This is a genomic window from Sphingobacterium cavernae (genome assembly GCF_008520265.1).
Classification (GTDB): Bacteria; Bacteroidota; Bacteroidia; order Sphingobacteriales; family Sphingobacteriaceae; genus Sphingobacterium; species Sphingobacterium cavernae.
This window is the reverse complement of the sequence record NZ_VIQM01000025.1, coordinates 1-57,671: the sequence shown is the minus strand read 5'-3', so window position 1 is coordinate 57,671 and position 57,671 is coordinate 1. Positions and strand designations below refer to the sequence as shown.

At 36.5% G+C, this 57,671-nt stretch carries 51 protein-coding genes and 7 tRNA genes (1 of these 58 running past the window's edge); 30 read left to right on the top strand and 28 right to left on the bottom strand.

Annotated features, from left to right (window positions below; all coding sequences use genetic code 11):
* The 4 genes from plsX to FLS47_RS04040 form a co-directional block, all read right to left on the bottom strand.
* Window positions 1-40 carry the beginning of a phosphate acyltransferase PlsX gene (gene plsX, locus FLS47_RS04055; RefSeq protein WP_149913109.1) on the bottom strand. The gene continues 899 nt to the left of window position 1, outside the view, so 40 of the gene's 939 nt are visible here — the first part of the coding sequence; it begins with the start codon at window positions 38-40; its stop codon lies off the left edge, out of view.
* A gap of 102 nt (window positions 41-142) precedes the next feature.
* Complete coding sequence (gene rpmF, locus FLS47_RS04050) at window positions 143-334, bottom strand: 50S ribosomal protein L32 (protein WP_149913108.1); 192 nt, start codon at window positions 332-334, stop codon at window positions 143-145.
* A 15-nt stretch (window positions 335-349) separates the two neighbouring features.
* A complete protein-coding gene (locus FLS47_RS04045) occupies window positions 350-880 on the bottom strand; it encodes a YceD family protein (RefSeq protein WP_149913107.1) in 531 nt (176 codons plus the stop codon).
* 66 nt (window positions 881-946) lie between these two features.
* Complete coding sequence (locus tag FLS47_RS04040) at window positions 947-1,609, bottom strand: epoxyqueuosine reductase QueH (RefSeq protein ID WP_149913106.1); 663 nt, start codon at window positions 1,607-1,609, stop codon at window positions 947-949.
* Between the two features lie 149 nt (window positions 1,610-1,758).
* Between FLS47_RS04040 and FLS47_RS04035 the strand changes: the two genes are divergently transcribed.
* On the top strand, window positions 1,759-2,853 hold the full coding sequence (locus FLS47_RS04035) for a hypothetical protein (RefSeq protein WP_149913105.1): 1,095 nt from the start codon (window positions 1,759-1,761) through the stop codon (window positions 2,851-2,853).
* Here the strand turns inward: FLS47_RS04035 and FLS47_RS04030 are convergent.
* Window positions 2,850-3,692, bottom strand: a complete 843-nt coding sequence (locus FLS47_RS04030; RefSeq protein WP_149913104.1) for a transglutaminase-like domain-containing protein — start codon at window positions 3,690-3,692, stop codon at window positions 2,850-2,852. The two genes, FLS47_RS04035 and FLS47_RS04030, sit on opposite strands and share 4 nt — an antisense overlap.
* Window positions 3,693-3,772: 80 nt before the next feature.
* Here FLS47_RS04030 and FLS47_RS04025 point away from each other — a divergent pair, with 80 nt between their 5' ends.
* Window positions 3,773-4,198 (top strand): hypothetical protein, encoded by a 426-nt coding sequence (locus tag FLS47_RS04025; protein ID WP_149913103.1) that lies wholly within the window; start codon window positions 3,773-3,775, stop codon window positions 4,196-4,198.
* Here FLS47_RS04025 and FLS47_RS04020 read toward each other — a convergent pair.
* Window positions 4,195-5,334, bottom strand: coding sequence for a BamA/TamA family outer membrane protein (locus tag FLS47_RS04020; RefSeq protein WP_149913102.1), 1,140 nt, complete (start codon window positions 5,332-5,334; stop codon window positions 4,195-4,197). The genes FLS47_RS04025 and FLS47_RS04020 overlap by 4 nt on opposite strands.
* A gap of 353 nt (window positions 5,335-5,687) precedes the next feature.
* Here FLS47_RS04020 and FLS47_RS04015 point away from each other — a divergent pair.
* From FLS47_RS04015 to rpoC, 15 genes are all read left to right on the top strand, one after another.
* Window positions 5,688-5,760, top strand: a tRNA-Thr gene (locus FLS47_RS04015).
* 24 nt (window positions 5,761-5,784) lie between these two features.
* Window positions 5,785-5,865, top strand: a tRNA-Tyr gene (locus FLS47_RS04010).
* A gap of 45 nt (window positions 5,866-5,910) precedes the next feature.
* Window positions 5,911-5,983, top strand: a tRNA-Gly gene (locus FLS47_RS04005).
* A gap of 88 nt (window positions 5,984-6,071) precedes the next feature.
* Window positions 6,072-6,143 (top strand) — tRNA-Thr (locus FLS47_RS04000).
* A 73-nt stretch (window positions 6,144-6,216) separates the two neighbouring features.
* The gene (tuf, locus tag FLS47_RS03995; RefSeq protein WP_149913101.1) at window positions 6,217-7,401 is read left to right on the top strand and encodes an elongation factor Tu; all 1,185 of its coding nucleotides are present in this window, start codon (window positions 6,217-6,219) and stop codon (window positions 7,399-7,401) included.
* A 161-nt stretch (window positions 7,402-7,562) separates the two neighbouring features.
* Window positions 7,563-7,634 (top strand) — tRNA-Trp (locus FLS47_RS03990).
* 24 nt (window positions 7,635-7,658) lie between these two features.
* The gene (gene secE, locus FLS47_RS03985) at window positions 7,659-7,850 is read left to right on the top strand and encodes a preprotein translocase subunit SecE (RefSeq protein ID WP_149913100.1); all 192 of its coding nucleotides are present in this window, start codon (window positions 7,659-7,661) and stop codon (window positions 7,848-7,850) included.
* Window positions 7,851-7,870: 20 nt separating this feature from the next.
* Window positions 7,871-8,416: a transcription termination/antitermination protein NusG gene (gene nusG / locus FLS47_RS03980; RefSeq protein ID WP_149913099.1), complete on the top strand. Its 546-nt coding sequence runs from the start codon at window positions 7,871-7,873 to the stop codon at window positions 8,414-8,416.
* Between the two features lie 34 nt (window positions 8,417-8,450).
* Complete coding sequence (locus FLS47_RS03975; protein WP_149913098.1) at window positions 8,451-8,696, top strand: hypothetical protein; 246 nt, start codon at window positions 8,451-8,453, stop codon at window positions 8,694-8,696.
* 20 nt (window positions 8,697-8,716) lie between these two features.
* The gene (gene rplK, locus FLS47_RS03970; protein ID WP_149913097.1) at window positions 8,717-9,160 is read left to right on the top strand and encodes a 50S ribosomal protein L11; all 444 of its coding nucleotides are present in this window, start codon (window positions 8,717-8,719) and stop codon (window positions 9,158-9,160) included.
* Between the two features lie 22 nt (window positions 9,161-9,182).
* A complete protein-coding gene (rplA, locus tag FLS47_RS03965) occupies window positions 9,183-9,881 on the top strand; it encodes a 50S ribosomal protein L1 (protein WP_149913096.1) in 699 nt (232 codons plus the stop codon).
* Window positions 9,882-9,883: 2 nt separating this feature from the next.
* The gene (rplJ, locus tag FLS47_RS03960; RefSeq protein WP_149913095.1) at window positions 9,884-10,402 is read left to right on the top strand and encodes a 50S ribosomal protein L10; all 519 of its coding nucleotides are present in this window, start codon (window positions 9,884-9,886) and stop codon (window positions 10,400-10,402) included.
* Window positions 10,403-10,481: 79 nt separating this feature from the next.
* Window positions 10,482-10,856, top strand: coding sequence for a 50S ribosomal protein L7/L12 (rplL, locus tag FLS47_RS03955; RefSeq protein ID WP_149913094.1), 375 nt, complete (start codon window positions 10,482-10,484; stop codon window positions 10,854-10,856).
* A 161-nt stretch (window positions 10,857-11,017) separates the two neighbouring features.
* A complete protein-coding gene (rpoB, locus tag FLS47_RS03950) occupies window positions 11,018-14,827 on the top strand; it encodes a DNA-directed RNA polymerase subunit beta (protein WP_149913093.1) in 3,810 nt (1,269 codons plus the stop codon).
* A gap of 72 nt (window positions 14,828-14,899) precedes the next feature.
* A complete protein-coding gene (gene rpoC / locus FLS47_RS03945; RefSeq protein WP_149913092.1) occupies window positions 14,900-19,174 on the top strand; it encodes a DNA-directed RNA polymerase subunit beta' in 4,275 nt (1,424 codons plus the stop codon).
* 75 nt (window positions 19,175-19,249) lie between these two features.
* On the opposite strand, the gene FLS47_RS03940 is transcribed toward rpoC, so the two are convergent.
* The gene (locus tag FLS47_RS03940; RefSeq protein ID WP_149913091.1) at window positions 19,250-19,885 is read right to left on the bottom strand and encodes a bifunctional 4-hydroxy-2-oxoglutarate aldolase/2-dehydro-3-deoxy-phosphogluconate aldolase; all 636 of its coding nucleotides are present in this window, start codon (window positions 19,883-19,885) and stop codon (window positions 19,250-19,252) included.
* 3 nt (window positions 19,886-19,888) lie between these two features.
* The gene (locus FLS47_RS03935; protein WP_149913090.1) at window positions 19,889-20,890 is read right to left on the bottom strand and encodes a sugar kinase; all 1,002 of its coding nucleotides are present in this window, start codon (window positions 20,888-20,890) and stop codon (window positions 19,889-19,891) included.
* A 175-nt stretch (window positions 20,891-21,065) separates the two neighbouring features.
* Between FLS47_RS03935 and FLS47_RS03930 the strand changes: the two genes are divergently transcribed.
* From FLS47_RS03930 to FLS47_RS03920, 3 genes are read left to right on the top strand one after another with little or no spacing between them, the layout of a single operon-like run.
* On the top strand, window positions 21,066-21,887 hold the full coding sequence (locus tag FLS47_RS03930) for an SDR family oxidoreductase (RefSeq protein WP_149913089.1): 822 nt from the start codon (window positions 21,066-21,068) through the stop codon (window positions 21,885-21,887).
* 12 nt (window positions 21,888-21,899) lie between these two features.
* Window positions 21,900-23,066: a mannonate dehydratase gene (gene uxuA / locus FLS47_RS03925; RefSeq protein WP_149913088.1), complete on the top strand. Its 1,167-nt coding sequence runs from the start codon at window positions 21,900-21,902 to the stop codon at window positions 23,064-23,066.
* Between the two features lie 41 nt (window positions 23,067-23,107).
* Complete coding sequence (locus FLS47_RS03920) at window positions 23,108-24,472, top strand: MFS transporter (RefSeq protein ID WP_149913087.1); 1,365 nt, start codon at window positions 23,108-23,110, stop codon at window positions 24,470-24,472.
* A 59-nt stretch (window positions 24,473-24,531) separates the two neighbouring features.
* Here FLS47_RS03920 and FLS47_RS03915 read toward each other — a convergent pair whose 3' ends face one another.
* The 4 genes from FLS47_RS03915 to folK form a co-directional block, all read right to left on the bottom strand.
* Window positions 24,532-25,185, bottom strand: a complete 654-nt coding sequence (locus tag FLS47_RS03915; protein WP_149913086.1) for a LolA family protein — start codon at window positions 25,183-25,185, stop codon at window positions 24,532-24,534.
* A 5-nt stretch (window positions 25,186-25,190) separates the two neighbouring features.
* Window positions 25,191-27,875, bottom strand: a complete 2,685-nt coding sequence (locus tag FLS47_RS03910; RefSeq protein ID WP_149913085.1) for an FtsK/SpoIIIE family DNA translocase — start codon at window positions 27,873-27,875, stop codon at window positions 25,191-25,193.
* 156 nt (window positions 27,876-28,031) lie between these two features.
* A complete protein-coding gene (locus tag FLS47_RS03905; protein WP_149913084.1) occupies window positions 28,032-28,379 on the bottom strand; it encodes an Hpt domain-containing protein in 348 nt (115 codons plus the stop codon).
* Between the two features lie 4 nt (window positions 28,380-28,383).
* Entirely contained in the window at window positions 28,384-28,872 is a 489-nt protein-coding gene (gene folK / locus FLS47_RS03900) for a 2-amino-4-hydroxy-6-hydroxymethyldihydropteridine diphosphokinase (RefSeq protein WP_149913083.1), read from the bottom strand.
* A 67-nt stretch (window positions 28,873-28,939) separates the two neighbouring features.
* Here folK and sppA point away from each other — a divergent pair, with 67 nt between their 5' ends.
* Together sppA and FLS47_RS03890 are read left to right on the top strand one after the other, a co-directional pair.
* Window positions 28,940-30,703 (top strand): signal peptide peptidase SppA, encoded by a 1,764-nt coding sequence (gene sppA / locus FLS47_RS03895; RefSeq protein WP_149913082.1) that lies wholly within the window; start codon window positions 28,940-28,942, stop codon window positions 30,701-30,703.
* Between the two features lie 141 nt (window positions 30,704-30,844).
* Window positions 30,845-32,035 carry a phosphoglycerate kinase gene (locus FLS47_RS03890; RefSeq protein ID WP_149913081.1) on the top strand — a complete coding sequence of 397 codons (1,191 nt, stop codon included), beginning with the start codon at window positions 30,845-30,847 and terminating at the stop codon, window positions 32,033-32,035.
* A 131-nt stretch (window positions 32,036-32,166) separates the two neighbouring features.
* Here FLS47_RS03890 and FLS47_RS03885 read toward each other — a convergent pair whose 3' ends face one another.
* Window positions 32,167-32,346, bottom strand: a complete 180-nt coding sequence (locus FLS47_RS03885; RefSeq protein WP_149913080.1) for a spore protein — start codon at window positions 32,344-32,346, stop codon at window positions 32,167-32,169.
* Window positions 32,347-32,378: 32 nt separating this feature from the next.
* Window positions 32,379-32,449 (bottom strand) — tRNA-Cys (locus tag FLS47_RS03880).
* 179 nt (window positions 32,450-32,628) lie between these two features.
* Between FLS47_RS03880 and FLS47_RS03875 the strand changes: the two genes are divergently transcribed.
* Together FLS47_RS03875 and lipA are read left to right on the top strand one after the other, a co-directional pair.
* Window positions 32,629-33,276: an outer membrane beta-barrel protein gene (locus FLS47_RS03875; RefSeq protein ID WP_149913079.1), complete on the top strand. Its 648-nt coding sequence runs from the start codon at window positions 32,629-32,631 to the stop codon at window positions 33,274-33,276.
* A gap of 154 nt (window positions 33,277-33,430) precedes the next feature.
* Complete coding sequence (gene lipA, locus FLS47_RS03870) at window positions 33,431-34,312, top strand: lipoyl synthase (RefSeq protein WP_149913078.1); 882 nt, start codon at window positions 33,431-33,433, stop codon at window positions 34,310-34,312.
* Between the two features lie 30 nt (window positions 34,313-34,342).
* On the opposite strand, the gene FLS47_RS03865 is transcribed toward lipA, so the two are convergent.
* The 4 genes from FLS47_RS03865 to FLS47_RS03850 all read right to left on the bottom strand — a co-directional run bounded on the left by FLS47_RS03865 (window position 34,343) and on the right by FLS47_RS03850 (window position 38,405).
* Window positions 34,343-35,971 carry an amidohydrolase gene (locus FLS47_RS03865; protein WP_149913077.1) on the bottom strand — a complete coding sequence of 543 codons (1,629 nt, stop codon included), beginning with the start codon at window positions 35,969-35,971 and terminating at the stop codon, window positions 34,343-34,345.
* A gap of 109 nt (window positions 35,972-36,080) precedes the next feature.
* The gene (locus FLS47_RS03860; protein ID WP_149913076.1) at window positions 36,081-36,635 is read right to left on the bottom strand and encodes a NifU family protein; all 555 of its coding nucleotides are present in this window, start codon (window positions 36,633-36,635) and stop codon (window positions 36,081-36,083) included.
* Between the two features lie 66 nt (window positions 36,636-36,701).
* Window positions 36,702-38,051 (bottom strand): adenylosuccinate lyase, encoded by a 1,350-nt coding sequence (gene purB, locus FLS47_RS03855; RefSeq protein WP_149913075.1) that lies wholly within the window; start codon window positions 38,049-38,051, stop codon window positions 36,702-36,704.
* A gap of 144 nt (window positions 38,052-38,195) precedes the next feature.
* Entirely contained in the window at window positions 38,196-38,405 is a 210-nt protein-coding gene (locus tag FLS47_RS03850; protein ID WP_149913074.1) for a hypothetical protein, read from the bottom strand.
* A gap of 236 nt (window positions 38,406-38,641) precedes the next feature.
* On the opposite strand from FLS47_RS03850, the gene FLS47_RS03845 reads away from it, so the two are divergent.
* Complete coding sequence (locus FLS47_RS03845) at window positions 38,642-39,991, top strand: acyl-CoA dehydrogenase family protein (protein ID WP_149913073.1); 1,350 nt, start codon at window positions 38,642-38,644, stop codon at window positions 39,989-39,991.
* Between the two features lie 51 nt (window positions 39,992-40,042).
* On the opposite strand, the gene FLS47_RS03840 is transcribed toward FLS47_RS03845, so the two are convergent.
* The 4 genes from FLS47_RS03840 to FLS47_RS03825 all read right to left on the bottom strand — a co-directional run bounded on the left by FLS47_RS03840 (window position 40,043) and on the right by FLS47_RS03825 (window position 44,694).
* Window positions 40,043-41,272 carry an OmpA family protein gene (locus FLS47_RS03840; RefSeq protein WP_223225121.1) on the bottom strand — a complete coding sequence of 410 codons (1,230 nt, stop codon included), beginning with the start codon at window positions 41,270-41,272 and terminating at the stop codon, window positions 40,043-40,045.
* A gap of 293 nt (window positions 41,273-41,565) precedes the next feature.
* Window positions 41,566-42,897, bottom strand: a complete 1,332-nt coding sequence (locus tag FLS47_RS03835) for an OmpA family protein (protein WP_149913071.1) — start codon at window positions 42,895-42,897, stop codon at window positions 41,566-41,568.
* A 122-nt stretch (window positions 42,898-43,019) separates the two neighbouring features.
* Window positions 43,020-43,880, bottom strand: coding sequence for a universal stress protein (locus FLS47_RS03830; RefSeq protein ID WP_149913070.1), 861 nt, complete (start codon window positions 43,878-43,880; stop codon window positions 43,020-43,022).
* Between the two features lie 10 nt (window positions 43,881-43,890).
* Complete coding sequence (locus FLS47_RS03825; protein WP_149913069.1) at window positions 43,891-44,694, bottom strand: universal stress protein; 804 nt, start codon at window positions 44,692-44,694, stop codon at window positions 43,891-43,893.
* Between the two features lie 193 nt (window positions 44,695-44,887).
* Between FLS47_RS03825 and alaS the strand changes: the two genes are divergently transcribed.
* The 3 genes from alaS to FLS47_RS03810 all read left to right on the top strand — a co-directional run bounded on the left by alaS (window position 44,888) and on the right by FLS47_RS03810 (window position 49,416).
* Window positions 44,888-47,503, top strand: a complete 2,616-nt coding sequence (alaS, locus tag FLS47_RS03820; protein ID WP_149913068.1) for an alanine--tRNA ligase — start codon at window positions 44,888-44,890, stop codon at window positions 47,501-47,503.
* 18 nt (window positions 47,504-47,521) lie between these two features.
* Window positions 47,522-48,622, top strand: a complete 1,101-nt coding sequence (locus FLS47_RS03815; RefSeq protein ID WP_149913067.1) for a peroxiredoxin family protein — start codon at window positions 47,522-47,524, stop codon at window positions 48,620-48,622.
* Window positions 48,623-48,726: 104 nt separating this feature from the next.
* Window positions 48,727-49,416 (top strand): response regulator transcription factor, encoded by a 690-nt coding sequence (locus FLS47_RS03810; RefSeq protein WP_149913066.1) that lies wholly within the window; start codon window positions 48,727-48,729, stop codon window positions 49,414-49,416.
* 127 nt (window positions 49,417-49,543) lie between these two features.
* Here FLS47_RS03810 and yidC read toward each other — a convergent pair whose 3' ends face one another.
* From yidC to FLS47_RS03790, 4 genes are all read right to left on the bottom strand, one after another.
* Window positions 49,544-51,340, bottom strand: coding sequence for a membrane protein insertase YidC (yidC, locus tag FLS47_RS03805; RefSeq protein ID WP_149913065.1), 1,797 nt, complete (start codon window positions 51,338-51,340; stop codon window positions 49,544-49,546).
* Window positions 51,341-51,362: 22 nt separating this feature from the next.
* On the bottom strand, window positions 51,363-52,979 hold the full coding sequence (locus tag FLS47_RS03800; protein ID WP_149913064.1) for a CTP synthase: 1,617 nt from the start codon (window positions 52,977-52,979) through the stop codon (window positions 51,363-51,365).
* A 162-nt stretch (window positions 52,980-53,141) separates the two neighbouring features.
* Complete coding sequence (locus tag FLS47_RS03795) at window positions 53,142-54,215, bottom strand: family 10 glycosylhydrolase (protein ID WP_149913063.1); 1,074 nt, start codon at window positions 54,213-54,215, stop codon at window positions 53,142-53,144.
* Window positions 54,208-55,305 carry a carbohydrate-binding family 9-like protein gene (locus tag FLS47_RS03790; RefSeq protein ID WP_149913062.1) on the bottom strand — a complete coding sequence of 366 codons (1,098 nt, stop codon included), beginning with the start codon at window positions 55,303-55,305 and terminating at the stop codon, window positions 54,208-54,210. Before FLS47_RS03790 ends, FLS47_RS03795 begins: the two co-directional genes overlap by 8 nt.
* Window positions 55,306-55,410: 105 nt before the next feature.
* Between FLS47_RS03790 and FLS47_RS03785 the strand changes: the two genes are divergently transcribed.
* On the top strand, window positions 55,411-56,397 hold the full coding sequence (locus tag FLS47_RS03785) for a potassium channel beta subunit family protein (protein WP_149913061.1): 987 nt from the start codon (window positions 55,411-55,413) through the stop codon (window positions 56,395-56,397).
* Between the two features lie 89 nt (window positions 56,398-56,486).
* Here the strand turns inward: FLS47_RS03785 and rplS are convergent, their stop codons facing one another.
* Window positions 56,487-56,840, bottom strand: a complete 354-nt coding sequence (gene rplS / locus FLS47_RS03780) for a 50S ribosomal protein L19 (protein ID WP_149913060.1) — start codon at window positions 56,838-56,840, stop codon at window positions 56,487-56,489.
* A 308-nt stretch (window positions 56,841-57,148) separates the two neighbouring features.
* On the opposite strand from rplS, the gene FLS47_RS03775 reads away from it, so the two are divergent.
* Window positions 57,149-57,222, top strand: a tRNA-Pro gene (locus FLS47_RS03775).
* 182 nt (window positions 57,223-57,404) lie between these two features.
* Here the strand turns inward: FLS47_RS03775 and FLS47_RS03770 are convergent.
* A partial coding sequence (locus FLS47_RS03770; protein ID WP_149913059.1) for a tyrosine-type recombinase/integrase occupies window positions 57,405-57,671 on the bottom strand: 267 nt, incomplete at its 5' end.

Here is a 57,671-nt window from a genome sequence, read left to right as displayed (position 1 = left end):
GGGCATAATCCCCACCTAGAACGTCTAATCCTATCTTCATCCGTTATTATTTTTCTACTTCAATAATACGCAAAAACATCCCAAAGTAAAGCAAAAAAATCTATTTTTTACTCAATTTGGGATGTTTTATCCAAAGATATTTTTAGACTGCAGCTGTTCTTTCAACGATCAATTTACCGTTGTAAAATAAGTTACCATCAACTTCGTACGCTTTGTGAGGTACGTGTACAGCACCTGTTTCTTTACATACTGTCAATGTAGGTTTCTCAGCCTTATAGTGCGTTCTTCTTTTGTCTCTTCTTGATTTCGAAGTTTTACGTTTTGGATGTGCCATCTCGTATATGTTTTTTTAATTGTTTTTAATATTCTTTAATGCGGCCCAACGTGGGTCAATGTTTTCTTCTTCTATTTCGATTCCTTCTTCTGTACTGATTTTAGCTAGCATTTCTGGGTCACAAGTGATATTTACTCCTTGCTCAGTGCACTTAGCGTAATATGGAACTTGCACATTTATATATTCGTACAATAGGTTCGCAATATCCAGCTCGTGATCTGTTTTATTCAAAATGATAACCTCATCAGTTTCGTTGTCCCATTCCTCGTTTACAAACTTAACTATAAGTTTTTCATCAAAGGAAACAGGAGCGTCAAATTCGGTCAAGCAAACATCGCAAGTCAATTTGATTGTGCCTTTGATGTCAAAATTCACAATTAACATCGTCTCTTGTTTTTGAAGAGAAACGTTGGCAGTCAGATCACCTTTCTTTACTAATGAATGCTCGTAGCAGTCAAAGAACTTATCGTTTATCTCAAAATCAAAATCGTGCTTTCCTGCTGCTAATCCCGAAAACGGAATTCTATATTGTTTTAGATACTTCACAATCCTGTATTTGAGCCTGCAAAATTAATGTTTTATATTTTAGGATGCAATTATTTTATGAAATAATTATTCATTATCTCCATAATATTTTACCCCCAATTCTATTTTCTCACGACCATTAGCCATGCGCCATTTGTTGGTGTCACGAAGGGAATATGCACAACCACAGTACTCTTGCATATAAAATCGTTCACGTTTACTAATTTCCAACATACGTGCACCTCCACCTTTTTTACGCCAATTTAATGTCCAATAATCCATGTCTGGATGACGTGATGCGGCGCGAACACCACAATCGTTTATCTGATCCATGTTCTTCCAACGCGAAATCCCTAAAGAGCTGGATATGACATCAAATCCATTTGCGGCAGCATATTCAGCTGTTTTTTCAAATCGCATATCGAAGCACATTGTGCATCTTATTCCTTTTTCAGGTTCATTTTCCATGCCTTTTGCTAACTCAAACCAATGATCTACATCATAGTCAGCATCTATGAAAGGAATGTTGTGTTTCTCTGCAAAGCGAATATTTTCTTCTTTGCGAATGTCATATTCTTTGCGTGGATGTATATTTGGATTGTAAAAATAAATAGTAAACTCAATATCAGAAGCAATTAGTGCCTCCATTACCTCTCCAGCACATGGTGCACAGCAAGAATGCAATAACAATTTCTTGCCTTCGTTTGGTAAAGTGAGTTTTTCTCTTACAAATTCTTTTTTCGTTTCCATATGACAAATGGTAATCCGCTACAATTTTACGCAAATCTAATGGCTTTTGAAAGTTATTTCATTTTTGTAACGTTTAGATTGCTATTTTCGTTTAAATACTTACAGACAAAAATGTATACATTTGTAATCTAGTAATCGATTCAATTTTTATGCGTAAAATTTTATTTTTATACCTCATACCAGCTTTATTAATAAGTGTTATTTCGTGTCAACGAGATGACGACGAGCCTCCTGCACGAGAAATCAAAGATATATCTAGACTTTATATTTCCACTTCTGATTACCAAATTGGGGCATCAGAAAATTTGAATAACATTTATGTAATTGATCAAGCTGATGAGGATAGTTTTCCATCTGTTGATTCCTTGTATTCTTACAATTCTGGAGCTAAAGGTGCGCGTACTATTCATTTTGCACCAAATGGGGGGATGATTTTTCAATCTAGTCTAAACACTCCAGGAACAAATGATACGAGCATATATGTAATGAATGTCAATATTAGAGGTGACATTTCGTCTAGAGGTAAAATTTCCAATCGTAGATTTGATAATGTAAGAGGGTTATATTATACAGTAGTAAATGTTGGTGTTTCACTTTCTAATGATTATTTACTAGCAACAAATAAGTCAAATAGAGATGCTAATGGTAATATGTATGTTTTCTTAAGACCACAGAACTCAGGTGCATTTAGAGTGCCATCTTTTAGGTTGCCTTTGAATTTCGTTCCATGGGCACTTACTGTTTATGAAAAGGATGTTTTTGTTGTTAAGACCGGAACAGAAGGAGGGGTGGAAGTGTATAAAGATTTAACACAAAAATTTATAGATAGTCAGGATACATTATTAAATGTGAACCCTACGTTTTCACTTACTGTGAACGGCTCTAGAAATCTTCGTGGCATTTCGTATTCAAGAATAAAGGATATTTTAGTGATGACAGATTACTCTATCAATGGTAATGTAATCGAGGATGGTAGAATTTTAATTTTTGAGAATTTCTCTTCAAACACCACGACAAAAGAAATCTCTCCTACTCGTGTTATCAAAGGTTTGACTACAAAATTGAAGCAGCCAATCGATGTTGCAATTGACACCCGAGATGGTGGAAAGTATATTTATGTAGCTGATCCTGGCGCTAAAAGTGTTTTTCGTTATTTAATTAATGATGAGGGGGATGTAGCGCCCAATGCTTCATTGGATTTTAACGGTAAAACACCAGAAAGTATATCCCTGGATACACGTTAGTCTTCAATAATTTTTAAAAGGATGTCTATTTCCTCTTTTTTCTGAGGACTTCCAATATTTTCATAAGCCGTTATTAAATTGCGAAGTACGCGTTTGATAATGGCTTTATTCGTACACGGCATGGTGTACTCCTCATTAGGAGGGAGGTTTAATTGTTTTAAAAAGGAATATATGTCATTATGATGCATTACTTGTCCTCTGTTAAAAGCATTGATATAAAAAAGAGGAGGTTGTTCTGTATCTTCTATATAGGCTACTATGAAATGTTTTGGAAGATTAATGCCATAAACTGGGATATCTAGCTGTTGTGCAATTATGCTATATACACAGGATAAAGATATAGGGTTGCCTTTTTTGCTTTCTAAAACTTTATGTATAAACGAATTTTGTGGGTCATGATAATTTGTTGTATTACCGGATAAGCCAAATTCACGAAACAATACATTATTTAACAGTTTGACTTTCTCCAATGGACTCATGTCGTACATTAGTTGAAACCAAGCGTTACGTTTCAGTTCTGAAATAGTTAACAACACATTATTCTCATCCAAATTAGGGTATTGGTACCTATTTATAATAAGTAATCCCTCTAATAAGTCGTCGCTATTTTTGAGATCCCAAAATTGAAGGTCATATTTTATCTGGTCAAATTGGATTTTATGAATAATATTTTCAATCCGAGATTGCGATAATGGATCAAATGAAGACTCCCAATTTTCTTCTAACAAAGGAATTACATCTGGCCCTGCAGTAACAAGTCGCTCTTCAAGTTGATTGAAAATTTCAGTGTCTGGGTCGTCTAATAATGATATTATCGCTTTAATCTCTCTCTCATTCATATATAAATTTAGTTAAATCTATTGATTTATTAAAAATGAACTGTCTTAATAATGTAAATCAATATATGTATTTTTGCAAAATGATTTATTTTCTGCAGAAAATCAAGCATTACATCACTTCAAATAGTCGTCATGGCACACACTCACCTTTTGTATATGCTCTGGCGGATGAGTTGATATATAATAAGAACATTACTCGTTGTGATTCGTTGATAGAGGATATTATCGCGTATTATCTTTCAAAAGGATTGACAGAATCTTCTTTTTTAATTACTGATTTTAAGCAACATTCTTTTGCAGATTTGTTAGTTCTTCAAAATTCCTATTTTATGATTTTCGTGAAAGACATTCATGATTGTTCTTATCATCGAAAACTTTGGAAAACTATGCAAGCACACAGAGATTTTGTAGTGTTAATTGATTTGTTTGAATTTGGAATAATTTGTAAACGAAAAGAGCAACCCAAAGAAAATTTTAAGTTGCGCTATCCCTATTCTTTCTATTAAAAGGCTTCACTTATACTTAGGTAAAAGCCTGATTGCCGCTCTTCTCCTCGTCTTTTTTCGCCAAAGGCGTAATCTAGACGTATACTACTGGCGTGCTCAATGCTAAAGAAATAGCGGAGTCCAGCGCCATACGTTGGTATAAACCGTGCCTTATGCTCTTTTGAGAATGTGGTGCCGGTGCCGACAAAACCTGATAGGCCGAATCTAGGATGTAAGCGATAGCGAAGTTCTGCTTGTGTGGCTAAATAATTTTTGTCTTTGTATCTTCCCAAATAGTATCCACGCATTGTCATGTCTCCCCCAAGATCGCGTAAAGTATAAAAAGGAATGTTTTCGCCAAATGTTCCACGGTAAAGTATTTGCCCAGCAAAATTTAGTTTTCCATTCAATGGGTGAAAGCCACGCAGGTCAGTTTCTAATAATGACCCATTAAAATCCTCGTGGGTGAAAAATTTAGGGGCATAGGCATATTTTATACGACCGTAAAAACCTTTATTTGTATATGTTGTCACATCCCGTGTGTCGAATAATGCAGATAGGCCTAAGGTAATGTATTGACCACCAGTTTTACCAATGATGCTGTTGGATTCAAAAATGCCGTCTGCTTCCACATCTTTGAATTTATAATTGTCATAGCTGGTATTTACACCTACATAAAACCTTGGTAATATCTTCTTTTCAATATCGGCCTTGAAACGGTATAGTGTCTGATCCAAATAATCTTCATCTGTTTTCCATGTATCATTTCCAATGCCGTAAAAATTGAATGGCCAATCTCTTGCGCGTAACTCTAATAAGATATGGTAGTCATTGTCTTTGGTCCATAAATCGGATGTAATATTAATTTTTTTCTGCTTTTTTGTGGTAATAGTGCTAATTAAAGTGATGTTTGATGTACGGCTTACAAGGCTATTTTTGTCTAAATAAAAATTATAAGTTGCTGCGACACCAAATTCTGGGCCTGTTTCTTGCGCGTATGAAAACGCAGGTACTACAAAATAGCTCCCTTTTCTAGTGGTGTCACCTTTCGAAGAGAAAGTTTTTTTTATTATTTTTTCAATAAAATTTGTAGAGTCTTGAGCTAGTGCAATATGGGCGCAAATTAAAAATAGAAAAATAGATACATACTTTTTCATGCATCACTGTTGGAAATTATCGTGCCAAAGATGCGTTAATGCTTCTTGTAAAGTATGTGTTAATTTCATATTGAAAAATTATCAGACTGCATATCAGCTTAATGGATGATTCTCATTTGTTTTTTTACGTAAAAATTTTTGAAATGTCATTTCGGTGTCTATCTTTGCAACATCAAAAACGATCACAGTTGTCGATTTGGGAGCGTTTTTGAATAGAGTTCTTTAAGAAATAGAAAAGTAAAAGTTTTTAAAAAATTCTCTTGCAAGTTTGAAATGAATTTTTCTATCTTTGCACCAGCTGCCCAGAAGGGTAGATGTTCTTCGAGAGTTTGAAAAGACAAAAATAATAGTAAGCCTCCTTAGCTCAGCTGGTAGAGCAACTGACTTGTAATCAGTAGGTCATTGGTTCGATTCCGATAGGAGGCTCTAAATGCGAGACATCGCAGGTCTGGAGGGGTTCCAGAGCGGTCAAATGGGACGGACTGTAAATCCGTTGCTTCGGCTTCGAAGGTTCGAATCCTTCTCCCTCCACACTAAATTTGTTGTTTTTAGTATTTCACATACTAAAAACAAAAAGCGGAAGTAGCTCAGTTGGTAGAGCGATAGCCTTCCAAGCTATAGGTCGCGAGTTCGAACCTCGTCTTCCGCTCATTTTCAAGGTTTTTCAGTCTCTATCTTTCATGATTTTAGTATGTAAGGTGGAGGCATAATTCCGTAAATGAGCTTTTTAATTAAAAGCCGAAGTAGCTCAGGGGTAGAGCACTTCCTTGGTAAGGAAGAGGTCGTGGGTTCAAATCCCATCTTTGGCTCGTCAAAAAAGTTTACTATTTTTGTAAAGAATTTATATAAAGAAATATTTAATAATTACTAATTCGCATAAACATGGCAAAAGAGAAATTTGACCGTAGTAAACCCCACTTAAACATTGGTACTATCGGTCACGTTGACCACGGTAAAACAACTACAACTGCAGCTATCACTAAAGTATTAGCGGATGCAGGTTTATCAGAAGCTCGTTCATTTGATTCAATTGACTCTGCTCCTGAAGAAAAAGAGCGTGGTATCACGATTAATACAGCGCACGTTGAGTACTCAACTGCAAGTCGTCACTATGCACACGTTGACTGTCCAGGTCACGCCGATTACGTTAAGAACATGGTAACTGGTGCTGCTCAAATGGACGGTGCTATCATCGTTGTTGCTGCAACTGATGGTCCTATGCCTCAAACTCGTGAGCACATCTTGTTAGCTCGTCAGGTAGGTGTACCAGCGTTAGTAGTATTCTTAAACAAAGTTGACTTAGTAGATGATCCTGAGTTATTAGAGTTAGTAGAAATGGAAGTACGTGAGTTATTGTCATTCTACGAATTCCCAGGTGATGATATTCCAGTAATCCAAGGTTCTGCTTTAGGCGCATTGAATGGTGAGCCTGAGTGGGTTGCTAAAGTGATGGAATTAATGGACGCTGTAGATAACTACATTCCAATTCCTCCACGTTTGACTGACTTACCTTTCTTGATGCCAGTAGAGGACGTATTCTCGATCACAGGTCGTGGTACAGTAGCTACAGGTCGTATCGAAAGAGGTGTGATCAACTCTGGTGATCCAGTTGAAATCTTAGGTATGGGTGCTGAAGATTTGAAATCTACAGTAACAGGTGTTGAGATGTTCCGTAAAATCTTAGATTACGGTGAAGCAGGTGATAACGTAGGTTTATTATTACGTGGTATTGAGAAAACTGATATCAAACGTGGTATGGTTATCGTTAAACCAGGTTCTGTAACTCCTCACGATCACTTCAAAGCTGAGGTTTACGTATTATCAAAAGCAGAAGGTGGTCGTCACACTCCATTCTTCAACAAATACCGTCCTCAATTCTATTTCCGTACAACAGACGTAACAGGAGAGATCATGTTGCCAGAAGGTACTGAGATGGTTATGCCAGGTGATAACGTTACAATTACAGTTAAATTGATTTCTGCAATTGCAATGGAAAAAGGTCTACGTTTCGCTATCCGTGAGGGTGGTCGTACAGTAGGTGCTGGTCAGGTGACTGAAATCCTTTAATCTATTTTTAGATTATCAAAATAATAAAATAAGCTAATCGGCTGATGCTGATTAGCTTATTTTTTCCAACACAAAATTGTTCTTTAAAACACATAAAAAATGCAAAAAATATTTGTTCTAATAGGTTTAGAACACTATATTTGCATCATCAAAAAAAACACAGGGATATAGTATAATGGTTAGTATCGTGGTCTCCAAAACCATTGGTCTGGGTTCGAATCCTAGTATCCCTGCTAAATAACTTAAATAATCAAACAATGGCTAACGTACTTGATTTTTTTAAAGAGTCTTATCAAGAGGTGACTGAGAAAGTTACTTGGCCTACTTGGTCTCAATTGCAAAATCATGCAGTCGTAGTCCTTGTAGCTTCGTTGATCATAGCTTTAGTAGTATTGTTAATGGACAAAGCTTCAAGTAACGTGTTGGAGTTGTTGTACGGTACTAAGTAAGGTTTTATCTAGAAGACATTATGGCTGATCAAAGTTTAAAGTGGTACGTAGTACGTGCTGTAAGTGGTAAAGAGAAGAAAGTAAAACAATACGTAGAAGCGGAAGTTAGTAGATTGGGTATTCAACATTTAGTGCCTCAAGTATTAATTCCGATGGAAAAGTATTACCAAATGCGCGACGGAAAAAAGGTCGCTAAAGAGCGTAATTACTATCCTGGATATGTGTTGATTGAAGCTGCTCTTGATGGGGAGATTGAACACGCGATCAAGAATTTGAACAGTGTAATTGGTTTCTTAGGAGATAAAGCAGGCGTGGCTATTCCATTACGTCCATCTGAAGTAAATAGAATTTTGGGTAAAGTGGATGAGATGGCTGAGCAAGGCGAATCAATCAACGTTACTTATTACGTTGGAGAGTCTGTGAAAGTTACTGATGGGCCTTTCAACGGATTTACAGGTGAAATTGAAGAGGTTCATGAGGATAAGAAAAAGTTAACTGTAATGGTTAAAGTATTCGGTCGTAAGACTCCACTTGAATTGAACTACATGCAAGTAGAAAAAGAATAATACATTTATTATAAAATATACGAAAAAGCTTCTTATGAAAATAGGAAGCTTTTTTGTGTTTTGCTATCGTTATTTATTTCGCACGATAGACGTGGATAGTACTGGTGGATTGATTATTTTAAATAAAAAAGAATATTTAATAAATATTTGTGAGCAACTATTTTGTGAATCAAATATTCTTATTATCTTTGCACCTCGTTTAGTTGTGAAAACTTCTGTTTTAACGCTAACCGATATAAATGTTACAAGTATTGCTTCCAACTTACTAACAAACATTTAACAAATTAAATTCAAAACAAAATGGCAAAAGAAGTCAGTGCGTTAGTAAAATTACAAGTAAAGGGCGGTGCAGCCAATCCATCTCCTCCAGTAGGACCTGCTTTAGGTGCTAAGGGTGTGAATATCATGGATTTCTGTAAGCAGTTCAATGCTCGTACGCAAGACAAACCAGGTCAAGTATTACCAGTAGTGATTACTGTTTATGCTGACAAGTCATTTGATTTTATCATCAAAACTCCACCGGTAGCTGTTCAATTGAAAGATGCTGCTAAATTAAAAAGTGGATCAGGTGAGCCAAATCGTAAGAAAGTTGCTTCAATTACTTGGGAGCAAGTAGAGACGATTGCAAAAGACAAAATGACTGACTTAAATGCTTTCACTGTAGAATCTGCAATGAGCATGGTAGCTGGTACAGCGCGTAGTATGGGTATCACTGTTTCAGGTGACGCTCCTTGGAAAAATTAATTAACGAAATCAGTTTAAGAAAGTGGCTAGATTAACAAAAAATCAAAAAGCGGCACTATCCAAAATTGAAGCTGGTAAAGCGTATACTTTGGCTGAAGCTTCTGCTTTAGTGAAAGAGATTACTACAACAAAATTTGATGCTTCAGTGGATATCGACGTACGTTTGGGCGTAGATCCACGTAAAGCGAATCAAATGGTTCGTGGTATTGCGACGTTACCTCACGGAACTGGTAAGACTGTTCGCGTTTTAGCATTAGTAACTCCTGATAAGGAAGAAGAAGCTAAAGCTGCAGGTGCAGATTACGTAGGTCTTGATGAGTACATCAGCAAAATTGAAGGTGGTTGGACTGACGTTGACATTATCATCACTATGCCTTCGGTAATGGCTAAAGTAGGTAAATTGGGTCGTATTTTAGGTCCAAGAAACTTAATGCCTAACCCTAAGACTGGTACAGTTACTACAGAAGTAGGTAAAGCTGTAACAGATGTAAAAGGCGGTAAGATCGATTTTAAAGTTGACAAGACAGGTATCATCCATACTTCGGTAGGAAAAGTGTCTTTCCCGGCAGAGAAGATTTATGAGAACGCATTAGAAGTATTACAAGTGCTTTCAAAATTAAAACCTTCAGCGGCTAAGGGAACATACTTCAAGAGTATCCACATCTCATCAACTATGAGCCCGGGTATTCATGTAGAAACTAAATCAGTAGCAGGTATTTAATCATGAGAAAAGAAGAAAAACAAGAAATTGTTCAAGCTTTAGCAGAGCAGATTAAATCTTACGGTAACTTCTATATTACTGACACTGCTGATTTATCTGTTGAAAAAATCAATGGAATCCGTCGTAAATGTTTCGATGCAGGCATCATCATGCAAGTGGCTAAAAACACTTTAATTGAGAAAGCTTTAATCGAAGCAGGTATCGAATCAGAAGAATTAGTAGGTGTATTGAAAGGTGCTTCTACATTATTATTCTCTGAGACAGGTAATGCTCCAGCGAAATTAATCAAAGAATTACGTAAAGCAGGTGACAAGCCAGTATTAAAAGCAGCATACATTCAAGAAACTGCTTTTGTTGGTGACGATCAATTAAATGCTTTAGTGACTCTTAAATCGAAGGACGAACTTGTTGCAGATATTATCGCGGCTCTTCAATCACCAGCGAAAAACGTTATTTCTGCGCTTTCATCAGGCGGAAATACTATTTCAGGTGTGTTAAAGACTTTAGAACAAAGAGGTTAACGAACACCTTATTACAATAAAAAAGTTCGAGATTTAATTAACAATATTTTTAAAAAGAACATTCAAAAATCAAAATAAAATGGCAGATTTAAAACAACTTGCTGAACAGTTAGTTAACTTAACGGTAAAAGAAGTTAAAGAATTAGCTGATATCTTAAAAGACGAGTACGGTATCGAGCCTGCTGCTGCTGCTGTTGCAGTTGCTGCTGCTCCAGCTGAAGGCCCTGCTGCTGCTGAAGAGAAAACTTCATTCGACGTTATCTTGAAAGAAGCTGGTGGTCAAAAATTAGCTGTAGTTAAATTAGTAAAAGACTTAGCTGGTTTAGGATTGAAAGAAGCTAAAGATTTAGTTGACGGTGCTCCTAAAGAATTAAAAGCTGGTGTTTCTAAAGACGAAGCTGAAGCTTTGAAAAAACAATTAGAAGAAGCTGGTGCTGTAGTTGAGATTAAATAATTTCAAATACCATCAAAACGAGATTAGACTCTGGTAATTTATCAGAGTCTATTCCCGTTTTAATATAATATTAGTCCTTTCATACGTGTGCTGGCGTGTGAATATATCATACAAAACAGCAAACATTAAGTTCAGTTTTTTTAAACTAAAATCTTATTCCCTTGGCAAACAATAATATTCAAAACGAAAGAGTAAACTTTGCTACAAGTAAGAAGGTAATTGATTATCCGGATTTCTTGGACGTGCAATTGGAGTCTTTCAGGGAGTTTTTTCAATTAGAAACTACTTCTGATAACCGCCATCAGGAAGGGTTGTACAAGGTTTTCGCAGAAAACTTCCCTATTTCTGATTCAAGAAACATATTCGTGCTAGAGTTTTTGGATTATTTCATTGATCCTCCTCGCTATGATATCCAAGAATGTATCGAGCGTGGCTTGACTTATAGCGTGCCTTTGAAAGCAAAATTGAAGTTGTCTTGTAATGATGAAGAACACGAAGATTTCGAAACTATCGTACAAGATGTATACTTAGGTACAATTCCATACATGACACCAAAAGGTACTTTCGTTATCAATGGTGCAGAGCGTGTAATCGTATCTCAGTTACACCGTTCTCCTGGTGTATTCTTTGGTCAGAGTAGACACACAAATGGTACAAAACTTTATTCGGCAAGGGTAATTCCTTTTAAAGGATCTTGGATTGAATTCGCGACAGACGTGAATAACGTGATGTATGCGTATATCGATCGTAAGAAAAAATTCCCAGTTACTACTTTATTACGTGCTATTGGTTACGATTCGGATAAAGATATCTTAGAATTGTTTGACTTAGCTGACGAAGTAAAAGTTAGTAAAACGGGTCTTAAGAAATACGTTGGTCGTCGTCTAGCGGCAAGGGTATTGAATAAATGGACAGAAGATTTCGTAGATGAGGATACTGGTGAGGTAGTGTCTATCGATCGTAACGAAATTATCTTTGAACGTGAAACTGTATTAGAAGAAGATCACATTGATTTGATCATCGAAGCTGGTGTTAAGTCTATTATCTTAGCAAAAGAAGATGAGTCAAACAATGCGGACTATTCAATCATATATAACACTTTACAAAAGGATACGTCTAACTCAGAGAAAGAAGCGGTAGAACATATCTATCGTCAATTGCGTAACGCTGAACCACCTGATGAGGAAACTGCACGTGGTATCATCGATCGTTTATTCTTCTCAGACAAACGTTATGATTTAGGTGATGTAGGTCGTTACCGTATCAATCGTAAGTTGAAGTTAGATACACCTCCTGAAACTAAAGTATTGACTCGTCAAGATATCATTGCTATTGTGAAGTATTTGATCAATTTGATCAATTCTAAAGCAGAGGTGGATGATATTGACCACTTGTCAAATCGTCGTGTACGTACTGTTGGTGAACAGTTGTATGCACAATTCGGTGTTGGTTTAGCTCGTATGGCACGTACTATTCGTGAACGTATGAATATTCGTGACAACGAAGTATTTACACCTACTGATTTGATCAATGCGCGTACATTGTCATCAGTAATCAATTCTTTCTTCGGTACGAATCAGCTTTCTCAATTCATGGACCAAACGAATCCATTAGCTGAGATTACGCACAAGCGTCGGTTATCAGCATTAGGTCCAGGTGGTCTTTCGCGTGAGCGTGCTGGTTTCGAGGTTCGTGACGTTCACTACACACACTACGGTCGTTTGTGTACTATCGAAACTCCTGAGGGACCAAACATTGGTTTGATTTCATCTTTATCTGTTCACGCTAAGATCAACAATTTAGGATTTATCGAGACTCCTTACCGTAAAGTAAGAGACGGTAAAGTCGTAGTTGATGAGCCTGTAGTGTATTTATCTGCAGAGGACGAAGATGGTAAGACAATCGCGCAAGCGAATGCTTACTATGATGATAAAGGTAATTTTGAAGATCCAAAAGTAAAAGCTAGATACGAGGGTGACTTCCCAATTATCGATCCTGAGAAATTGGATTATATGGACGTTGCTCCAAACCAAATTACTTCGATCGCGGCTTCATTAATTCCTTTCTTGGAGCATGATGATGCCAACCGTGCGTTGATGGGATCGAACATGCAGCGCCAGGCTGTACCATTATTGCGCCCTCAAGCGCCAATCGTAGGTACTGGTTTGGAAGGTCGCGTGGCTTCGGATTCACGTACGTTGATCAATGCAGAAGGTAATGGTGTTGTTGAATATGTTGACGCTGAAGAAATCAAAATCCGTTACGAACGTAACGAAGATGAGCGTTTAGTATCATTTGATGATGACATCAAAACTTACCGTTTAATTAAATTTAAGAAAACCAACCAGAATACTTGTATCAACTTGAAGCCTATCGTTAAGAAAGGTCAAAAAGTTACTAAAGGTCAGGTATTGTGTGAGGGATATGCAACAGAAGATGGCGAATTAGCATTAGGTCGTAACTTGAAAGTGGCTTTCATGCCTTGGCAAGGTTACAACTTTGAGGATGCGATTGTAATCTCTGAGCGTGTTGTTTCTCAAGATATATTTACTTCACTTCACATTGAAGAGTTTGAATTAGAAGTACGTGATACAAAACGTGGTGAAGAAGAGCTTACAGCTGATATTCCTAACGTTTCGGAAGAAGCTACTAAAGATTTGGACGAAAACGGTATTATCCGTGTAGGTGCTGAAGTAGGTGAGGGTGACATCTTAATTGGTAAGATTACACCTAAAGGTGAATCAGATCCTTCTCCAGAAGAGAAATTATTACGCGCTATCTTTGGTGACAAAGCTGGTGACGTAAAAGATGCTTCTTTGAAAACTCCTCCTTCTATTAAAGGTGTAGTTATTGATACGAAGTTATTCTCACGTGCGAAAAAAATGTCTAAAGAAGTCGAAAGAAAAGCTTTAGAGAAATTAGAAATTACGCATGAGAAAAACGTTAGAGTACTAAAAGAGCGTTTGGTAGAGAAATTATTCACTATCGTGAATGGTAAAACGAGCCAAGGCATCTATAACGTTTATAAAGAGTTGTTAGTAGCTAAAGGTGCTAAATTCACTCAAAAAATCTTAACTGATCTTGACTATGCAAACATTAATCCGTTTGGATGGACTACAGATGAAGATAAAAATGAGTTAATCAAATTGGCATTGCACTATTACAACATTAAGTTAAATGAAGAATTGGGTGCTTTCAAACGCGATAAATTTGCAGTTTCTGTAGGTGATGAGCTTCCTTCTGGTATTGTTCAGATGGCTAAAGTTTATGTAGCTAAGAAACGTAAGTTGAAAGTGGGTGATAAGATGGCAGGTCGTCACGGTAACAAAGGTATCGTCGCACGTATTGTACGTGATGAAGATATGCCATTCTTAGAAGATGGTACTCCTGTAGATATCGTATTGAACCCTCTAGGTGTACCTTCTCGTATGAACTTAGGCCAGATTTATGAAACAGTTCTTGGATGGGCTGGTCAAAAATTAGGTATGAAGTTCGCTACGCCAATCTTCGATGGTGCTGAAATGGATCAAGTAGAAGAGTGGGTAGAGAAAGCGGGATTACCGAAGTCAGGTCGTACATACTTGTACAACGGTTTGACAGGTGAGCGTTTTGATCAACCTACTACTGTTGGTGTAATCTACATGTTGAAATTAGGTCACATGGTTGATGACAAAATGCACGCACGTTCGATCGGACCATACTCATTGATTACACAACAACCATTGGGTGGTAAAGCTCAATTCGGTGGTCAGCGTTTTGGTGAGATGGAGGTTTGGGCTCTTGAGGCATTCGGTGCATCTAACATCTTACAAGAGATCTTAACTGTGAAGTCGGATGATGTTGTAGGTCGTGCTAAAACTTACGAAGCTATCGTAAAAGGTAACAACTTACCAACGCCATCAGTTCCTGAATCATTCAACGTATTAGTACATGAGTTGCGTGGTCTAGGTTTAGATATCACATTAGATTAATCAAGTAATATTCAAGCATAAGAGGTGAAGAGCCTCTTATGCTCTAACATACATCTTTAAGTTATACAACGTATGTCTTACAAAAAAGATAATAAAATTAAAAGTAACTTTACTTCAATCACGATTAGCTTAGCTTCTCCAGAAACTATTTTGGAGCGTTCAAGCGGTGAGGTTACTAAACCAGAAACGATCAACTATCGTACATACAAACCTGAACGTGACGGTTTATTCTGTGAGCGTATCTTCGGTCCTGTAAAGGATTACGAATGTCACTGTGGTAAATACAAACGTATCCGTTATAAAGGTATCGTGTGTGACCGTTGTGGTGTGGAGGTTACGGAGAAAAAAGTACGTCGTGAGCGTATGGGGCACATCGCATTAGTTGTTCCTGTTGCACACATTTGGTACTTCCGTTCTCTTCCTAATAAAATTGGTTACTTATTAGGTCTTCCTACGAAGAAATTAGATATGATCATCTACTACGAGAGATACGTTGTTATTCAAGCAGGTATCAAAGAAGATGATGGTATTTCTTTTATGGATTTCTTGACAGAAGAAGAGTATTTAGATATCTTAGATACTTTACCAAAAGAAAACCAATATCTTGATGATCACGACCCTCAAAAATTCGTTGCTAAAATGGGTGCTGAGGCGTTGGAAGAATTATTAAAACGCATTGATTTAGATAAATTATCTTACGATTTACGTCACCAAGCAGCTAATGAAACTTCACAACAACGTAAAAACGAAGCGTTAAAACGTCTTCACGTTGTAGAAGCTTTCCGTGGTTCTAGAGACCGTATTGAGAATCGTCCAGAATGGATGATTGTGAAGATCGTTCCTATCATTCCACCAGAGTTACGTCCTTTAGTTCCTTTGGATGGTGGTCGTTTCGCGACTTCGGATTTGAATGACTTATACCGTCGTGTGATTATCCGTAACAACCGTTTGAAACGTTTGATCGAAATCAAAGCACCAGAAGTAATCTTACGTAACGAAAAACGTATGCTTCAAGAAGCTGTTGATTCGTTATTTGATAACTCACGTAAAGTTAACGCTGTGAAAACAGAAGGTAACCGTGCGTTGAAATCATTATCTGATATTTTGAAAGGTAAACAAGGTCGTTTCCGTCAAAACTTATTAGGTAAACGTGTGGATTACTCCGCTCGTTCGGTAATTGTTGTTGGTCCTCACTTGAAATTACACGAGTGTGGTCTTCCTAAAGATATGGCTGCAGAGCTTTACAAACCATTCATCATTCGTAAAATGATCGAGCGTGGAGTTGTAAAGACTGTAAAATCGGCTAAGAAAATCGTAGATCGTAAAGATCCTATCGTATGGGATATCCTTGAGAATGTATTAAAAGGACACCCAGTATTACTTAACCGTGCGCCTACGCTTCACCGTTTGGGTATTCAAGCTTTCCAACCTACATTAGTAGAAGGTAAAGCGATTCAATTGCACCCATTAGTGTGTACTGCGTTCAACGCCGATTTCGATGGTGACCAGATGGCGGTTCACTTACCATTAGGTAATGCTGCAATTTTGGAAGCACAAATCTTAATGTTGGCGGCACACAATATCCTTAACCCTGCAAACGGTTCTCCAGTTACTGTACCTTCACAAGATATGGTATTGGGTCTTTATTATATTACTAAAGGCCGTAAATCTGACGAGACACGTAAAATGAAGGGTGAGGGAAGTACGTTCTATTCTCCAGAAGAGGTAATCATTGCCTTGAACGAGAAACAATTAGATCTACACTCTTGGATTAAAGTCAGAACGAAAGACTTGAACGAAAATGGTGAGTTGGTTCAAAAAATTATCGAAACTACTGTAGGTCGTGTAATTTTTAACCAAATTGTACCTGAAGAAGTTGGATTTATCAACGAGATTTTAACGAAGAAATCATTACGTAATGTAATTGGTGATATCGTGAAAAATACAGGTATGGCTCGTGCAGCTCAATTTTTGGATGATATGAAGGAATTAGGTTTCCAAACAGCATTCAAGGGAGGTCTGTCATTCAACTTACAAGACGTTCAAATTCCTGCTGCTAAAACTGAATTAATTGCGCAAGCTACTGCTGAAGTAGAGGATGTAATGAATAACTATAATATGGGTTTCATTACAAACAACGAGCGCTATAACCAAATCATCGATATCTGGACACGTATCAACAATAAGTTGACAGCACACGTTATGGATATTCTTTCGAATGATAATCAAGGTTTCAACTCTGTATATATGATGTTGGATTCTGGAGCCCGTGGTTCGAAAGAGCAGATTCGTCAGTTAGCAGGTATGCGTGGTTTGATGGCTAAGCCTCAAAAATCAGGATCTTCTGGTGGTGAAATTATCGAAAACCCGATTTTATCAAACTTCAAAGAAGGTCTATCTGTATTAGAATACTTTATCTCTACTCACGGTGCGCGTAAAGGTCTTGCCGATACGGCATTAAAAACAGCCGATGCGGGTTACTTGACTCGTCGTTTGCATGACGTAGCACAAGACATGATCGTTGTAGATTTTGATTGTGGAGGTTTAAGAGGTATTTATACAACAGCATTAAAAGATAACGATGATATCGTTGAGCCATTATACGATCGTATCTTAGGTCGTACACCATTGAATGATGTTGTACATCCAGAGACGAACGAACTTATCGTTGCGGCTAACGAAGATATTACTGAGGAAGTAGCGCAAGCTATCGACGAAGCAGGTATTGAAGGTTTAGAAATTCGCTCAGTATTGACGTGTGAATCTAAACGTGGTGTATGTGCTTGTTGTTACGGTCGTAACTTAGCGTCTGGTAAACGCGTTCAATTGGGTGAAGCTGTTGGTGTAATCGCAGCACAATCAATTGGTGAGCCAGGTACACAGTTGACACTTCGTACGTTCCACGTGGGTGGTACCGCTTCTAACATTGCTTCTGATTCAGCAGTTATTGCTAAATACGAAGGTACTGTAGAATTCGAAAATGTACGTACAGTAGAGAAAGAAGGCGAAGAAGGTCCGTACCAAGTTGTATTAGGACGTTCGGGAGAGATCAAAATCGTTAATAACGGTAAAGTTCTTTACCAACAAATCATCCCTTACGGATCGAACTTATACGTAAAAGAAGGTGATAAAGTTGAAAAAGGTGCTAAACTTGTTGATTGGGATCCATACAATGCGGTAATTATCTCTGAGTTTGCTGGTAAGGTTGAGTTTGATGCAATCATTGAAGGTGTTACCTTCCGTGAAGAGTCAGATGATCAAACTGGTCACAAAGAGAAAGTAATTATTGAAACACGTGATAAAACGAAAAACCCTACTATCAAAGTTCTTGACAACAAAGGTGAGGTAATTCGTTCATACAATATTCCAGTTGGAGCTCACGTTTCCGTATCTGATGGTCAGAAATTGAAAGAAGGTGCTATCTTAGTTAAGATTCCACGTTCTACAGGTAAGACACGAGATATTACGGGTGGTCTTCCACGTGTAACAGAATTATTCGAAGCACGTAACCCTTCAAATCCTGCTGTTGTTACAGAGATTGATGGTGTTGTAACTTTAGGTGGTGTTAAACGTGGTAACCGTGAGGTTTCTATTGAATCTCGTGATGGTCAAGTTAAAAAATACTTAGTTCCACTTTCGAAACATATCTTAGTACAAGATAATGACTTTATCAAAGCAGGTATGCCATTATCAGATGGTCAGATTGCTCCAGGTGATATCTTAAATATCAAAGGTCCTTCGGCAGTTCAACATTATATAGTAAATGGTATTCAAGAGGTTTACCGTCTTCAAGGTGTAAAAATCAACGATAAACACTTTGAGACAATCGTTCACCAAATGATGCAAAAAGTTCACATTGAAGATCCAGGAGATACTCGTTTCTTAGAAAAAGAAGCCGTAAACAAATGGGATTTCATGGAAGAAAACGATACTATCTTTGATAAGAAAGTAGTTGTGGATGCAGGTGATTCTAATAACTTACGTCCTGGTCAGATCGTTACTTTACGTGGATTACGTGAAGAAAACTCTAACTTGAAACGTCAAGATTTGAAATTGGTACAAGTAAGAGATGCAGTTCCTGCAACCTCTAGTCCAATGCTTCAAGGTATTACAAGAGCTTCATTAGGTACTAAATCATTCATTTCAGCAGCCTCTTTCCAAGAGACTACGAAAGTATTGAATGAGGCAGCTATCGCAGGTAAACGTGATAACTTATTAGGATTGAAAGAAAACGTAATTGTTGGTCACTTGATTCCTTCAGGTACTGGTTTACGTTCGTACAGCAACATTATTGTTGGTTCTCGTGAAGAGTACGATCAATTATTAGCTTCTAAAGAAGAAGATTAATCTTCTTCTCATCATAAATACGAAAGGCTTTCCAAAATTTTGGAAAGCCTTTCGTATTTTATATGGAAATTGGGATTATTTAGCCCAATCAAGTAATTTGCTGCATCTTTCTGCTAACCAATTTTCATTAGAAGAATCGGTCGGAGCAGCAAATAATTTAGAACCTAATCCTACGGAAAACACTCCTGCTTCTCTCCAAGATTTGATGCTTTCGGGTGTTGTGTCTACGCCACCTGTGGGCATAAATTTTAGGTTTGGGAAAAGAGGTTTTATAGCTTTCAAAAAATTAACACCCAAAGAATCACCTGGAAACAACTTTACCAATTTAGCATCTAATTCTTCTGCTAAGGCAATTTCTGTAGGTGTCATACAGCCCGGAATCCAATCTAAATTGTATTCTTTTGCTACTGCAGCGATCTCAGCTTTTACAATTGGACTTACTAAGAATTCTGTACCCGCATCTGCAAAGTCCTTTGCTTGTTGTGCAGTTTTGATGGTTCCAATTCCAAGTTTTAGATCTGTGAAATGTTCATTTTTATACGCTAACAACGCTTTGAAATTTTCGAGGGCTTTCTCACCCCGATTTACAAATTCAAATACCCGTATTCCTCCTTTATAACAATCCTTTAATGTATTGATACATTTTTCTACATCGTCATTATAATAAACCGGAATGACAGGATAGTGTTTTATGGTTTCTAGTATACTCATCTTTTATATTTTTCCATTTCCAAAATCACCTTCTACAAAAAGTTTTTCGAAGCCAGCAGACGTTGCTGTATCGATGATTTCTTGTGGAGCTAAATTCTTTATTATAGCATAAATCAACCCCGCCATAAATGCATCGCCACTTCCGATACGATCGACAACCTCATTTGTTAGTCGAGTTGCAGAATATGTATTCGTTTCACGATTATGGTATGTACCATAAAACAAATTGTGCTGTGGATTATCCATGAATCGGAATGTATTGGCAATATGTTTTACTTTCGGGAATTTTTCGAAGGTTTCTTGCGCTACTTGATTCGCGAATTTGATATAATCTTCTTTGGGAGTATTTCTGTCAAAAGTTTCATCAATGTTCGTTCCCAACATTTTATTCGAAGCCCAAATATTTCCCATCACAACATCTGCGTATTGGATTAAGTTTGGCATGATGTCAATAGGATTCTTTCCGTATTGCCATAATTTACTTCGATAATTTAAATCTACAGAAATGATTATATTCCGTTTAGACGCTTCAGCTAAAGCTTTCTCAGTCAAAATGGCTAAATCTTCACTGAGTGCTGGAGTAATCGCCGTAAAGTGAAACCATTCTATACCTTCATATAATTTATCCCAATTTATATCTTCTGATTTCAAATTACTAAATGAAGAATATTTGCGATCATAGATTACCTCACCATTCGTGAGGCCATTTGCTGAAAGCAGATAATACGAACCAATGCGATCGCCTTGGTGTAAAATTTTGGAAGTATCCACATTGTTTGACTCCAATAAATCTTCAATTTCTTTTGTTAAAGCATTATAAGGAGCAGCACTAAAATAGGAAGTAGGAATATTTAGTTTCCCTAAAGTCACAGCGACATTCGCTTCAGAACCGCCAGGATATATTTTTAAATTATTTTGACCTATAGTAAAAAAGGAGTCAGCTGTGGATTGCAAACGGATGAGCAATTCACCAAAACATAATACGCGATTAGTAGGATTATTCATGGAATGATTTATAATCATCCAAATTACGAATACTTTAACGAATACCTTGAAGACTACACTTCTAATTTTGCGAAATCGTTATCGTAAAAAAATGCAGTTAAAATCTTTTAATTCCAGCATGATATTAGCACCTTTATGTTAGTTATAAACCTTATTTAGAGAGCAGTATCATATCATGGGTATTTTGGATCAGTTTTCCCTGAAGGGAAAGGTCATTGTTATCACCGGAGGAACAGGCATTCTCGGCGAGTCATTCGTGAAAGCATTAGCCGAAGCGGGAGCTAAAGTTGCGATTATTGGAAGAAACGCAGAAAAAGCCACAGAGCGTGTTCGTCTTGTTGAATCTTTAGGCAGCGAAGCAATCGCTATACAAGCGGATGTATTGATAGAAGAACAAATTATTAAAACAAAGCAAGAAATTTTAGATAAATGGGGTACCATCGATGGCTTAGTAAATGCGGCTGGTGGAAATATGCCTAACGCTACTATTGGTCCAGATAAAAACTTATTTGATGTAAGTGTGTCTGACACGATAGCAGCAATTGAATTAAATCTTAACGGCACTATTATTCCAACGCAAGTTTTTGGACAGGTAATAGCCGAAAAGGGTAAAGGTTCGATTATAAATATCGCTTCTCTTTCGTCGCATCAAGCTATCACACGTGTATTAGGTTATACGGTTGCAAAAACGGGTATAGTAGGTTATACCAAGTGGATGGCTACAGAGTTGTCTTTACGCTATGGCGATGGTGTTCGTGTAAATGCAATTGCACCAGGGGTATTCTTGACAGAACAAAATCGAGCGTTGGTAACTAATCCGGATGGAACTTATACCGAGCGTGGTGAAAAATTTATCCGTAATACACCATTTTCAAGACTTGGAAGTCCTTCAGAATTGGAGGGTGCTTTGGTATTTCTATTAAGTGATGCCGCAAGTTTTATTAACGGTGAGATTTTGTATGTAGATGGTGGGTTTTCAGCATGGTCTGGAGTTTAATAATTTAGGTAAATGAGTAAACAAAAATTAGAGCAAACTTGGAGATGGTATGGACCGAACGATTCGGTGAGTTTGTCTGATGTGAAACAAGCAGGTGCAACAGGTATCGTGTCTGCACTACATTATATTCCACATGGCGAAGTATGGCCTGTTGCGGATATATTAGAAAGAAAAAATACAATTGAAGCAGCAGGTTTAGTCTGGTCAGTGGTAGAATCAGTTCCGGTACATGAATCGATAAAGACCAAATCAGCAGACGCCGCAAAATATATTGAGAATTACAAACAAACCCTAAGTAATCTTGCTGAATGTGGCATTTTTACGGTTTGTTATAATTTCATGCCTGTACTGGACTGGACCCGTACAGATTTAGCATATGAAATGAAAGACGGCTCAAAGGCACTGTATTTCAATTGGTCAGATTTAGCATTATTTGATATTCATATTCTGAAAAGAGAAGGAGCGCAGCAGGATTATAATGAAATCATTTTGAAAGAAGTTGAACAAAAAATAGTTACGCTTTCTGAAGATGACAAAAAAGCTTTGTCCCAAAATATTCTAATGGGAATTCCAACCGAAAAGGAAATCTTATTGGAAGATTTAACAGCGAGTATAGAGATATATAAAAATATTGGTACTGAGGGGCTTCGAAACAACTTAATTTGGTTTTTGAATGAAATAGCTGAAACTTGCGAATCCACAGGAATCAAGATGACTATTCATCCAGACGATCCTCCATTTCCTATTCTAGGTTTACCACGTATCGTTTCAAATTACGAGAATTACCAGGCGCTTTTAAAAGGAGTTGACAAGTCTTTTAATGGATTTTGCTACTGCACTGGTTCTCTCGGTGCTAATCCTAATAATGATTTGTTAGCCATTTTTGAGCTTATAAAGGATCGTGTTTATTTTACACATTTGCGTAATGTGCGAATCGATGAAATTGGCAACTTCTATGAGTCAGATCATTTGGACGGCAATGTAGACATGTACAACGTCATGAAAGCAATTCTTGAGGAAAATCAAAAACGCGATCAACCTATTCCATTTCGTCCTGATCATGGACATCAAATGCTTGATGATTTGAGTAAAGTAACTAATCCAGGCTATTCTGCAATAGGTAGATTAAGAGGATTAGCTGAATTACGTGGTTTGGAATTAGGAATCTTGGGAAGCTAGAAGTTTAAATTAAAATCGATAACTGAATTATTTAATATAATATTATGAAGAATATTGGAAAATATAGGTGGACTATATGTGCCTTGCTTTTTTTCGCAACCACAATTAATTACCTCGATAGACAAGTATTAAGTTTATTGCATCCGGTTCTTGAAGAAGAGTTTGGATGGAGTAAATCTGATTACGCTAATATTACGGCAGCATTTCAATTTTCTTATGCGATAGCGATGCTGTTTGCAGGACGCTTTATTGATAAGTTAGGTACAAAGAAAGGTTTTGCTTGGGCAATTGTTATTTGGTCTATAGCTGCTATACTTCATGCGTATGCCGTACAAATTGGTGAGATCTCGACAACTATTTTAGGTGTATTAGGGATCACAGGTTTATCTATTTCTGTAGTAGGATTTATGGTTTCACGTGTTCTATTAGGTTTTGGTGAATCAGGAAACTTTCCTGCGGCTATCAAGACTACAGCCGAATATTTTCCAAAAAAGGAACGCGCTCTAGCTACGGGTATTTTTAACTCGGGATCTAATGTAGGTGCAATCTTAGCACCTTTGACTGTGCCATGGATGGCCGTAAAATGGGGATGGCAGTCTGCATTCTGGGTTGTAGGAGCGGTTGGATTTTTATGGTTGATATTTTGGTTTATATTCTATGAAAAACCTTCAAAGCAAAAAAGACTTTCTGCTTCAGAATTGGAATATATTAATAGTGATACTGTCATTCAAACTGAAGACGAATCAGGAAATGAAATTAAACCGACAATTGCTTGGCACAAATTATTAGGATTTAAGCAAACATGGGCATTCGTTATAGGTAAGTTTATGACAGATGGCGTTTGGTGGTTTTTCTTATTTTGGCTACCATCTTTCTTGAAAGATCAATACGCGATGACAGGTACTCAAATCATGCTTCCATTAGCTGTATTATATAGTATGACAATGTTTGGAAGTATAGGGGGGGGCTGGTTTCCAATGTATTTTATCAATAAAGGTTACAATGCCTACGATGGAAGAATGAAAGCCATGTTGATTATAGCTTTATTCCCACTTGTAGTATTATTGGCACAACCATTTGGTGAAATCTCATTCTGGGTTCCGGTTATTTTGATTGGTATTGGTGCTTCGGCTCATCAAGCTTGGTCAGCTAATATTTTTACGACTGTCTCAGATATGTTTCCTAAGACTACTGTTGCTTCTGTAACAGGTATCGGGGGAATGGCTGGTGGTATTGGTGGTGTAGTAATGTCCAAGTTAGGTGGATATTTATTCGATAAATACGATTCTTTAGGCAATATAGAAACAGGCTATACGATTATGTTTAGTATTTGTGCTTTGTCGTATATTATTGCGTGGTCAATTATGAAATCGCTTGTTCCAAAAATGAAAGTTGTAAATATTTAATTAATTACCACAAATCAATAAAACAAAAAATGCTAGTTTTTAAAACTAGCATTTTTTGTTTATCTCAAATCAACAACTTCATAATCCTTGTATTTGTCTTTCGAAAAAGTAAACATTTTTGGATCAAACTTTTTACCTAAATAGAGCGTATTAATTGTATACGTATATTTATTGCTAGACTTGTCAAAAATAGTTACATCCTGTATGTGATTATTTTTGTTGATGCGCAATTTGATTTTGAAATAGTTCGTCTTTGTGTCTTCTGGAGACAACTCAATAACTTTGGCGGATTCTGTATTTCCTTGCCTTACTATTTTCTCATCGGGCATCAATACATATTTGTAGCCTTTTTGGTAAAAATTAAAAAGATTATTTGGACCAATAGTATTGCCATTGTTCTCGTTTTCTGAGACTTGAACTTCTTTGATATCTTTTGAAATACTCCAAACTGATTTGCCATCCGAAATAATTTCTTGCTCAGGCAAAGAAATAACATATTGGTTCTGCGGTTTGTTGAAATACATCACACCTGTTGTCGTATGCGTCTTTTTATTCGCATCTTGAATGCTCAGGCTAAAATCAGACTGAATAGTACGGTAGGAGCTGTATTTTTTAGATACATCGTTTAAAATTTTCTTTGCTGCAGCATCAGTTTGTGCAAAAGACAAAAGTGTACTTCCTACAAAAGCAATTGATAATAACAGTTTTTTCATTGTAACTAATCTTTTCTTAACGTTTCTAAAAACTGTTCCAAAGAATACTCATCGGGATATAAAACTTCTCTTGCTTTACTTCCTTCAAATGGACCTACAATACCTGCAGCTTCCAATTGATCGATGATTCTTCCTGCTCTATTGTATCCTAACTTCAACTTACGTTGAATCAAAGATGTAGAGCCTTGTTGATGCATGACGATAAGACGAGCAGCGTCTTCAAAAAGTTGGTCTCTATCGGAGAGATCAAAATCCATAGAACCTGAGCCTTCACCAGATTCATCTACGTATTCTGGCAACATAAATGCCGATGGATAACCACGTTGACCACCAATATAATCCGATATACCCTCCACTTCTGGCGTATCAACAAACGCACATTGTATACGTATCAAGTCTGATCCTGAAGACAATAACATATCTCCTCGACCTATTAATTGATCCGCACCGCCCGAATCCAATATCGTACGTGAATCTATCTTAGACAACACCCTAAATGCTAGACGCGCAGGAAAGTTGGCTTTGATTGTACCCGTAATAATATTTACCGAAGGACGTTGCGTGGCAATCACCAAGTGAATACCGATGGCACGAGCCAATTGTGCTAGACGTGCTATAGGCGCTTCGACCTCTTTACCCGCTGTCATCATCAAATCCGCAAATTCATCAACAATAAGAACTATAAAAGGTAAGAATCGATGACCCTCCTCAGGGTTTAATCTGCGATTGATAAATTTTGCATTATATTCTTTTAAGTTACGTACCTGCGCATTTTTTAATAAATCATATCGCTGATCCATCTCAATACAAAGGGAATTCAATGTATTGATAGCCTTCTTGGTGTCAGTAATAATTGCGTCTTCTTCGCCAGGCAATTTTGCTAAAAAATGTCTTTCTACTTTTTTGAAAAGCGAAAGTTCTACTTTCTTAGGATCGACAAGAACGAATTTTAGTTCTGCCGGATGTTTCTTGTACAACAATGAAGTCAAAATAGCATTGATACCTACAGATTTACCTTGACCTGTAGCACCAGCTACAAGCAGGTGAGGCATTTTAGCCAAATCTGCTATGTATACTTCATTTGAAATAGTTTTACCCAATGCAATAGGCAAGTCCATATCCGTTTTTTGGAACTTTTCAGTAGCAATTACCGAACGCATGGAGACCATCTCAGGTGAGCTGTTGGGCACTTCAATACCGATAGTTCCTTTACCCGGCATAGGCGCGATAATACGAATACCCAAAGCCGCTAAGCTTAAAGCGATATCGTCTTCCAAATTCTTGATTTTTGAGATACGGACCCCCGGTTTAGGGATGATTTCATACAATGTAACCGTAGGTCCAATTGTCGCTTTAATATGTTCGATTTCGATATTGTAGTTACGTAGGGTATCTACAATACGATTTTTATTCGCTTCTAACTCTTGTTGATTAATCGTGATTTTACCCGTTCCATACTCTTTCAATAAATCTAAAGTAGGATATTGGTAGCCTGACAAATCAAGTTTAGGGTCATATTCGCCAAATTGAGCCACAAGATCATTTGCCGTAATTTGTTTTTCTTCTTTTACTTCTGTTACAGCCAAGGCAACTTCTTCGACGAGTTCATCAGTAGCCACAGGCTCAATTACTAAAGGAGCGTTCACAGATAAATCAATTGAATTGGCGCTCTCTGCATTAATTTCTGGTTCCTTTGTTTCGAACGTTACGCTTGCCGCGTTTTCTTCATCGTCCAAATCAGCTTCATCTTCATCTATATCAGGATCATTCAAGTGTGCATAGCGATCATTGACAGTAGGTATTGTTGCATCCGTACGTATATTCCGCAAGGTATTCGAAACTTCGATTACTGCACCGTCAATGTTGTCTTCCTGTTCATTATCTTCTTCATCTTTTGGCACAGTCTGTATCACATTTGATTTAACAATTGGCTTCTCCTCTTCAAGATCATAATCCTGTGCTTCATCCTTTGATGGTGCTAAATTAGTTATCGCCAACTTTAGATCTAAATTGTAAATCAAGACCAGAGCCACCAAATATGCGAATATAATAATACCTCCAACGCCAAATTTTCCAATTTGCGCATTCAACAATTGATTTGTCCAATATCCAAATTTACCTTCTAATATATGTGGTGTTTCAACAATATAATCTTGAATAAAACCTAATGTGACTGACAAGAAAATTATACCGATGATAGAATAAAGAATAGTTTTCCAAATAGGAAGTAATGATTTCTGATATAATAATTTGTAACCGAGTACAAATGCTAAAAAAACGAATAGGAAGGAGGCTACTCCAAACCATTCGAAAATAAATTGATTGGCAAGCAATGCACCTAATTTACCCAATTTGTTTTCTACAACTGGTAATTCTACACTTTCTTCAGCCAATTCTTCATTAGTTCCAAAGAGTGTACTCCACGAACCATTAGTTGCACTGATATAGCTTTGATCCTCTTTCCAAGTAAACAAATAGGATGTGAAGGCTACAGCTAATAAGAATGAACATAAAATTAAAAATAGACCAGCTATTTTTAGTGCTTTACGTTGTCCCTCGGAGAAGTCTATTGTATTGAATGGCTTTAATATCGGCTCTCTTTTAGGACTCGATGTTTTAGCAGCATTTTTCGATTCCCTCGAACTTTTATTTTGCGTATTATTTTTAAATGAATTGCCCTTATATGCCATGTAAATGTATTCTATTCCAATACAAACTTATTAAAAATATCGCATAAGATTTGCTCCTTTTTAGGATTACTTTAAGCTTGTAGTTAGCTTCTGATAAACAGTATAATAGATTTATAAGTGTTAATTAAAATCTATTATGGGAAGAGCTAATATGAGTTAGCTAGTTGATAGGCTGTGAAGTTCGTCCAACATAAGCTGGAATTTAGGTTTGATTTGAAGAAATATATCTTCGATTTCAGCAATTGAAACGCGCTCTTTTGCTTTAGCCTCTAAAATTTGAAAATGTTGTAATAAATTTTCTGCACCGATGTATTGCATTGTGGGCTTTATGTGGTGTGCTCGCTCTCGAATGAGATCAAGTTCGCCCGAAATAATAGCATCTTCTAGGGCCTTGAAATCAGTAGGCGATTGTACAATGTACAAATCAACCAACTGCCTAATCAGCTCTTCATTCCCCATCATGGACTGTTTGATAGTGTCCAGATTTATAATTTTGAAACTCATTTCTCTAGATTTTTACAACTTCAAGGTTATCTTTGCAAATTAATAATAATTGTTCATTAGTAAGATTTAATTTTGGATGTTTGTAGCTGTTAGCTACCTCGCAAAGTGGCTGAAGTGTAAATTTTCGATCTTGTATATAGGGATGTGGAATCTTTAACAATGGCTTATCGATGATTTCAGAGTTAAAATATAAGATATCAATATCAATCAGCCGGGCGCCCCATTTTTCTTTTCGAATGCGCCCCAATTCATTTTCAATATTTTGACAGATTAATAAACTTTCATCTGCTGATTTATCCGTTTCTATTAGCAAAACTTGATTCAAAAAAACGGGTTGATCTTCTACACCCCAAGCTTCTGATTGATAAATCGACGATTCTTTGACTAAATTTCCTAGCTTCTGTTTTAATAATTCTCTTGCCTGCTCTAACTGTGTAATTGGATCGCTTAAATTTGCACCCAATAATATATAAATTTCATTAACTATACTCATATGTTATATTTTTTCTTTGTTTTAGATTTAATTGCTGTAAATTTATTACTTAAATTACTGGTAACATATGAATTTTTTTAAACAAGTACTTGCAACTATTACAGGTGTATTAATTACAGGTGTGATATTGTTCTTTGGTTTTATATTTTTAATAGCTGTGTTGGTGTCAAGTTCATCGAAAGATGCAAATGTACCTGCTCCGGCTAATTCTGTGCTATATCTTTCAATGGATTACAACATTATTGAAAAAACAGAATCAAATCCATTCGCTGATCTTGATTTACCATTTGGAGTATCTCCTAATGAAATAGGATTAAATGATATTCTTGCAAAAATTGAAGCTGCTAAAACAGACGCAAATATTAAAGGAATTTTTATTAATCCCACCACCGTAGGGACAGGTTTCGCAACATTAAAAGCTATTCGTGATGCCTTAGTTGATTTCAAAAAATCTGATAAATTTATTGTTTCTTATTCTGATGGGTATTCACAAAAGGCATATTATTTAGCATCAGTGGCTGATAAAATTTATTTAAATCCACAAGGTTCATTAGATTTTCGCGGATTAAGCTCGAGCACTATGTTTATGAAAGATGCTTTGGATAAATTGGGGGTGGATATGCAGGTGATCAAAGTCGGTACTTACAAGTCGGCTGTGGAGCCTTTTATGCTCAATTCAATGAGCGAAGCCAATCGACTTCAAGTTAACTCTTACCTAAAAAGTATTTATGATGCATTTTTGGATGATTTGTCTGCTGGAAGAAAAATAAGTAAAGATTCATTACTTCAATATGCAGATACTTACGCAATTCGTAATGCAGATGATGCATTAAAATATAAATTCATTGATGCCAAATTGTACAAAGATGAGCTTATTACTGATATCAAAAAGCGTCTAGACATTAAAGAAAAGGATGATATTTCTATAGTATCTATCACTAAATATGGCGGTAAAAATGCAGATAGTAAAGGAACTGATGAAATTGCTGTATTGTATGCTTATGGAGATATAGTAGATGGAGAAGGGGATGTAGGTCAAATAGGTGGAGATAAAATTTCACGTGAATTGCGCAAGATACGCCAAGATGATAAGGTGAAGGCAGTTGTTTTGCGTGTAAATTCAGGAGGTGGCTCTGCCTTAGCTTCAGACATTATTTGGAGAGAAGTGGAATTGACAAAAAAAGTTAAACCTGTAGTTGTTTCTATGGGAGATTATGCTGCTTCAGGTGGTTATTATATCGCAGCTGCGGCTGACTCAATCTTTGCTGAAAAATCGACTCTAACTGGTTCTATCGGTGTATTTGGGTTGATTCCGAATGCTAAAAATTTATTGAATAATAAATTGGGGATCAAATTTGAAGAGGTTAAGACTGGAAAATATGCAAGCCTAATGGGAAGTATGGATAAACCACTTACTGAAGAAGAGAAAGCAATTATTCAGGTTGAGGTCAATAAAATCTATGGTACTTTTATGGATCGTGTAGCAAAAGGTCGCAATATGACTGTTGCGCAGGTTGATAGTATTGGACAAGGGCGTGTGTGGACAGGAGATCAAGCTTTGGAAATAGGCTTAGTAGATAAGATTGGTAATTTGCAAACTGCGATTAATGCTGCAGCATCAAAAGGTAAAATTACTTCGTATTATACTAAAGAATATCCTGCGAAAGAAGAACCTTTTGCATCTATTCTTTCTACATCAAAAGATAAAATAAAAGCTTATGTGATAGGGGAAGAATTTGGCGAATACCAAAAGTATATTGGCGAGCTGCAAAAAATCATGCAAAATACAGGTATTCAAGCTCGAATACCTTATGCTATAGAAATTTATTAAATACTAAAAAGCAAAGAGATATAAATATTTCTTTGCTTTTTATATATTTACACCTTTAATCAACTTAACTAAAAAAATACATTTCAAGGGTAAATATTGTTTAACAATATGTCTAAAACCTCTTGATTACAGGAAAAGAATATGAAAACAATTGACAACTTTAATTTTTCGGGTAAAAAAGCATTAATTCGTGTGGACTTTAACGTTCCTTTTGATGAAAATTTCAATATCACGGACGATAACCGTATCCAAGGTGCAGCCCCGACTATTAAAAAAATATTAAATGACGGTGGTTCTGTAATTTTAATGTCTCACTTAGGTAGACCAAAAGATGGACCTACGGATAAATACTCTTTGCGCCATATCGTAGCTCATTTATCTAAAGTATTAGGTGTAGATGTACAGTTTGCAAATGATTGTATAGGACAAGAAGCAATTGATAAAGCTGCAAACTTAAAAGCTGGTGAAGTTTTATTGTTAGAAAATTTACGTTTCTACAAAGAAGAAGAAAAAGGTGATAAAGATTTTGCAGAGAAATTGTCAAAATTGGGCGATGTATATGTGAATGATGCATTTGGTACAGCTCACCGTGCTCACGCTTCTACTGCTATTGTTGCACAATTTTTTGGCGATGCAAAATACTTTGGCTACTTAATAGAGTCTGAATTAAAGAATGCAGAAAAAGTATTAAACAATCCTGAGCGTCCATTCACAGCTATTATGGGTGGAGCTAAAGTTTCTGATAAGATCCAATTAATCGAAGCACTATTAGATAAAGTGGACAACTTAATCATTGGTGGCGGTATGGCTTATACTTTTGTAAAAGCGCGCGGTGGCGAGATTGGTAATTCACTTTGTGAAAATGATAAATTGGATTTAGCAAATGAGTTAGTAAAGAAAGCGGAAGCGAAAGGTGTTAATTTAGTATTGCCTACAGATGCACAAATTGCGGATGCGTTTTCAAATGATGCAAATGTTTACGATGGTCCTAATGACCAAATTCCTGCTGGATTAGAAGGTCTAGATATCGGTGCAGAATCTGCAAAGCATTTTGCAGAAGTAATCTCAGCTTCGAAAACATTATTGTGGAATGGCCCTATGGGAGTTTTTGAATTCGACACTTTTGCTACAGGAACTAAAGTTGTAGCTGATGCTGTTGTGTTAGCGACAGAGCAAGGCGCATTCTCATTAATCGGTGGGGGTGATTCAGCGGCTGCGGTTGCCAAATTTGATATGACAGAGCATGTTAGCTATGTAAGTACTGGTGGTGGTGCGCTATTGGAATACATGGAAGGTAAAGTATTACCTGGTATTGCTGCTATTCAGGACTAATAAATTCTTTCGAAATATTTAATCCCATATCATTCGATATGGGATTTTCTTTGTTTGATAAATTTTCAGAACAATAAAAAAGGTTTACAAGTGAATGTAAACCTTTTTTATATCATAGAAATGAAATAAAACTATTTAGCGTCAGCAGCTAATTTGTTTAAGATTTCATCATTTTTAACGATTTGACTTTTTTTAGGCATTTGTGAACGAGAACCTAGTTCAATGTTACGGCCTAATTTCAAAAACTGAACTTCAACACGTGAAACAGTTTTGTTTCTTCTATCTTTTCTTTTTAAACGTGTAACTCCCATTGTATTTAATATTTTATATTACGTTTTAAACGAGGTCGGAAGCGGATTCGAACCGCTGTAGGAGGTTTTGCAGACCTCTGCCTAGCCACTCGGCCATCCGACCCTTTCCCTTACTGGGTGTGCAAAAGTAACTCTTAATTTTGTAATTGCCAAAAATAAATTCAAATAAAACATAAATATCCAATCTTTAATTTTTGGTATCAAATTTGCAAATGCCTTTGGGATATGTTACTCATTTGGGATTCAGGGTAACAGCATAATTTAAATTAAATATATTAAGGCATGAAAAAAGTTTTACTATCTCTAGGTGCGGCAATATTAATGGCAGCGGGAGCACAAGCTCAAACTGGTTATGGATTAAAAGCAGGTGTTACACTTCCATCGTATAGCTACGGTACTTCTGATAATTTATCAGATACAAAATCAGCAACTAACTTTTATATTACTGGTTATTTGAATGCTAATGTAACTCCAAATTTTGCTATCCAACCAGGTATTTCATTACAAGGAAAAGGTGCTACTTTAGTAGATTACAAATTTGCTGGAACTACTTACGAAGTTAATCAAAATACTATGTGGATTGAAGTTCCTGTTAACTTTGTAGGTAAACTTCCAGTAGGCGCTGCTGAATTACAATTAGGTGCTGGTCCATATGTGGGTTTTGGTGTGAGCGGAAAAAATAAATTCGATAGAATATCAGGTGATGGAGATTTTGCATCAACTACTCTGAATGAATTTAAGTTCGGTAAGGATGAAACATTGAAAGGGGTTGATTTTGGTGCTAATATTACTGCTGGAGTGAAATTGCCTGGTGGTTTCTTGATTAACGCTAATTATGGACTAGGTCTTACTAATATTGCTGGAGACAAGTTTCCTTCAAATGATGTTAAGAACAGAGTATTATCGTTTGGTGTAGGATTTGAATTTTAATATCACTACTTAGGTAAATTATTTTTATTATTTAAAGGCTTTCCAATTTTTGGAAAGCTTTTTTTTATACAGTGGTTTCGAATATTACAAATAGATGATTGCAGTAATAAATTATCATTTATAGATTTTGCAAAGTTTGCTTACATTTGTGCTTATGATAGAACTACCCGTTATACCTGTCCAACAGACACAGCGCAAACCTGATTGGTTGCGTGTAAAGCTTCCTGTAGGAAAAGAGTATCGTCATGTTCGTAATTTAGTAGACGAGCATAAATTACATACGATTTGTGAGAGTGGCAATTGTCCTAACATGGGTGAATGTTGGGGAGCTGGAACGGCTACATTTATGATTTTGGGGAATATCTGTACACGATCATGTTCATTCTGTGCGGTAGCAACAGGTCGACCATTGGCTGTGGATATGGATGAGCCGAATCGTGTAGCGAATTCCGTGAAATTGATGCAGGTAAAACATTGTGTAATTACTTCGGTGGATCGTGATGATTTGAAAGATGGTGGTTCTACGATTTGGGCAGAAACTATTAATGCTATTCGTCGCGAAAGTCCTGAAACGACATTAGAGACGTTGATTCCTGATTTTAAAGGTCAATGGGAGAATTTGGAACGCGTAATTGCTGTGCGTCCTGAGGTTGTTTCACACAATTTAGAAACTGTTCGTCGTTTAACAAGAGAAGTTCGCATACAGGCGAAATATGATCGTTCTTTAGAATGTCTTCGTCGTATTTCAGAAGCAGGATTACGAACAAAATCAGGTATTATGCTTGGGCTAGGAGAGACGGAAGAAGATGTAATCGAAGCGATGCAAGATTTGTATAACGTTGGTGTGCATATTTTGACTTTAGGTCAATATCTTCAACCGACGAAAGCACATCATCCGGTGATTGATTGGATTACGCCTGCACAATTTGATAAATACAAACAAATAGGTTTGGAAATGGGCTTTAAATATGTAGAATCGGGTCCTTTGGTTCGTTCTTCATACCATGCGGAAAAACATTTATTCGATATGCAATAAAAAAATGGAGCTTATGAGCTCCATTTTTTGTTAGGGTTTTATGTAAACCGATTCTCCGGCGATAACCGTTCGAAGGGTTTTGATATTTCTCAATTTATTGTTTTCTGCGGTCATAATATCATCTTCTAGCATTACAAAATCAGCATCTTTCCCTTTTTCAATAGAACCACGTTTCTTCTCTTGCAAAGCACCAAATGCAGCCCAGATAGTCATTCCGCGAAGCGCTTCTTCTCGTGAAAGTGCTTGGTCAATTTGAAAACCCTCTTTAGGTAAGCTCAATGCATTTTGACGCGTTACAGCTGCGTGAAAACTGTATAATGGATTGAAGTGCTCAATAGGGAAATCGGTGCCTATAATTACTTTGCCGTACGCTTCCACTAATTTTTTATAAGCGTACGCTCCTTTAGCTCTTTCTGCACCGAGTCTATCATTGATCCAACCCATGTCAGAAGTTGCATGTGTAGGTTGAATAGATGGAATAATATTAAACGTTTTGAATTTGATAAAATCTGAGGGATGTACCACTTGAGCATGTTCGATACGCCATCTTTTGCTTTTCACATTCAGTGCACCATAAATATCCAACAGCATTCTATTTGTCGAGTCCCCAATCGCATGAATTGCTACTTGAAAAGGAGAGTTGGCTAAGAGGGCTAAAGATTCTTCGAATTCTGCTCGAGAGTGTAACAGAAAACCTTTTGTGCTATCATCACTGTAATTTTCCAAAAGGCAGGCACCACGTGATCCCAATGCGCCATCAGCCATTAGTTTTATCGCTTTGATGTTAAGTCTATCGGATTCATAAATTCCTTCATTGATGTATTTTGAAATATTATGTGGTTCGGCAAATAGCATTGCATAATTGCGAATTTTTAAAGAATCTTGTTCGTAAAATTTCTTTAGCAATTCCAACTGTTCGGTATCTAAACCCGCATCTACGACAGATGTTAATCCCACAGAAAACAAAGAATCCTGCGCTTGTCTTAGTTTTTGAAGAATATTTATTTCATTTCCAGCAGGAATATATTTTGTCACAAGTGCCATCGCATTATCTATCAAAACACCTGTAATACGTTGAGCAGAATCAACATCTATTTTTCCGCCTTCTACATTTATTACAGTGTCTATTTGTGCAATACGCAAGGCTTCTGAATTAGCAATAGCTGCATGGTAATCGATGCGATGTAAAAATACAGGAATATCAGGGAAATATTTATCTAATGTATCGCGGTGCGGAAATGCATTTTCAGGCCAGAGGTTTTGATCCCATCCACCACCTAATATCCATTTTGTTTCAGGGTTCTTTTTTCTATACTCTTGCACTTTAGAAATAAGTTCATCTATGGATTTGCATCCGACCAAATCTACTTGTTGCAAGTAATCGGCCAACATAAATGTATGTGCATGACCATCATAAAATCCTGGGTAAATCGGTTTTTGCTGTGCGTCAATAATTTCTTTGGCTTTATATCGTGCTAATATTTGTTTACTCGTACCAATATCGATGAAAATACCATTTTTTACGGCAAATGCTTCTCGAATTGTAAAAGTAGAATCGACTGTATATACTTTTGCATTGTGTACAATTAGATCAACTTCAATATTTGTTGTACAGCGTATAAACAGAAAAATTGTGATGAGTAAGCCTATATATTTCATGCAGAGTGAATAATTTATTAAAGTTAATCAATGGATTGGAAAACTACATAAAAAAGGCCTAGTAAAGTTTTACTAAGCCTTCTTACGAATATAATATCTTGGATTCCGATTACATAGCTTCTGCTACGACTTCTTCAACTTCAGGAACCATACGTTTTAGTAATCCTTCAATACCAGATTTCAACGTAATAGTCGAAGAAGGACAGCCACTACATGAACCTCTTAATTCGACAGTTACCGTGCCATTTTCGAAAGATTTGTAGGCAATAGCACCACCATCTTGTTCTACAGCAGGTCTTACATAATCGTGTAATACTTGTTGAATTTTGATTTCTGTATCCGTACCTTCAAAAGTTACATCTTCATCTTTTGCAACCTCTTGGATTTTCAATTCCGATTCAACGGCACCTTTCACAAATTCTTTCAATAGTGCTTCGATATCACTCCATTCTGCATCATCCGTTTTTGTAATTGTCACAAAATTAGAGGCAAAGAAAACACCATTTACAAAGTTGAATTTGAATAATTCGCGCGCGAAAGGTGACTCTTGTGCTTTTTCTCTATCTGGAAAATCTACACTTCCATTGATTAAAAGTTTATTCACCAAAAACTTCATTGTCGAAGGGTTTGGAGTAGATTCTGTATATACGTTAATTGTTGCCATAATTATTAAAAAATTATTCAAATATAGTAGATAGAAAAATGATCCACGTCATTGAATCGTAAAAGCTTACAAAGCTACACCGGTGTAATTTGAAGGTGTGATATTTTTGATTTCAGCTTTTACTTCGTCAGATACATTTAGACCTTCAACGAAAACTGCAATTGTTTCTTGCGTCACATTTGCATTTGTGCGTGTCAAATCTTTCAATGCTTCGTATGGTTTTGGATAACCTTCTCGACGAAGAATTGTTTGGATAGCTTCTGCCACTACCGCCCAATTGTTTTCTAGATCTTTTTGGAAAGCGTCCGCATTTAAAATTAATTTACTTAGACCACGCAAAGTCGATTTGAATGCAATCAACGTATGTGCAAATGGAACACCAACGTTACGTAATACCGTAGAATCAGTTAAATCACGTTGTAACCTTGAAATAGGCAATTTAGCAGCCAAATGTTCTAAAATAGCATTAGCAATACCCAAGTTTCCTTCCGCATTTTCGAAATCAATAGGATTTACCTTGTGTGGCATTGCAGAAGAACCAATTTGACCAGCTGTGATTTTTTGCTTAAAGTAATCCATCGAAATATACGTCCAAATATCTCTGCAAAGGTCGATTACGATATTGTTTATACGTTTTAATGCATCGCAACTTGCCGCAAAATTATCGTAATGTTCAATTTGTGTTGTTGTCTGCGAACGATCAAGACCTAATTGCTCGTTAACAAATTTATTTCCAAAAGCAACCCAATCCAATTTCGGATAGGCCACATGATGTGCATTGAAATTACCTGTAGCACCACCAAATTTCGCAGAATAAGGAACAGTTTTCAACGTGTTAACTTGTTTTTCTATACGCTCAATGAAAACCTTGATCTCTTTCCCCAAACGAGTAGGAGATGCGGGTTGTCCGTGTGTACGGGCCAACATTGAAATATCTTTCCATTCGTTAGATAACCCCTTCAATTCATTTATTAATTCAGTGACTGTAGGAAGGTAAACATTGTTGATCGCTTCTTTCCAAGAATATGGAATAGCTGTATTGTTGATGTCTTGAGAAGTTAAACCGAAGTGAATGAATTCTAAAGAATCGTGTAAGCCTAATTTCTCAAATTCATTTTTCAAAAAATATTCTACGGCTTTCACATCGTGGTTGGTTACTTTCTCCGTGTCTTTGATCCATTGCGCATCTTCGATTGAAAAGTTCTGATAAATATTTCTCAATTTATCATTTAAAGAACCATCAAAATGTGTTAATTGTGGTATTCCGGATTCAGCTAAGGCTATAAAGTATTCTACTTCGACTAGAACGCGGTATTTGATAAGTGCAAATTCTGAGAAATAGTCAGATAATTCTTTTGTAGCATTGTAATATCTTCCGTCTACTGGAGTGACGGCTGTAAGCGATGATAATGTCATAAGTTAAAATAATACAAGTCAGAAGGACTAATTAAGTTAGCCTCAAAAATAAGAAATATTACGTTTATTCGGGGATTTATATAAACAAAAAAGCCCGTGTCATCAGAACACGAGCTTTTTGGAGTATTTTAACTCTTATCGGAATTATTGAGCGTTAGCAACTGAATCAGCGATAGAATCAACAACTGCAGTAGCTGAATCAGCTGTAGCGTTGATAGAATCAGTTAAAGCTGTAGCTGTAGAATCGATAACGTTAGTTAAAGAATCAGCAGTTTCTTCAGTTTTTGTAGTGTTGTTACATGAAACTACAGTTAAAGCTAATGCTAAAAATCCGAATGCGAATAAATTTTTCATCTTTTAATTTTCTATTTTAATTGAAACAATTTCGTTTACTATACCTATTAATACGGGTAACCATGAAAGGTAACCCAAAAAATAAAACTTTTTTTATTTTTAATATAACAAACTGATTATCAGTTATTAAAAATAATTTTCGTGTTATTTCGGATGCAAATATAGTATACATTTCTTGAAATGCAACAATAAAAAGTTATTTTGATAAAAAAAGATCATACACAAAAGAAGATATTATGTTTGAGAAGATTCAAAAATTGATAAAGTTGTTTAAATCAGTGGATTTGGCACAACTTGAAAAATTATCCCAAAAAGTTGATTTAGCTGCGGTAATAAATTCGGTATCCAAAATGGATGAGCGGCAACTACAAATGGCAATGAAAATGCTAACCTCACAAAAGAAGAAAAAAGATCCACCGCCCATTGATGCAGATTTTTATGCTGTAGAAGCAAAGTTGTCTCCTGCGGATAGAGAATTGCAGTTGAAAGTGAGGGCTTTTTTGGAAGCAGAAATAAAGCCTTTAGTTAATAAATACTGGTTGCATGATGAATTCCCTTTTGAAATAATTCCAAAATTGGCTGAGCTGAATGTCTGCGGGTACGTATATGAAGGCTATGGCTGTGCAGGTGGAACTTCATTAATGGACGGGATTATTGCTGCTGAATTTGGACGCATTGATCCTTCGATTGCAACCTTCTTAGGTGTGCAAAGTGGCTTGGCCATGGGATCTATATATATGTGCGGTTCGGAAGAGCAAAAACAGGAATGGCTACCACAAATGCAGCAATTGAAGATAATAGGCGCGTTTGGTTTGACGGAGCCTGAAGTTGGATCAGCTACGGCTGGTGGTTTGACGACTACTTGTAAGAAAACGGCAGAAGGTTGGGTGCTGAATGGTCAGAAAAAATGGATAGGTAATTCGACATTTTCGGATATAACCATTATTTGGGCTCGAGATGTAGATGACAATCAAGTCAAAGGTTTTATTGTTCGGAAAGAAAATCCAGGTTTTTCTGTAGAAAAGATCAAAGGCAAAATGGCACTTCGTATTGTGCAAAATGGCTTGATTACATTGACAAATTGTATAATCCCTGAATCCGATAGATTGCCGAATGCAAATTCGTTTAAAGATACAGCCAAAGTATTGCAGATGACAAGAGCTGGGGTTGCGTGGATGGCGGTTGGTTGTGCGCGTGGAGCTTATGAAAATGCCTTGGAATATACGTTGAAGCGTGAACAGTTTGGAAAACCTATCGCCTCTTTCCAATTAATACAAAATCATTTGGTAGAAATGCTATCTAACCTCACGGCAATGCAAACACTTACCTATAGATTGTCTGAATTACAAGATGAAGGAAAATTGAAAGATGAACATGCGTCTTTAGCAAAGGTATTCTGCACGTTGCGTACTCGAGATATTGTGTCGCGTGCACGAGAAGTGATGGGAGGAAATGGAATTTTACTAGAATATAATGTAGCTAGATTTTTAGCTGATGCTGAAGCAATATATTCTTACGAAGGCACAAAAGAAATCAATTCTTTAATAGTAGGAAGAAGTATTACAGGCTTTAGTGCTTTTGTGTAAATATAAAGGGGAACTCGCCAGTTCCCCTTTAACCTTTAACAATCCTGAGAATTAATATAGTGAAAATTCTACGCGGCGATTTTGTTGACGACCTTCTTCCGTACTATTCGAACTAATAGGGAATTTAGCGCCATGTCCTGCAGTCTCAATTTTATTTGAACTTACTCCTTTTGAAACTAAGTAAGCTTTAACTGCATCAGCACGTTCTTTAGATAACTTTTGGTTTATAGCAGCGCTACCAATGTTATCAGTATATCCATCTAATTTTAGATTATATCCTTTGTCTTTCATTAAATCAGCTACTTTGTTTAAATAACTATTAGATGAAGAACGGATAGTAGCTTGGTTGAAATCGAATTCTAAATTTCGGACAGCCTCAATAATTACTTGTTTTTCGCTTTCAGGTAATTTTAATTCTGGAAGAGGACAACCTGAACCATCTACTTTTGTACCTACAGGTGTATTTGGACATTTGTCATATACATTAGCTACCCCGTCATTATCATCATCCTTTAAGCCATTAACTAAGTTGCCTAATTGATCTTTAACTTCCTGATTAGATTTCAAAATAGCATCTTGAGCAGCTTTTAACTCATCATATTTTTGTGCTAATAGATCTGCTGAATTGTTGCGTTTAGTATTTTGAATAAATGGTTTTTCTTTTGAACCTAGTGCAAATTCTAATCCCGTGTGGAGATAAGAGAATAAATCATAAGGGAATGTATTGACTTGCTTGCCATCGAAATAATCATTAGTCCAGTTGAACTGATAGCCTAAATCCAAGTTAACACCTTTTCCGATAACAAATTTTAAACCTAGGTCAGCAGGTACAAAAACTCTTTTTACATCCACTTCCGAGGAGCCTGAACTTCTGTTAGCGTTTAAATAACCAATTCCTGCTGCAACATATGGTCTTACTACTTTTGAATTGAATAAATTTGATACATATTCCCCTGAGAATGCGAATGACCAAGGTAATTTAGTTTCAAACTGCGTAGTTGAATTAGATTCTTCGCGAATCTTACCACCTAAATACTGGAGTTTAAATCCGAAATTTGGTGATAAGTGCTTTTTAATGTAAGCGCTGTAGCCTAACTCTAAATTGCCTTCATTAAATCCAAATTTGCTTTCTTGGCTTAACAAACCACCGTTCAAACCGAATGACCATGTTCTATACGTAGAGCTAGGTAGAGAACTGTCATAAATAGCATCTTGAGCGTAAATGCTTGATGTCGCTAATAGTCCGAGTAATAATCCAGACGTCTTAATAAAATTATTCATTTTCATAATAGAGTACATTTTAACCATAAACAAATACAATATAAAATTGTTTTATACAATATTGTTTTGCAAATATAAATATTACTTCTTGATTTTAATGAGATTCGATATTTATTTTAAAATAAATTCAATTGGTTTTGTTTATTAAGTTTTTGTTAATCAATTTGTTTTGTGATTTTTCTTGGGAATTTCATATTCAATGATGTAGTTTAAAACTTACAATTGGTGGCATAAAAAAAAACGGCTTTGAGATTAATCAAAGCCGTTTTAAATAATTTAATGTGTAATTTATATTAAAATAGTGTAAATTCTACACGACGATTTTGCTGACGACCTTCAGCTGTGCTGTTTGACGCGATAGGTTGGTTTGGACCGTAACCAGTAGCTTCGATGCGAGAAGCGTTGGCACCTTTAGATACTAAATAAGCTTTCACTGCTTCTGCACGCTCTTTAGATAATCGTAAGTTTGTTTGTAACGAGCCTGTATTGTCTGTGTGTCCAGCTAATTTTAAGCTAAAGTTTTTCTCAATTAAAATTGCAGCAACTCTGTCTAATGAAGCGTATGAAGTCGAACGAATAGTTGATTTACCAGTTTCGAATTCTAAGTTTTTGATGGCTTCATCTACTACTTTTTTATCTTCTTCTGTTACAACGATTTTTTCGATAACTTTAGTCTCGTTTTTAACTGTAATTGGACATCCAGCACCATCTACCTGTACACCAGATGGCGTATTAGGACATTTGTCAAATTTGTTAGGTACACCATCACCATCGTCATCTTTTAGACCATCATTGATTTGTTGTATTTGGCCTTTTAACTCGTTGTTTGAAGCAATTAAAGCGTCGCGTTCTGCTTTGATTTCATCGTATTTTTTGTTCACATCAGCTGCTAATGTTGCTGCTGGATTGCTATTGCCTAAGAAAGGTTTTCCTGATCCACCGATAGCAAACTCTAAACCTGCGTGTGCATAAGAGAATAAGTCATTTTTGTATTGACCTCCAGGGATACCGTCGAAATCTTGATTAGCCCAGTTTAGTTGGTAACCTAAATCTAAGTTAACACCTTTAGCGATAGCGAATTTCAAACCTGCGTCTACTGGTACATATAATTTTGTTTGTGCGCTAGCTGTGTTAGAACCAGCTGCAGTAGTAGTAGTGGTCTCAAAATTCAACGCACCTACACCAACTGAGAAATAAGGTTTAATAATGCTATTTACGAATCTCCAGTTTGTATTCGCTAACGTCCATTCAGCGGATAATGCTGCTGACCAAGGTGTTTTAGTTTCAAATTCAGAAATTGCAGCACCTGCTGTCTCATTAGCACCACCGATTTTTCCACCTAAATATTGAGCTTTCAATCCAAATGAAGGTGAAATATATTTTTTAATATAAGCGCTATACCCAAGATTGTGGTTTAATTTATCGAAACCAGCACGATTAAACCCGAATATATTAGATTGATTTAAAACACCGGCATTTAATCCAATTGACCATGTTTTATAATCTGAACTCGGAGCAAAAGGGGTAGTTCCATCAATTGTAGAATGTGTAACTTGTGCAAAAGCAACGGTCGAAAATAGTCCAGTTGCTAATGCAAGAGAGATTTTTTTGAAGTTGTTAATCATAATATATCTTTTTCTTCCTGTAAGACAATTATGTTGCCAAAAAAATAAATCTTAAAACAATGCTTCCAAAAAGATTCATTGTTTTAAGATTTATGTAATTATTTATCTACAAAAATTTAGTTTTAAATTTCTGATCTTCTAGCAAAGAACTTTGGTATTTTAATGTCGTAAGCCATTTTTTTAACAATATTTTCCTCGATAATCTTCCGTAAAAAAGATTTTTTACTTTTTGTTACTAATAGTACATCTAATAACTCATCAGCAATAACTGTATTAATTGCAGAAGAAATATCCTCTTTATATTGTACAAAGAAAGTTTGTGCTTTGATAACATAGGAGATATCTTCAATTCCTGTTTCTTCGATAATCTTATCAATAAACACATCAAAGCTTTTATCAATATTATGAATGGACTCATCCGAAGTATTGACATGGATTAACACCAATTCGAAATCAGTACCGTAAACTTTTACAGCCTGCTTCAAAACATCTATCTCACCATATTTGAAATTACATAGCAGACCTACTTTTTCTACTTTGTATTTCTTTTCACTATAGGGAACTGCTAATACGGGAACTTTTGTATTTAAAAATACATCAAACATATTGGAACCAGTAAGCAAGGCGTCTAAACCGAAAGCCCCTTTTGTACCCATTATGATGGCACTGTATTGTTCTTGAACTGCTAATCTTCGTACTTCATCGTAAAGGTTACCATCAGCATATAGTGATTGAAATGAAATTTCTTGTGTTTCACTTTTTTGGCTTTCGATCAATTGTGCCATTTTTTGTTTAGCTTCTGGTACACGAGGATCTACTAAGCCAGGATCTTGTAAAGCATTATGGTAAATATTACTGTGATCTGTGAAAACGTGTAATAAATCAATTTGAAAATTGTTCTTTTCAGCTAATTGTACTGCATATTCTACTGCTTTGTCAGAATGTATAGAAAAATCAACAGGTATTAAAATTTTATTGCTCATATGCTTTGTATTAAATATTATCAAAGAATGTTGGTTTTTGTAAAGTCAATGTGATCTGGCGCGAAACAGAAGTATTTATTATTCTTTCAAAAAATGATTTTCGAGTTTTAGTCACTAGAATTGAGTCGTAGTTATTTATGGTGATAATATGATTTATGACCTCTGGAATTGTATCCAATTCTTCATTGTCATGCTGAATTGGCTGTGCAATAATGTTGATAGACTCTATGCCACTCAATTGTTTGATGTTAAAAGTCCAATCTTCCAGATCTTGTTGCACTTCAGCCGCCTTTTTATTGTCTTTGAAGATGTGAATAATGTCCAAATGCTTTATAGGAGATACATCATGTATATACGCATTAAGCGTTTCGATTTCCTCGGCTTTAAAATTTGTTAATATAGCTGCTTTATCAGTTGAAAATAATTCTGTTGCGGTAGGAATCGCAATGACAGGTATTTTAGCCTTACTCGTGATAAAGGAAGTGTTACTTCCCCAGATAACTGATTTTCCCTTACCTGCACCTGTTGTACCCAATACAATTAATACAAACGTGGGTGCAACTGCATATTCTGGCAATACATCTGTCAGCAAGCGGGAGACACACTCGGTTTCAATTTGCAAAGCAGAATATTCCTGTAGCAATGAAGACTTTAATTCTTGAATTTGCGAATCTGCGGTATCCACTGTGCTGGTTGTATAACAATGAAATAATAGAATGTCGTAATTGTTTTGCGCTGCAACTTGGCACGCATAACGTGCTGCAGACAAGGCGTTGGCTGAAAAATCTGTAGGTACTAAAATCTTTTTTCTCATATAATCTTGGGGTCGCTGTAAGTAATAGCCTAAAATTACTAAACATTATTCAATAAAAAGATGATGTGTTGCACCTTTTAAAAATGATTGTTGTCGTTATTTAATACAAATTAAAAAGCTTAACAAAACTGGAATATGATTGTATTAGCCAGCTATTTTGAGTAAATTTGCGACTTTAAAAAAGTATAATTTCATGACCAGTAGAGAAATACGCGCAGCGTTTTTGGATTTTTTTCAAAGCAAATCACACCATATCGTACCATCGGCTCCCGTGGTAGTCAAAAATGACCCTACTTTGATGTTTACAAATGCCGGAATGAACCAATTCAAAGAATTGTTCTTAGGAGAAGCGGCTGTTAAATATCCGAGAGTAGCCGATACACAACGTTGTTTGCGCGTATCTGGAAAGCACAATGACTTGGAAGAAGTGGGGATTGATACGTATCACCATACCTTATTCGAAATGTTGGGGAACTGGTCATTTGGCGATTACTTCAAAAAAGAGGCTATAGAATGGGCTTGGGAATTATTGACAGAAGTCTATAAATTGGACAAAGACCGTTTGTATGTAACGATTTTTGAAGGTGATGCTTCTGAGAATTTGGAGCGTGATACGGAAGCTTATGAATTTTGGAAGTCACTTATAGCTGAAGACAGAATACTATTAGGGAATAAAAAGGATAACTTTTGGGAAATGGGCGATCAAGGGCCATGTGGACCTTGTTCTGAAATCCATTTTGATATGCGATCAGCAGAAGAGCGCGCACAAGTAAAAGGTCAAGATTTGGTAAATGCAGACCATCCTCAAGTGATTGAGATTTGGAATTTGGTATTTATGCAGTTCAACCGTTTGAAAAACGGAAGTTTAGAATCTTTACCAAATAAACATGTGGATACGGGTATGGGTTTTGAGCGTTTGGTGCGATGTATTCAAGGCAAAACTTCCAACTACGATACGGATGTTTTCCAACCATTGATTTCATTTATTTCGGAGAAATCTGGAATTAAATACGGAGCTGACGAGAAAACGGATATCGCTATGCGTGTGGTTTCAGATCATATTCGTGCGGTGAGTTTCGCTATTGCTGACGGTCAATTACCTTCAAACAATAAAGCAGGTTACGTAATCCGTCGTATTTTACGTCGTGCGGTTCGTTATGCGTATACATTCTTGAATTTCAAAAATCCATTTTTCCACGAATTAGTTCCTGTTTTGGCTGAGCAATTCAAAGGGGTATTTGATGAGTTGTATGCACAGCAGGATTTCGTAGAGAAAGTAATATTAGAAGAGGAAGTTTCATTCTTACGTACATTGACAACAGGTATTCAGCGATTTGAAAACTACGCAGAAGGAAATAAAATTATTGATGGTGATTTTGCTTTCGAACTGTTTGATACATACGGTTTCCCTATCGACTTGACGGATTTATTAGCTCGTGAGAAGGGTTTGACAGTTGATATGGAAGCTTTTGATAAAGCTTTACAAGCACAAAAAGATCGTTCAAGAGCGGCTACTGCAATAGATACGGGCGACTGGGTAGTTGTTAATGATAGTGACGATACCGAATTTGTGGGTTACGATACTTTAACTGCTACTACAGAAATCGTAAAATACCGTAAAGTTTCGGCTAAAGGTAAAGAACAATACCAGTTGGTGTTATCGGTTACGCCTTTCTATGCTGAAGGTGGTGGTCAAGTAGGGGATTCAGGAGTTTTAGTGTCAGAATCTGGTGAGAAAATATATATTACAGATACAAAGAAAGAAAATGGTCTTTTCGTTCACTTCGTGAATCAATTGCCGTCTTCTTTGGAAGGTACTTTTGAGGCAAAAGTAGATGTTGCTAAGCGTTTGGATACAGAATCTAACCACTCTGCGACGCACTTGTTGCATGCGGCATTAAAACAAGTTTTGGGTGATCATGTTAATCAAAAAGGTTCATTGGTAAATCCTGATGTGTTACGTTTTGATATTTCGCATTTTTCAAAAATGACATATGACGAAATAAAAGCAGTTGAAGATATCGTGAATGCAAAAATTCGTGAGAACATTGCGTTAAAAGAAGAACGTCAAGTTCCATATCAAAAAGCAATAGATTCTGGTGTAACAGCATTATTCGGTGAAAAATATGGTGATTTCGTTCGTGTCATTACTTTTGAAGATAAATTTTCAAAAGAGCTTTGTGGCGGTACGCACGTGAAAGCAACTGGACAGATAGGATTCTTCAAGATTGTGTCGGAATCGGCTGTTGCGGCAGGTGTACGTCGTATCGAAGCGATTACGGGTACAAAAGCTGCTGCGGTGATTCGTGAGCATTTTGAGTTGGCGCAAAATATGCGTGAGATATTAAATAATCCGAAAGATTTCATTTCTGCAGTTTCTAAAATTGTGGAAGAAAATGTAGCGTTGAAGAAGGAAATCGAAAATACTATTCGTGAGAAATCACTTTCAATGAAGAAAGATTTGGAAGCTAAATTCGAAACTATCGATGGCGTGAATTTCTTGGCTTCTAGGGTTGATTTACCAAATGCGGATGCGGTAAAAACTTTAGCTTACGCATTAAAAGGTGCTTTGAATAATTTGTTCTTAGTCTTGGGTGCTGAATTTGATGGAAAACCAAGTTTAACGGTGGTTGTGTCGGAAGATTTAGTGAAAGAAAAAGGATTAAATGCAGGTGCAATTATTCGTGATTTAGCGAAAGATATCCAAGGCGGCGGGGGCGGTCAGCCATTCTTTGCGACAGCAGGTGGTAAAGATGCAAGTGGTTTGGACAAAGCAATTGCGCGAGCTAAGGATTTTTTGACAAAATAAACTATTAAAAAAGATATTATGAGAAAGCTACAATCTTTTTTGGCGGGTGCAGCATTATTAAGTGTGATTGGATGTTCGAACAAAGACACAATTTCAATTTCGGGAGAAATTAAAAATCCTGGAAACGTGAAAGTGGTAGCTTTTTATGAAGGTGATCGTAAGTTGGATTCTGTCTTTCTTTCGGATCTTAATAAATTCCAATTTGAACGACCAGCTACGCAATCTCGTCTGATGACTGTTCAAATTGGTAATAATAAATACCCAATTATTCTCACTCCAGGCGAAGAAGTCGTGTTCAATGCTGATTTACAGAATCCTGAAGCTTATGATGTGCAGGGGTCAGATTTATCTACAGCATTGAAGAAATTTGCACCCATCAAGGCGCGTAAAGAATTCGTAGAAGATTCCTTGCAATCGGATTTTACAAAGCGTATTGCTGATAAATCTGAAGCTGAAATTGACATTCTGCGCTCGGAATATTTAGCGGAATACCGTAATAGCATGAGTTTCTATACGAAAGAAGCGGTTTCTTTTGCTGAAAAGCAAAATGATTTGGCTGGATTTTTTGCAATGAGCACCTTGGATCCTGAATTGGCTGAATCAGAATTGATTGCTTATTCGGACAAAATTAAGACACAGTTTGAAGATAACGCCATTGTCAATCAATTCCTTGAGGAGATTGAAAAATTGAAAAGATTGGCTGTTGGACAACTTGCGCCAGAGTTTGAAGCGTACACACCAAATAACAAGACGGTGAAGCTTTCGGATTATCGCGGTAAATATGTGTTGGTAGATTTCTGGGCTTCGTGGTGTGTGCCATGTCGCAAAGAAAATCCAAATTTGGTACGTATTTACAACGATTACAAAAACAAGGGGTTTGAAATATTGGGCGTTTCTTTAGATAACAATCCTGGTTCTTGGATGCGTGCTATCGAAGAGGATAAGTTAACATGGATCAATATCTCTGATTTGAAAGCTTGGTCTTCGGACTTGATTATCGATTACCGTATTAAAGCGATCCCTAGCTCAGTTGTATTGGATCCCGACGGCAAAATTTTGGCTAAAAACTTGCGCAGTAAAGAGTTGGAAGACTTACTTAAAACCATTCTTACAAAATAAAAAATTTATGAAATTGTTAAGTCTATTTTACGACTTAACAATTTCATAATATTTGATTAACTTTATCTTACCATTAAGTACATATTTTAGCAAAAAAACAAGCTATGAGTGTCAAGCAAAAAATACTTGTGGTAGATGATGAGCAGGATATTTTAGATCTCATTTCCTACAACTTAACACGAGAAGGTTACCAGGTATACACCGCTACCAATGGAAGACTTGCAATAGAGAAAGCCAAAGAAGTAAATCCTGATTTAATTATTTTAGATGTCATGATGCCTGTGATGGACGGTATTGAAGCGTGTCGTGTGATGCGTGCTATGCCGGAATTCAAACATACATTTATGGTATTTCTGACAGCGCGTAGCGAGGAATACTCCGAAATCGCTGGGTTTCACGTGGGAGCTGATGATTATATCGCCAAACCTATCAAACCACGTGCGTTGATGTCACGTATCAATGCTATATTGCGTAGAACAAGTCAAGAGATCGTGGAAGCACCTTCAGACAAAGTCACGATTGCGGACTTGGTAATTGATCGCGATGAATTCATCGTTTATCGTGGTGAAGAAAAAATTATTTTAGCTCGTAAGGAGTTTGAATTGTTATACTTGTTAGCTTCCAAACCGAACAAAGTTTACACGCGTGAACAAATTTTGAAAGCTATCTGGGAAGATTCTGTGGTGGTAACCAACCGTACGATTGACGTGCATATTCGTAAGCTTCGTGAGAAAATTGGCGAAACGTACGTTTCTACTGTAAAAGGCGTAGGTTATAAGTTTGACTTGAATTAATATTAGCAATTTTTAAGCATAACTTTTTTATTCCTTCTGTCGTCGCAAAGACGAAGTAGCAATAAGACAAAACTCCCGATTAGAATTCTAATCGGGAGTTTTGTCTTATGTATAATCTCGGTTGAGATTATTTGTTTTTATTGTGTTGTGCAGCTTGTTGCTGTCTCATCATTTCTTCCATTTTTGCTTGGAAAGATGATTTCTTTTGCACTTTAGGATTTTTCTTGTTTTCTTCTAATTTCGCTAAGATTTTGTCATCATCGATTGATTGACGGATGATAAATTGCGTTAAGAATGTGAATACAGCACCTAAGAAGTAGTAGTAATTCAATCCGGCAGGGAAACTATTCAACATGAAGAAGAACAATAATGGCATGATGTAACCAATGTATTTCATTTGGCTAGCCATTCCTGATGTCGCTCCTGATGTTACGTTATTGTACCAAGTTGTCAACAATGTAACCAATGTCATCAACACACACATTAGTGAAACGTGACCAATGCCCATAATCGGACTGAAAGAAAAGAATGTATCGTATGTTGATAAATCTTTCATCCAAAGGAAGCTCTCACCTCTTAGTTCATACAAGTTCGGGAAGAAAAAGAAGAAAGCTAAGGTAAATGGCATCTGCAATAACAAAGGCAAACAACCGCCAAGTGGATTTACACCCGCTTGTTTGTATAATTTCATTTGCTCTTGTTGCAACAACATGGGGTTGTCTTCGCCTACTTTTTCTTTGATAGCGTCCAATTGTGGTTTTAACACACGCATTTTTGCCATCGACAAATACGATTTGCGTGTCAATGGGAACATCGCACCTTTCAACAATAAAGTCAAAATCAATATCACGATACCATAACTCAATGCATAACCGTCTAACCAATCAAATAAAGGAACAGTGATGAATCTGTTAATCAAACCGATAGGTCCCCAACCCATATTGATAAGCTTGTCATACGATTGACCTTCTGCTTTTAACGTATTGTATTTATTTGGCCCGAAGAAATAGTTGAATTCGTAATGATTGTTTGCTTGCGCATTGAAACCTAATTCCGCAGTAGCTTTGAACGTTTTCACTACACCATCTTGTGTAGCGATTTTTGTTACTAAGTTTGTGTTTTCAAATTTTTGTTTTGAAGAAAGGATAGAAGAGAAGAAGTGTTGCTTAAATGCAATCCATTCCAATTTGCTCTCGTCCAATTTTTCTTCGTCATCACTTGTTTCAGATAAGTAATCAATGTTCGCTTCAGCGTCTTTGAAGAAGATTGTTGATTTTTCTCTTTCAGATTTGATGTTTTGCTCTTTTTGTAAAATTGTAGTTTCCCAATCTAAAATCAATGACTTTTGCTGAACATCAACTAGATTTTGAATACCAACTGCATTAACATTTAAAGCTACATTATGTCCATCCGTAAGTGTATACGTGTATTCTAAATATTGATCAGCTTTATAGCTTAGACGCAAAGTCGCTGATTTAGCGGTTTTATTTACTACTGAAAATAATAGATCGTTCGTGTAAATATTCTCGCCAGCAGCTTTGAAAATGAAACCAAATTTATTATTGTCTCCTTCAATGATATTTAAGGCTGACCCATCGAAGTTTTCTTCACCTTTCAATAATACATTCTTAACTTTAGCACCTTTCGTAGTCAAGTCGATTTTAAGAATGTCATTTTCTAATGTTACTAATTCCTCTTGACCAACTTTAGCTGCACCGAATGGTTTTGCTAAAGCTGTTGAGTCCAATTGAAGAACTTGTGTGTTTGTATCTTGATTCGCTACTACGCCATTTTTCACGGCAGCAATAGAGTCTTGTCTTGCTTGTTCTAGTTTAATTTCAGCTTCGCTAGGCTTCATCAAGTAGAATGAGCCTCCGAAAATCAAGAAGATTAAAACTAATCCAATTATGTTATTTCTATCCATTTAAAATATTTTGGTCAAAAAATTATTTTTTTACTGTTTTTTTATTCGCTAAAGCAGCGGCTACAAAGCTAACAAAAAGTGGGTGAGGATTTGCAACAGTTGACTTTAATTCTGGGTGAAACTGTCCAGCCACGAAGAATGGGTGATCTTTTAATTCAACGATCTCTACTAAACCTGTATCCGGATTGAATCCTGAAGCGATCATACCTGCTTTCTCGTATTGTTCTAAATAGTCGTTATTGAATTCATAACGGTGACGGTGACGTTCCGAAATTTTAGTTTTGCCATAAATAGCAAATGCTTTTGTGCCTTTTTTGATTTCACAATCGTATGCACCTAAACGCATTGTACCACCCATATTTTTGATAGTTTTTTGTTCTTCCATCAAATTGATAACAGGGTGAGGTGTATTTTCATTCATTTCGAATGAGTTGGCATCTTTCAATCCCAATACATTTCGACCGAATTCAATTACTGAACATTGCATTCCCAAACAGATACCAAAGAACGGAATTTTGTTTTCACGTACATGTTTGATAGTCGTTAGTTTACCTTCCAAACCACGTTCTCCAAATCCTGGAGCTACCAGCACGCCATCAATATTTTTTAGTTTATCTGCTACGTTTTCATCACTGATACTTTCAGCGGCAACGTATTTCACTTTTACTTTAGTTTCGTTTGCAGCACCAGCATGAATGAATCCTTCGATGATAGATTTGTACGCATCCGGAAGTTCAACGTATTTACCTACTAATGCAATGTTAATTTCATCTGTAGGATTTTTAAGACGACCTAAGAATGCTTTCCAGTTTTCTAAATTTGGTTCATTTTTAGTCGATAATTTCAACTTCGTTAATACCGTTTTGTCTAATTGCTCTTTCAACATCAAAAGAGGCACATCATAAATTGTCGATGCATCTATAGATTCAATAACAGCATTTACGTTAACATTACAGAATAACGCTAATTTTTTACGAATATCTTGGTTCAATTTATGTTCTGTACGACATACCAAAATATCAGGCTGAACGCCATATTCTAATAAAGTTTTTACGGAGTGTTGTGTTGGTTTTGTTTTTAATTCACCAGCAGCAGCCAAATAAGGAACCAATGTCAAGTGAATAACCAACGAATCGTTGTTACCTAATTCCCAACGTAATTGGCGAACCGCCTCTACGAAAGGTAGGGACTCGATATCACCTACAGTACCACCCAATTCTGTGATTACAATATCATACTCGCCAGTCTGCCCCAAAAGTTGCATACGGCGTTTGATTTCGTCAGTGATGTGAGGTACCACCTGTACTGTTTTACCTAAATAAGCACCGGCGCGCTCTTGTTCGATAACGTGTTTGTAGATACGACCTGTTGTCACGTTGTTTGCTTGCGAAGTAGGTACATTCAAAAAACGCTCGTAGTGTCCTAAGTCTAGGTCTGTTTCTGCACCGTCCTCCGTCACGTAACACTCCCCATGCTCATATGGATTCAGGGTTCCTGGATCGATATTAATGTATGGATCAAACTTTTGAATGGTAACTTTAAAGCCACGTGCCTGTAGAAGCTTGGCAAGAGAGGCAGCAATAATGCCTTTCCCTAACGACGAGGTTACGCCGCCCGTAACAAAGATATATTTAGTCATAGCAATTATGGAATTTTCAACTATAGATGCGGGATTTTTACTCCATTACATCAGCCTTATGTACGGGATACAAAGGTAATATTTTTTTCTTGATTAGGGAAATTTTAATCGCTTGATAAAATTTTCTTGCCTGACTTTTGCAGGTCATCGGCAAGAAAATTTTTAATGCAATTTGCGTAACAAATTGATGGTTTGGGTGTCAAATTCAGTCTCGCCGAATAGTGAAATACCTGCAGCACCTTTTGCCTTTGCTAAAGCAATAGCTTGCTCCAATTCATTTAGATTTTTGAAATCCGGCAAATACAACCCTGCATATAAGGGGTATTTTCCTTTTAATGCATTTACGCCTTCCTCTACCGCTGTTCCAATCCAATGGATAGGCTCTTTGTAGAAACCGTGATAGATCATCGGAAATACAGCCGAAAGATTCCAAATTGGCCAATCTTGGCGCACGATGCGTCGCGCCAAATCTGGAGTAGGGAAGACGGCAGCGGTTACAGGTTTTTTATATTCTTTTGCGACTTCGCAAATTCGGTTAACAACTTTGGTGATTTGTCCATAGCGAAATGCACGCCACGACAAACTTTGTTCTGGTCTTTCGACTTTGTCTATATCTATTCCTGTCTCTCTCAAAAAAGCTTCTTTACTGAATTTGCTGTAACAAAAATCATAATTCGCTAATTCGGTAGATTGGTCCAAGTTGTAATTTTCCCAAAGATTAACTGGAAGTACAACATCGGGATAACGAATATAGTCTAAATGCAAACCATCGACATCTTCCATTTGCAATTGTTCACGTGCTTTTTCTTCCAAATATTTGGGTACATCAGGGTGCGAAGGACACAGAAATCTATAATAGTCGACATAAGGTGGATTGTCAGCACAGGATTTTCCCGAACGGCTTACGGCGTAATATTCAGGATGTTTTTCCAACAATTCTTTTTCGCCACGATTCATTGTCCACATCCAACGGTGCGCTTCCATGCCAAATTCCTTCGTCAGCTGAAAATGCTTTTTGCTGTAATTTTCAAAGAAAAGGCCACGAACTCCAGCATCTTTATAGCTCTGTAGTTTTTTCTTTATTTGAGCTTCTGTTTCTTTGTCATTTGGCCTAATCCAAAGCCAATAATCAAAAGTAAAAGAAGGTGAAGTATTGGTTAAAAGTTGGAAAGGATTTAACTGCAATGTTGCTAAACCCAGTCCTGCCGCCTTGAGAAATGATCGTCTGTTATTCATAATTCGTTGTAAAATTGCCGTGGCTATCTATGGTAAAATAATATTTTGAGTCTTTTTCTTTTAATTTGAGGTGATAAAACTTCTTATCGGAAGAAAGCGTAAATTGTACATCATACTTTGCCAAATCTTTTTCCAGCAACGTTGAATGTCCTTCCAATTCGGATAAATCAACACTAAAGTGTTGCTTTTTGTTAAGGTATACCTGTTGCAAATAATAAATATTCCAGGCTGTTTTTTCGATTTCATAAAATGGGGGTAATGTAGTTGATTCATCATCATTGGTAAAACGTATAAAACCCCAACGTTCGGGATAGTGCATATTGACAAGTCCAATAGGTGACCATACCCAATTGTCTTCTGAAATATGTTTTCCATTCAAATTTTTACGTGAATACGCACCTTCAATAACTTCGTGCTGCCATTGTACTCTGGAAAAATTAATGCGCCAGAATGAATTGAGTTTAGGTGTAGACGCACTGCCAAACTTTTGCAACGATTTAAAAGGTATAGCCATTTCTACAGCCCAATAACTATCTTCGTCTATGGAGTTGTTTCGGGTTCCTTCAATATATACTGCAGATTTTAAATTTTTGACATCCCAATGCATCACCGCCTGTCCTCCAAACCGATAGGGTTTGGGCATCATTAAGTCCATAATGGTATTGAGTGTATTCACTTCGATTTCGTAATAAATAGGAGAGGCGTGATTTGGTTTTAAGAAAATCTCAAAATCATTGTCATGATAAATGATAGCATCATGTTCTTGAAGTGTTCCCCAGATATGAGGCTCTTGCAGTTTGGCGTAAATGTATAAATTATCATCATCCCAAAGCATTTTATAGCGGGATTGATATTTAGGTTTGGGTTTGTTAGTACCTTCAATATCAATAAAATCAGATGACCAAGATGCGGTATCCCAAGTGGATTCCATCTTTCCATCAATATCAATTTTACTGTCAATTTTCTTAGCTGAATAGATTTTGGGGGTAGGTTGCAAAGCTTCAACCTGCGCCAAATTATTTTGTGCATTAGTAGGCGTGTAAAAGTATACTAGAATTGTGAACAATAGAATTGGATAGCGTTTTTTCATGGTTAATCCAATTTACATAATTAAATCTTTAACTATAGCTTTTTCGAAAGTATAGTATGTAAATGCTGTAGATTTTTTACATTTAAATAAAAAAATAAGATAACTATGGAATATAGAAGAATGGGGAAAACAGGACTTCAATTGAGTGTTTTATCTTTTGGGTCTTGGGTGACATTTGCGCGCCAAACTGGTGATCAGGAAAATGATAAATTGATGTCGATCGCTTATGATGCTGGCGTGAATTTCTTTGATAATGCTGAAGTCTATTCCGCTGGACAATCCGAAGAAATGATGGGGCGCGTGCTGAAGGGCAAAAATTGGGATCGTACATCGTATGTTTTGTCGAGCAAGGCTTTCTTTGGTTGGAAAGGAGAGGACAAAAAACCAAATCAACATGGCTTAAGCCGCAAACATTTGATGGAAGCATGTCACGAGGCATTGACACGCCTGCAAACCGATTATTTGGATTTGTATTATTGTCATCGATCCGATCCTAATGTTCCGATGGAAGAGATTGTTCGTACGATGAATACACTTATTCAACAAGGTAAAATTTTGTATTGGGGTACGAGTGAATGGTCAGCGGCTGAAATTGTGGAAGCACATATGGTGGCAAAAGAATTGGGATTGGAAGGTCCAGCGGTAGAGCAACCAGAATACAATTTATTCAACCGTCGTAAAATGGAGGCGGAGTTTTTATCAATTTTCAAAAATATAGGAATGGGTGCTACAATTTGGAGTCCGTTGGCTTCGGGTTTGTTGACTGGGAAATATAACAATGGAATTCCAGAAGGTTCAAGAATGTCACTGGAAGGTTATGAATGGTTGAAGGAAAAATCTGTTGTAGACGATAAACTTGCCAAGGTCGTGGAATTAGCAAAATTTGCTGAGGAATTAGGTGTAAGCTTAACTGCATTGTCTATAGCTTGGTGTGTCAGCAACCCGAATGTAACAACCGCAATTTTGGGAGCTACAAAAGAAAGTCAGCTGAACGAAAATCTAAAAGCACTAGAGGTTTTGCCTTTGTTGACTCCAGAAGTGTTAACAAAGATTGATGCTATAATGGGGACAAAACCTGAGTTATTTAGGTAATTCGTCATTAGATTTTAATGGAAATAAAAAAGGATGTAACAGTGTTACATCCTTTTTTATGTTTTGAAACGTCTCGTGAACGTCTAAACTTATTTAGAAATACGTTTAGATTTGATACGAGCAGCTTTACCAGTAAGGCCACGCAAATAAAATAATTTCGCGCGACGTACTTTACCTACGCTGTTTACGTCAATTTTTTCAATGTTAGGAGAGTTTACAGGGAAAATACGTTCTACACCAATACCGTTTGAGATTTTACGCACGGTAAAAGTAGCGTTAGTACCTTCGCTGTTTAATTGGATAACTACACCTTGGTACACCTGAACACGCTCTTTGTTTCCTTCGCGAATTTTATAATGCACGCTGATGGTATCTCCTGCTTTGAAAGCGGGAAGTTCATTTTTTACTACCGCTTGTTCTTCTACAAATTTTACTAAATCCATGATTTCGAGTAATTATATAACGATTTATATCCTGTAAAAATCGGAATGCAATATTACAGCTTTTATTTTAATTTTTAAAATGTTTTCTTAACAAAGTTACCTTACTTCTAAGGTGAGTGCAAAGGTATGAAATATATCTTATTCTTCCTAACGTATTGTTAAGCATTTTTTATTTAATGGGTGTAAAATTCCATGAAAAAAATATGTAACAATGAATCAGGTTGTTAAATGGTAAAGTTGAAAAAAGTCTTGACAAATAAATAAATCGCTGTATATTTGCATCACAATCAATAAAGGTGATACCTTTTCGGGGTGTAGCGTAGCCCGGTATCGCGCCACATTTGGGATGTGGAGGTCGTAGGTTCGAATCCTGCCACCCCGACAAAAGCTACTGATAATCAGTGGCTTTTTCTTTTTTCGGACACATTTCGGACAAATTATATCTGAATATTGATTATTCAATAACCTAAGCAAAGTTAAGTTAAGCTAGAAGAATAACCCTTCTTAAAGAATGATTGGAGCATAATGCTTGTTTCTATAGAGCGTGAAAAGTTCATCTTATTCTTATAAAAAATCAAGAGGGCTAGGAGTCTTTTGCTTGTCTATGTCAGTGATATGAGTGTAGATCATAGTCGTTTTTATATTTTCATGACCCAATAACTCTTTTACAATTCGGATATCGATACCTGATTGGATTAAATGTGTGGCATAAGAATGTCGCAATGTATGTACAGAGCCTTCCGACTGAACATTTGCTTTGATCAATGCTTTTTTCAGAATCAACTGTACACTTCGTTCGCTATACTTGCCACCCTTCTCACCTTCGAAGAG

Bases quoted from the DNA above. Each gene is read 5' to 3' on its own strand.
- rpmF (WP_149913108.1), bottom strand. From the start codon at position 334: ATGGCACATCCAAAACGTAAAACTTCGAAATCAAGAAGAGACAAAAGA.
- FLS47_RS04040 (WP_149913106.1), bottom strand. From the start codon at position 1,609: ATGGAAACGAAAAAAGAATTTGTAAGAGAAAAACTCACTTTACCAAAC.
- FLS47_RS04035 (WP_149913105.1), top strand. From the start codon at position 1,759: ATGCGTAAAATTTTATTTTTATACCTCATACCAGCTTTATTAATAAGT.
- FLS47_RS04030 (WP_149913104.1), bottom strand. From the start codon at position 3,692: ATGAATGAGAGAGAGATTAAAGCGATAATATCATTATTAGACGACCCA.
- FLS47_RS04025 (WP_149913103.1), top strand. From the start codon at position 3,773: ATGATTTATTTTCTGCAGAAAATCAAGCATTACATCACTTCAAATAGT.
- FLS47_RS04020 (WP_149913102.1), bottom strand. From the start codon at position 5,334: ATGAAAAAGTATGTATCTATTTTTCTATTTTTAATTTGCGCCCATATT.
- tuf (WP_149913101.1), top strand. From the start codon at position 6,217: ATGGCAAAAGAGAAATTTGACCGTAGTAAACCCCACTTAAACATTGGT.
- secE (WP_149913100.1), top strand. From the start codon at position 7,659: ATGGCTAACGTACTTGATTTTTTTAAAGAGTCTTATCAAGAGGTGACT.
- nusG (WP_149913099.1), top strand. From the start codon at position 7,871: ATGGCTGATCAAAGTTTAAAGTGGTACGTAGTACGTGCTGTAAGTGGT.
- FLS47_RS03975 (WP_149913098.1), top strand. From the start codon at position 8,451: ATGAAAATAGGAAGCTTTTTTGTGTTTTGCTATCGTTATTTATTTCGC.
- rplK (WP_149913097.1), top strand. From the start codon at position 8,717: ATGGCAAAAGAAGTCAGTGCGTTAGTAAAATTACAAGTAAAGGGCGGT.
- rplJ (WP_149913095.1), top strand. From the start codon at position 9,884: ATGAGAAAAGAAGAAAAACAAGAAATTGTTCAAGCTTTAGCAGAGCAG.
- rplL (WP_149913094.1), top strand. From the start codon at position 10,482: ATGGCAGATTTAAAACAACTTGCTGAACAGTTAGTTAACTTAACGGTA.
- rpoC (WP_149913092.1), top strand. From the start codon at position 14,900: ATGTCTTACAAAAAAGATAATAAAATTAAAAGTAACTTTACTTCAATC.
- FLS47_RS03940 (WP_149913091.1), bottom strand. From the start codon at position 19,885: ATGAGTATACTAGAAACCATAAAACACTATCCTGTCATTCCGGTTTAT.
- FLS47_RS03935 (WP_149913090.1), bottom strand. From the start codon at position 20,890: ATGAATAATCCTACTAATCGCGTATTATGTTTTGGTGAATTGCTCATC.
- FLS47_RS03930 (WP_149913089.1), top strand. From the start codon at position 21,066: ATGGGTATTTTGGATCAGTTTTCCCTGAAGGGAAAGGTCATTGTTATC.
- uxuA (WP_149913088.1), top strand. From the start codon at position 21,900: ATGAGTAAACAAAAATTAGAGCAAACTTGGAGATGGTATGGACCGAAC.
- FLS47_RS03915 (WP_149913086.1), bottom strand. From the start codon at position 25,185: ATGAAAAAACTGTTATTATCAATTGCTTTTGTAGGAAGTACACTTTTG.
- FLS47_RS03910 (WP_149913085.1), bottom strand. From the start codon at position 27,875: ATGGCATATAAGGGCAATTCATTTAAAAATAATACGCAAAATAAAAGT.
- FLS47_RS03905 (WP_149913084.1), bottom strand. From the start codon at position 28,379: ATGAGTTTCAAAATTATAAATCTGGACACTATCAAACAGTCCATGATG.
- folK (WP_149913083.1), bottom strand. From the start codon at position 28,872: ATGAGTATAGTTAATGAAATTTATATATTATTGGGTGCAAATTTAAGC.
- sppA (WP_149913082.1), top strand. From the start codon at position 28,940: ATGAATTTTTTTAAACAAGTACTTGCAACTATTACAGGTGTATTAATT.
- FLS47_RS03890 (WP_149913081.1), top strand. From the start codon at position 30,845: ATGAAAACAATTGACAACTTTAATTTTTCGGGTAAAAAAGCATTAATT.
- FLS47_RS03885 (WP_149913080.1), bottom strand. From the start codon at position 32,346: ATGGGAGTTACACGTTTAAAAAGAAAAGATAGAAGAAACAAAACTGTT.
- FLS47_RS03875 (WP_149913079.1), top strand. From the start codon at position 32,629: ATGAAAAAAGTTTTACTATCTCTAGGTGCGGCAATATTAATGGCAGCG.
- lipA (WP_149913078.1), top strand. From the start codon at position 33,431: ATGATAGAACTACCCGTTATACCTGTCCAACAGACACAGCGCAAACCT.
- FLS47_RS03865 (WP_149913077.1), bottom strand. From the start codon at position 35,971: ATGAAATATATAGGCTTACTCATCACAATTTTTCTGTTTATACGCTGT.
- FLS47_RS03860 (WP_149913076.1), bottom strand. From the start codon at position 36,635: ATGGCAACAATTAACGTATATACAGAATCTACTCCAAACCCTTCGACA.
- purB (WP_149913075.1), bottom strand. From the start codon at position 38,051: ATGACATTATCATCGCTTACAGCCGTCACTCCAGTAGACGGAAGATAT.
- FLS47_RS03850 (WP_149913074.1), bottom strand. From the start codon at position 38,405: ATGAAAAATTTATTCGCATTCGGATTTTTAGCATTAGCTTTAACTGTA.
- FLS47_RS03845 (WP_149913073.1), top strand. From the start codon at position 38,642: ATGTTTGAGAAGATTCAAAAATTGATAAAGTTGTTTAAATCAGTGGAT.
- FLS47_RS03840 (WP_223225121.1), bottom strand. From the start codon at position 41,272: ATGAATAATTTTATTAAGACGTCTGGATTATTACTCGGACTATTAGCG.
- FLS47_RS03835 (WP_149913071.1), bottom strand. From the start codon at position 42,897: ATGATTAACAACTTCAAAAAAATCTCTCTTGCATTAGCAACTGGACTA.
- FLS47_RS03830 (WP_149913070.1), bottom strand. From the start codon at position 43,880: ATGAGCAATAAAATTTTAATACCTGTTGATTTTTCTATACATTCTGAC.
- FLS47_RS03825 (WP_149913069.1), bottom strand. From the start codon at position 44,694: ATGAGAAAAAAGATTTTAGTACCTACAGATTTTTCAGCCAACGCCTTG.
- alaS (WP_149913068.1), top strand. From the start codon at position 44,888: ATGACCAGTAGAGAAATACGCGCAGCGTTTTTGGATTTTTTTCAAAGC.
- FLS47_RS03815 (WP_149913067.1), top strand. From the start codon at position 47,522: ATGAGAAAGCTACAATCTTTTTTGGCGGGTGCAGCATTATTAAGTGTG.
- FLS47_RS03810 (WP_149913066.1), top strand. From the start codon at position 48,727: ATGAGTGTCAAGCAAAAAATACTTGTGGTAGATGATGAGCAGGATATT.
- yidC (WP_149913065.1), bottom strand. From the start codon at position 51,340: ATGGATAGAAATAACATAATTGGATTAGTTTTAATCTTCTTGATTTTC.
- FLS47_RS03800 (WP_149913064.1), bottom strand. From the start codon at position 52,979: ATGACTAAATATATCTTTGTTACGGGCGGCGTAACCTCGTCGTTAGGG.
- FLS47_RS03795 (WP_149913063.1), bottom strand. From the start codon at position 54,215: ATGAATAACAGACGATCATTTCTCAAGGCGGCAGGACTGGGTTTAGCA.
- FLS47_RS03790 (WP_149913062.1), bottom strand. From the start codon at position 55,305: ATGAAAAAACGCTATCCAATTCTATTGTTCACAATTCTAGTATACTTT.
- FLS47_RS03785 (WP_149913061.1), top strand. From the start codon at position 55,411: ATGGAATATAGAAGAATGGGGAAAACAGGACTTCAATTGAGTGTTTTA.
- rplS (WP_149913060.1), bottom strand. From the start codon at position 56,840: ATGGATTTAGTAAAATTTGTAGAAGAACAAGCGGTAGTAAAAAATGAA.